This is a genomic window from Cytobacillus sp. (assembly GCF_032154635.1).
Classification (GTDB): Bacteria; Bacillota; Bacilli; order Bacillales; family Cytobacillaceae; genus Cytobacillus.
Genome location: NZ_JALDXW010000016.1, coordinates 57,672 through 111,013, shown reverse-complemented (window position 1 = coordinate 111,013; position 53,342 = coordinate 57,672). Strand labels below are relative to the sequence as shown.

General features: G+C 39.0%; 47 protein-coding genes, 1 tRNA gene, 1 riboswitch and 1 other annotated feature (1 of these 50 only partly in view). Of the genes, 10 read left to right on the top strand and 38 right to left on the bottom strand.

The features are described from left to right. Positions 1–10: 10 nt before the first annotated feature. The 18 genes from leuB to RUH74_RS13090 form a co-directional block, all read right to left on the bottom strand. Positions 11–1,123, bottom strand: a complete 1,113-nt coding sequence (leuB, locus tag RUH74_RS13175) for a 3-isopropylmalate dehydrogenase (protein ID WP_313800765.1) — start codon at positions 1,121–1,123, stop codon at positions 11–13. 72 nt (positions 1,124–1,195) lie between these two features. After that, complete coding sequence (locus RUH74_RS13170; RefSeq protein WP_313800764.1) at positions 1,196–2,743, bottom strand: 2-isopropylmalate synthase; 1,548 nt, start codon at positions 2,741–2,743, stop codon at positions 1,196–1,198. Continuing rightward, a complete protein-coding gene (gene ilvC, locus RUH74_RS13165; RefSeq protein ID WP_313800763.1) occupies positions 2,730–3,752 on the bottom strand; it encodes a ketol-acid reductoisomerase in 1,023 nt (340 codons plus the stop codon). The genes RUH74_RS13170 and ilvC overlap by 14 nt, the downstream gene beginning before the upstream one ends. A 228-nt stretch (positions 3,753–3,980) precedes the next feature. Beyond that, entirely contained in the window at positions 3,981–4,499 is a 519-nt protein-coding gene (gene ilvN, locus RUH74_RS13160; RefSeq protein ID WP_313800762.1) for an acetolactate synthase small subunit, read from the bottom strand. After that, positions 4,496–6,211: an acetolactate synthase large subunit gene (gene ilvB / locus RUH74_RS13155; protein ID WP_313800761.1), complete on the bottom strand. Its 1,716-nt coding sequence runs from the start codon at positions 6,209–6,211 to the stop codon at positions 4,496–4,498. The genes ilvN and ilvB overlap by 4 nt, the downstream gene beginning before the upstream one ends. A 78-nt stretch (positions 6,212–6,289) precedes the next feature. Next, positions 6,290–6,546: a binding site (T-box leader), on the bottom strand. 514 nt (positions 6,547–7,060) lie between these two features. Next, a tRNA-Arg gene (locus tag RUH74_RS13150) sits at positions 7,061–7,137 on the bottom strand. A 129-nt stretch (positions 7,138–7,266) separates the two neighbouring features. Further along, positions 7,267–7,788 carry a metallophosphoesterase family protein gene (locus RUH74_RS13145; RefSeq protein WP_313800760.1) on the bottom strand — a complete coding sequence of 174 codons (522 nt, stop codon included), beginning with the start codon at positions 7,786–7,788 and terminating at the stop codon, positions 7,267–7,269. Further along, entirely contained in the window at positions 7,785–8,396 is a 612-nt protein-coding gene (locus RUH74_RS13140) for an XTP/dITP diphosphatase (RefSeq protein ID WP_313800759.1), read from the bottom strand. Before RUH74_RS13140 ends, RUH74_RS13145 begins: the two co-directional genes overlap by 4 nt. 23 nt (positions 8,397–8,419) lie before the next feature. Continuing rightward, positions 8,420–9,175 (bottom strand): ribonuclease PH, encoded by a 756-nt coding sequence (gene rph / locus RUH74_RS13135; RefSeq protein WP_313800758.1) that lies wholly within the window; start codon positions 9,173–9,175, stop codon positions 8,420–8,422. Positions 9,176–9,405: 230 nt separating this feature from the next. Further along, positions 9,406–10,485, bottom strand: coding sequence for a GerMN domain-containing protein (locus RUH74_RS13130; protein ID WP_313800757.1), 1,080 nt, complete (start codon positions 10,483–10,485; stop codon positions 9,406–9,408). Positions 10,486–10,717: 232 nt separating this feature from the next. Beyond that, complete coding sequence (recQ, locus tag RUH74_RS13125; RefSeq protein WP_313800756.1) at positions 10,718–12,859, bottom strand: DNA helicase RecQ; 2,142 nt, start codon at positions 12,857–12,859, stop codon at positions 10,718–10,720. 212 nt (positions 12,860–13,071) lie between these two features. Next, positions 13,072–13,866 carry a glutamate racemase gene (racE, locus tag RUH74_RS13120; protein WP_313800755.1) on the bottom strand — a complete coding sequence of 265 codons (795 nt, stop codon included), beginning with the start codon at positions 13,864–13,866 and terminating at the stop codon, positions 13,072–13,074. A 10-nt stretch (positions 13,867–13,876) separates the two neighbouring features. Then, on the bottom strand, positions 13,877–14,335 hold the full coding sequence (locus RUH74_RS13115) for a MarR family winged helix-turn-helix transcriptional regulator (protein ID WP_313800771.1): 459 nt from the start codon (positions 14,333–14,335) through the stop codon (positions 13,877–13,879). Positions 14,336–14,509: 174 nt separating this feature from the next. Continuing rightward, complete coding sequence (locus tag RUH74_RS13110; protein WP_009333184.1) at positions 14,510–14,734, bottom strand: helix-turn-helix domain-containing protein; 225 nt, start codon at positions 14,732–14,734, stop codon at positions 14,510–14,512. Positions 14,735–14,882: 148 nt separating this feature from the next. Then, the gene (locus RUH74_RS13105) at positions 14,883–15,347 is read right to left on the bottom strand and encodes an acyl-CoA thioesterase (protein WP_313800754.1); all 465 of its coding nucleotides are present in this window, start codon (positions 15,345–15,347) and stop codon (positions 14,883–14,885) included. Positions 15,348–15,555: 208 nt separating this feature from the next. Continuing rightward, positions 15,556–16,317, bottom strand: coding sequence for a succinate dehydrogenase iron-sulfur subunit (sdhB, locus tag RUH74_RS13100; RefSeq protein ID WP_313800753.1), 762 nt, complete (start codon positions 16,315–16,317; stop codon positions 15,556–15,558). 18 nt (positions 16,318–16,335) lie between these two features. Then, positions 16,336–18,087 (bottom strand): succinate dehydrogenase flavoprotein subunit, encoded by a 1,752-nt coding sequence (sdhA, locus tag RUH74_RS13095; protein WP_313800752.1) that lies wholly within the window; start codon positions 18,085–18,087, stop codon positions 16,336–16,338. 78 nt (positions 18,088–18,165) lie between these two features. Beyond that, on the bottom strand, positions 18,166–18,774 hold the full coding sequence (locus tag RUH74_RS13090; RefSeq protein WP_313800751.1) for a succinate dehydrogenase cytochrome b558 subunit: 609 nt from the start codon (positions 18,772–18,774) through the stop codon (positions 18,166–18,168). Between the two features lie 387 nt (positions 18,775–19,161). Between RUH74_RS13090 and RUH74_RS13085 the strand changes: the two genes are divergently transcribed. Further along, the gene (locus tag RUH74_RS13085; protein WP_313800750.1) at positions 19,162–19,620 is read left to right on the top strand and encodes a YslB family protein; all 459 of its coding nucleotides are present in this window, start codon (positions 19,162–19,164) and stop codon (positions 19,618–19,620) included. A 53-nt stretch (positions 19,621–19,673) separates the two neighbouring features. On the opposite strand, the gene RUH74_RS13080 is transcribed toward RUH74_RS13085, so the two are convergent. From RUH74_RS13080 to zapA, 13 genes are all read right to left on the bottom strand, one after another. Continuing rightward, positions 19,674–20,903: an aspartate kinase gene (locus RUH74_RS13080; protein ID WP_313800770.1), complete on the bottom strand. Its 1,230-nt coding sequence runs from the start codon at positions 20,901–20,903 to the stop codon at positions 19,674–19,676. Positions 20,904–21,064: 161 nt separating this feature from the next. Continuing rightward, positions 21,065–21,244, bottom strand: a riboswitch (Lysine riboswitch). 64 nt (positions 21,245–21,308) lie between these two features. Next, positions 21,309–23,081 (bottom strand): excinuclease ABC subunit UvrC, encoded by a 1,773-nt coding sequence (uvrC, locus tag RUH74_RS13075; RefSeq protein ID WP_313800749.1) that lies wholly within the window; start codon positions 23,079–23,081, stop codon positions 21,309–21,311. Positions 23,082–23,465: 384 nt separating this feature from the next. Then, positions 23,466–23,780 (bottom strand): thioredoxin, encoded by a 315-nt coding sequence (gene trxA, locus RUH74_RS13070; protein WP_313800769.1) that lies wholly within the window; start codon positions 23,778–23,780, stop codon positions 23,466–23,468. 204 nt (positions 23,781–23,984) lie between these two features. Further along, positions 23,985–24,962, bottom strand: coding sequence for an electron transfer flavoprotein subunit alpha/FixB family protein (locus RUH74_RS13065; protein ID WP_313800748.1), 978 nt, complete (start codon positions 24,960–24,962; stop codon positions 23,985–23,987). A gap of 40 nt (positions 24,963–25,002) precedes the next feature. After that, complete coding sequence (locus RUH74_RS13060; RefSeq protein WP_313800747.1) at positions 25,003–25,776, bottom strand: electron transfer flavoprotein subunit beta/FixA family protein; 774 nt, start codon at positions 25,774–25,776, stop codon at positions 25,003–25,005. A gap of 215 nt (positions 25,777–25,991) precedes the next feature. Continuing rightward, positions 25,992–26,765, bottom strand: a complete 774-nt coding sequence (locus RUH74_RS13055) for an enoyl-CoA hydratase (protein ID WP_313800746.1) — start codon at positions 26,763–26,765, stop codon at positions 25,992–25,994. A gap of 23 nt (positions 26,766–26,788) precedes the next feature. Further along, positions 26,789–27,373, bottom strand: a complete 585-nt coding sequence (locus tag RUH74_RS13050) for a fatty acid metabolism transcriptional regulator FadR (protein WP_313800745.1) — start codon at positions 27,371–27,373, stop codon at positions 26,789–26,791. A 512-nt stretch (positions 27,374–27,885) separates the two neighbouring features. Continuing rightward, on the bottom strand, positions 27,886–29,589 hold the full coding sequence (locus tag RUH74_RS13045; protein WP_313800744.1) for a long-chain-fatty-acid--CoA ligase: 1,704 nt from the start codon (positions 29,587–29,589) through the stop codon (positions 27,886–27,888). Positions 29,590–30,020: 431 nt separating this feature from the next. After that, positions 30,021–30,428 (bottom strand): DUF350 domain-containing protein, encoded by a 408-nt coding sequence (locus tag RUH74_RS13040; protein ID WP_313800743.1) that lies wholly within the window; start codon positions 30,426–30,428, stop codon positions 30,021–30,023. A 20-nt stretch (positions 30,429–30,448) separates the two neighbouring features. Continuing rightward, positions 30,449–32,803, bottom strand: a complete 2,355-nt coding sequence (locus RUH74_RS13035; RefSeq protein WP_313800742.1) for an endonuclease MutS2 — start codon at positions 32,801–32,803, stop codon at positions 30,449–30,451. A gap of 23 nt (positions 32,804–32,826) precedes the next feature. Next, positions 32,827–34,545, bottom strand: a complete 1,719-nt coding sequence (polX, locus tag RUH74_RS13030) for a DNA polymerase/3'-5' exonuclease PolX (protein WP_313800741.1) — start codon at positions 34,543–34,545, stop codon at positions 32,827–32,829. 119 nt (positions 34,546–34,664) lie between these two features. Next, complete coding sequence (locus RUH74_RS13025) at positions 34,665–35,204, bottom strand: CvpA family protein (RefSeq protein ID WP_313800740.1); 540 nt, start codon at positions 35,202–35,204, stop codon at positions 34,665–34,667. A 7-nt stretch (positions 35,205–35,211) separates the two neighbouring features. Then, positions 35,212–35,472 carry a cell division protein ZapA gene (gene zapA / locus RUH74_RS13020; protein ID WP_313800768.1) on the bottom strand — a complete coding sequence of 87 codons (261 nt, stop codon included), beginning with the start codon at positions 35,470–35,472 and terminating at the stop codon, positions 35,212–35,214. Between the two features lie 183 nt (positions 35,473–35,655). Here zapA and rnhC point away from each other — a divergent pair, with 183 nt between their 5' ends. Continuing rightward, positions 35,656–36,594 carry a ribonuclease HIII gene (gene rnhC / locus RUH74_RS13015; protein WP_313800739.1) on the top strand — a complete coding sequence of 313 codons (939 nt, stop codon included), beginning with the start codon at positions 35,656–35,658 and terminating at the stop codon, positions 36,592–36,594. A gap of 66 nt (positions 36,595–36,660) precedes the next feature. On the opposite strand, the gene RUH74_RS13010 is transcribed toward rnhC, so the two are convergent. Genes RUH74_RS13010 through RUH74_RS13000 form a run of 3 tightly spaced genes read right to left on the bottom strand, consistent with a single transcriptional unit; the run spans position 36,661 to position 40,474 of the window. After that, positions 36,661–37,206, bottom strand: coding sequence for a 4Fe-4S dicluster domain-containing protein (locus tag RUH74_RS13010; RefSeq protein ID WP_313800738.1), 546 nt, complete (start codon positions 37,204–37,206; stop codon positions 36,661–36,663). Then, positions 37,193–39,217, bottom strand: coding sequence for a molybdopterin-dependent oxidoreductase (locus RUH74_RS13005; protein ID WP_313800737.1), 2,025 nt, complete (start codon positions 39,215–39,217; stop codon positions 37,193–37,195). The genes RUH74_RS13010 and RUH74_RS13005 overlap by 14 nt, the downstream gene beginning before the upstream one ends. Positions 39,218–39,250: 33 nt before the next feature. After that, entirely contained in the window at positions 39,251–40,474 is a 1,224-nt protein-coding gene (locus RUH74_RS13000; RefSeq protein ID WP_313800736.1) for a PucR family transcriptional regulator, read from the bottom strand. Positions 40,475–40,699: 225 nt separating this feature from the next. On the opposite strand from RUH74_RS13000, the gene RUH74_RS12995 reads away from it, so the two are divergent. Genes RUH74_RS12995 through RUH74_RS12965 form a run of 7 tightly spaced genes read left to right on the top strand, consistent with a single transcriptional unit; the run spans position 40,700 to position 47,939 of the window. Next, a complete protein-coding gene (locus RUH74_RS12995) occupies positions 40,700–42,022 on the top strand; it encodes a radical SAM protein (protein WP_313800735.1) in 1,323 nt (440 codons plus the stop codon). Positions 42,023–42,042: 20 nt separating this feature from the next. After that, positions 42,043–42,741 (top strand): TorD/DmsD family molecular chaperone, encoded by a 699-nt coding sequence (locus RUH74_RS12990; protein ID WP_313800734.1) that lies wholly within the window; start codon positions 42,043–42,045, stop codon positions 42,739–42,741. Positions 42,742–42,755: 14 nt separating this feature from the next. Continuing rightward, positions 42,756–45,332, top strand: coding sequence for a molybdopterin-dependent oxidoreductase (locus tag RUH74_RS12985; RefSeq protein WP_313800733.1), 2,577 nt, complete (start codon positions 42,756–42,758; stop codon positions 45,330–45,332). Between the two features lie 19 nt (positions 45,333–45,351). After that, on the top strand, positions 45,352–45,885 hold the full coding sequence (locus RUH74_RS12980) for a DMSO/selenate family reductase complex B subunit (RefSeq protein WP_313800732.1): 534 nt from the start codon (positions 45,352–45,354) through the stop codon (positions 45,883–45,885). Positions 45,886–45,929: 44 nt separating this feature from the next. Next, positions 45,930–46,778: a dimethyl sulfoxide reductase anchor subunit family protein gene (locus RUH74_RS12975; RefSeq protein WP_313800731.1), complete on the top strand. Its 849-nt coding sequence runs from the start codon at positions 45,930–45,932 to the stop codon at positions 46,776–46,778. 46 nt (positions 46,779–46,824) lie between these two features. Further along, positions 46,825–47,733 (top strand): 4Fe-4S binding protein, encoded by a 909-nt coding sequence (locus tag RUH74_RS12970; protein ID WP_313800730.1) that lies wholly within the window; start codon positions 46,825–46,827, stop codon positions 47,731–47,733. 17 nt (positions 47,734–47,750) lie between these two features. After that, complete coding sequence (locus tag RUH74_RS12965) at positions 47,751–47,939, top strand: twin-arginine translocase TatA/TatE family subunit (RefSeq protein ID WP_313800729.1); 189 nt, start codon at positions 47,751–47,753, stop codon at positions 47,937–47,939. 36 nt (positions 47,940–47,975) lie between these two features. Here RUH74_RS12965 and pheT read toward each other — a convergent pair whose 3' ends face one another. The 3 genes from pheT to RUH74_RS12950 form a co-directional block, all read right to left on the bottom strand. After that, entirely contained in the window at positions 47,976–50,390 is a 2,415-nt protein-coding gene (gene pheT / locus RUH74_RS12960) for a phenylalanine--tRNA ligase subunit beta (RefSeq protein WP_313800728.1), read from the bottom strand. Positions 50,391–50,413: 23 nt separating this feature from the next. Next, the gene (gene pheS, locus RUH74_RS12955; RefSeq protein ID WP_313800727.1) at positions 50,414–51,451 is read right to left on the bottom strand and encodes a phenylalanine--tRNA ligase subunit alpha; all 1,038 of its coding nucleotides are present in this window, start codon (positions 51,449–51,451) and stop codon (positions 50,414–50,416) included. A 511-nt stretch (positions 51,452–51,962) separates the two neighbouring features. Continuing rightward, positions 51,963–52,721 carry a TrmH family RNA methyltransferase gene (locus RUH74_RS12950; RefSeq protein WP_313800726.1) on the bottom strand — a complete coding sequence of 253 codons (759 nt, stop codon included), beginning with the start codon at positions 52,719–52,721 and terminating at the stop codon, positions 51,963–51,965. 166 nt (positions 52,722–52,887) lie between these two features. Here RUH74_RS12950 and sspI point away from each other — a divergent pair, with 166 nt between their 5' ends. Next, complete coding sequence (gene sspI, locus RUH74_RS12945) at positions 52,888–53,094, top strand: small acid-soluble spore protein SspI (protein WP_057761499.1); 207 nt, start codon at positions 52,888–52,890, stop codon at positions 53,092–53,094. Positions 53,095–53,257: 163 nt separating this feature from the next. On the opposite strand, the gene RUH74_RS12940 is transcribed toward sspI, so the two are convergent. Continuing rightward, on the bottom strand, positions 53,258–53,342 hold the end of the coding sequence (locus RUH74_RS12940; protein ID WP_313800725.1) for a M42 family metallopeptidase. 1,001 nt of this gene lie beyond the right edge of the window; the window shows 85 of its 1,086 coding nt (coding positions 1,002–1,086); the start codon falls outside the window, past its right edge; the stop codon is at positions 53,258–53,260.

Genomic DNA, 53,342 nt, shown 5'->3' with positions numbered 1-53,342 from the left:
CTCCGCTTTTCTATGCGTAAGCACTCATGATGTGCATAATGGCTTCATTATCCATAAGGGTTGCTTTTACTTCTTCGACCATTTCTTTTGTTGTTACAGCCTTCTTGCCGAATGTCATGATGTCTTTTGTTCTATATCCAGCGTCAAGCACTTGGTTTACGGCTTGCTCAACTGCTTCAGCTTCTTCATTCATACCAAATGATAGGCGAAGCATCATAGCAGCAGAAAGGATCATAGCCATTGGGTTTGCCGAGTTTTTCCCTTCAATATCAGGTGCTGAGCCATGAATCGGCTCATATAAATACGGGCCATCTTCGGATAGACTGGCTGAAGGAAGCATACCTAACGATCCAGTTAAAACAGACGCCTCATCGCTCAAAATATCACCAAACATATTTTCAGTAACAACGACATCAAACCGTTTCGGTTTTTTGATCATTTGCATGGCTGCATTATCCACAAGCATATGTTCAAGGTCGACATCTGGATAGTCTTTAGCTACAGATTCTGCTACTTCTCTCCACATTCGACTGGATTCTAAAACATTTGCTTTGTCGACAGAAGTTACCTTCCCTTTTCTTTTTTCAGCAAGCTGGAATGCTAGTTTAATTACTCGTTCCATTTCTGCTTTCTTGTAATAAAGCGTATCTACTACTTCGTCTTCACCATTTTTCCGTGTACGCTCGCTCGGTTTACCGAAATATAAACCGCCAGTTAATTCTCTTACCATGACCATGTCTACGCCTTCAATTACCTCCTTACGAAGGGGCGAAGATTCTGCAAGACTCGAATAGTAGCTCGTTGGCCTAAGGTTCGCATATAGATTAAGTTCTTTTCTGATCTTTAATAGTCCACGTTCAGGACGAAGATGCGCTGGCTGTCGTTCCCATTTCGGACCGCCAACCGCTCCTAGTAAAACCGCATCGCTTTGTTTGCACAGTTCGATTGTTTCATTTGGAAGCGGAGACCCAACCGCATCGATTGCTTCTCCACCGATTAATCCATATTGAAAATAGAACTGGTGTCCGAACCGCTCTCCAACAGCTTGCAATACTTCAATGGCTCCCTTTGTCACTTCTTTGCCGATTCCATCTCCTGGTAGTACTGCGATGCGTTTTTTCATTGTTATCCCTCCGTCTTGTGATTATGAATGTATTTTTATTTGATAACTAGTTGATTCAATCGGTCTATCTCCCTATTTAGTAAAGCTCATTTCCGGCAGAGGTCCCTTATCCTTCATATAAATAACTCGGTTAATCGCATTTAAGTAAGCTTTTGCCGATGCCTCGAGTACATCTTGTGCAAGCCCCCGCCCACTTGTTTCTATATCCATATAAACGAGTTTCACATATACTTGGGCAAGAGCATCTCTTCCTCCACCAACCGACTGGATTCGGTAATCTAAGAGATTGATTGACCCATCCACACATTTTTCCAATGTATTATAGAGGGCTTCAATACTGCCCGCCCCCGTTCCAGCCTCTTGAATAATTTCTTTATCCGCTCCTGATAAAGTAACAGTTGCGGTAGGTATTTGATTTGTCCCATATTGGATTTGTAAATGAATTAATTCATAGAATCGCTCTTCCTTTGATAGCTCTTCCTCAAGAACAAGTGCTACCAAGTCTTCATCCGTCATTTCCTTTTTTCGGTCTGCCAAATCCTTGAATGCGCTAAATAACGGCTTAATATTTTCCTCTGGAACGTTAAGTCCTAATTCATCTAGCCGATTTTTAAAGGCATGCCTGCCTGAATGCTTTCCTAAAACTAAAGAGTTAGACTGGAATCCTACTAAATCAGGAGAAATAATTTCATAGGTTGTTTTTTCCTTGAGTACCCCATCCTGATGAATCCCAGATTCATGTGCATAGGCATTTTTCCCAACCACTGCCTTATTCGCAGGGACGATCATTCCCGTCAGCTTACTGACAAGACTGCTTGTGCGGCTGATCTCATGAAGTTTCAGACGTGTCGACGCCTGATAGTAATCCTTTCTAATATGCAAAGCTACTGCAAACTCCTCTAGGGCTGCATTTCCAGCTCTTTCTCCAATCCCATTTATTGTTCCTTCCACTTGCGTTGCACCGTTTTCTACCGCTGCCAGTGAATTGGCAATTGCCATTCCTAAATCATCATGACAATGTGTTGACAAAGAAACTTTATTAATAGAAGGAACATTTTCTTTTAAGTATTTAAAAATGGCTCCATATTCTTGAGGAGTTCCGTATCCAACAGTATCAGGAATATTGATTACTTTCGCCCCAGCCTGAATTACCTTTTCAATTATTTCTGCTAGGAAGGGCAGCTCCGTTCTCGAAGCATCTTCTGCAGACCATTGAATGATTGGAAATTTCTTCGCTGCGTATTTTACTGTTTCTACAGCTGTATGGATGACTTCTTCTTTCGACATTTTCAATTTGTATTCGCGGTGAATCGGCGATGTTGCAAGAAAGGTATGGAGCCTTGGCTCTGCACCGTCTTTCAGCGCATCCCATGCTGCATCTATATCTGAGATAACCGCACGCGCAAGTCCCGTGACAGAACAATTTTTTATCGTTTGGGCAATTTTCTGTACGGAATGGAAATCGCCTTTTGATGCAGCTGGAAACCCTGCTTCCATAATGTCCACATTTAATCTTTCCAGCTGTTTAGCAATTTCTAACTTTTCTGAAAAGTTGAGATTCACACCGGCTGATTGTTCTCCATCCCTTAAGGTTGTGTCGAAAATTTTAATGGTTTGCACTAGCAACAGCTTCCTTCTTTTTTCCGTTATTAACAAACGGCATCATTTTTCTAAGTTCTCTGCCTACCTGTTCAATTTGATGCTGCTTTTCTCTTTCATTCACTGCATTAAATACAGGACGATTTGCTTGGTTTTCTAAAATCCAGCCTTTCGCAAATTTTCCTTCCTGAATATCTTTCAGAACAGCTTTCATTTCTTCCTTCACTCTTTCATCAACAACACGCGGACCACTGACAAAGTCTCCCCATTGGGCTGTATCTGAGATCGAATAACGCATTCCTTCCAAGCCGCCTTCATACATTAAATCAACAATCAGCTTTAATTCATGTAAGCATTCAAAATAGGCTAATTCTGGCTGGTACCCTGCTTCGACTAACGTTTCGAAGCCTGCTTTAACAAGTGAAGTTAACCCTCCACAAAGGACAGCCTGTTCACCGAATAGATCCGTTTCTGTCTCCTCTTTAAAGGTCGTTTCTAATGCACCAGCACGTAAGGCTCCGATTGCCCTTGCATAGGCTAGTGCGAGTTCCTGTGCTTCTCCGGTTACATCTTGATAGATAGCGAATAAAGCCGGTACTCCCGCATCCTGTTCATATGTTCTCCTTACAAGATGGCCAGGACCTTTAGGGGCAACGAGAAGTACATCGCTTTCTTTCGGCGGGACAATTTGATTGAAATGAACATTAAAACCGTGGGCAAACATGAGTGCCTGGTTGGTTAAATTCGGTTCAATTTCTTCTTTATATACTTTCGTCTGAAGTTCATCTGGTAATAGAATCATGACAACGTCTGCCTGTGCTGTTGCTTCCCCTACTGAAAATACCTGAAAGCCATCTTCGGCTGCTTTATCCCACGATTTCCCTTTGCGAAGTCCAATTACGACTTCAACACCGCTGTCTCTCAGATTTAATGCATGTGCATGACCTTGTGATCCATACCCGATCACCGCTACCTTCTTCCCCTTTAAATAAGCTGGATTCGCATCTCCGTTATAGTACATTTTTGCCATTGTTATCTTCCTTTCTTTTTTAAAATTAAAGACAATTTCTTGTAAAAATTATTACTAATTAATATTTAATTTGTAGAGGTTGATTTCCACTCTAGGTACTCGCTTTCCGCGGGGTGGGCGCTGAGCCGCCTCAGCACTAAAGTGCCTGCGGGGTCTCAGCTGTCCCACTACTCCCGCAGGAGTCTCGCACCTTCCGCTCCAATCAACCAAATTTTTTTCAGCATTCAATTAAACGATTGAGTATGTTTTTTGCGTATTGACTGGTTTTTGGGTTCCTCGAGGGAAAGCTGTTGTCCCGGTTCGAGCAAGTTCCTTAATTCCATAAGGCTTAATCAGTTCAATAAATGCTTCAATCTTTTCTGATTCTCCTGTTATCTGAATGACAAGGCTATCTTTACTGACATCAATGACCGCTGCTCGAAATGGTTCGATTAATGCATACAGCTCATTCCTTGTTTGCGGAGTGGAGAGCACTTTAATTAAGGCAAGCTCTCTTGCAACAATCGCCTGATCACTTATATCTGTTACTTTTAAAATATCAATCTGCTTATTCAGCTGTTTTGTAATTTGTTCCGCTTCCCGGTCGCTTTCTACATGAATGACACAGGTAATCCTCGAAACCCCTTCCTGCTCTGCCAACCCTACAGATATACTTTCAATATTGTAGTTCCTTTTAGAAAAGAGATTGGTAATTCGGTTAAGAACACCTGGACGATTCATGACTGTCATACTAAAAATTTTTTTCAAGGCTTTGCACCTACCATTTCATGCAGCCCTTTCCCTGGGGCAATCATCGGATAAACATTCTCATTGGGATCAATTCGAATATCTAAGAGAACAGGATCACGATTATTAAGCACATCTGCTAAAATGACTTCTGCTTCTTCTGCTGTATTTATTTCATATCCTTTTAACCCATAGGCTTCCGCAAGCTTTACAAAGGATGGCTGAATAGGAATTTTACTATGGGCATACCGTTTGTCATAAAAGATTTCCTGCCATTGCCGCACCATGCCAAGCGACCGATTATTGAATATTGCGACTTTTATAGGGAGATTTAGTTCCTTAATAACCGTAAGCTCTTGCGTAGACATTTGAAATCCGCCATCCCCAAGTACAGCAATAACACATCGATCAGGATCAGCCAGCTGAGCGCCAATGCTTGCAGGTAATCCGAAACCCATTGTCCCAAGTCCGCCAGAGGTTACCCATCGATCGGCATGTTTAAATTGATAATATTGTGCTGCCCACATTTGGTGCTGACCTACATCCGTAACGACAATGGCATCACCTGCTGTTTTTTCGTATAGCATCTCCATCACTTTTTGTGGCTTTAAAGTGGCTGACTCTCCGTAATAGTAGGGGTATTCCTCTTGCCATTTACGAATTTGTTCCAGCCATTCTGTATGAACTGGAGGCTTTCCTTTTTGTTTGACTAATTCTTTTAATGCTTCCTTTGCGTCAGCAACGACAGGTATGGATGTTGGAACGTTTTTCCCAATTTCGGCTGGATCAATATCGATATGAGCAACCGTTGCATGAGGAGCAAAAAATTGTAAATTTCCAGTAAGCCTGTCATCAAATCTTGCACCGATATTAATTAATAAATCACATTCACTCAAGCCCATATTCGATGCATAGCAGCCATGCATGCCAGCCATGCCAACAAATAGCTTATGGTCTGCCGGAAATCCGCCTAATCCAAGTAATGTATGAATAACTGGAAGCTGCTGCTGCTCAGCATATTCTTTTAATTCCTTCGATGCTTTTGCTAGCAAGACACCAGCTCCAGCGAGTATGACTGGTTTCTTTGCTCGACTAACTGCCTCAGATAATTTTTTTATTTGCAGATAGTTAGGGTATACTGTTGGCTGATAGCCAGGCAGCTTTATTTCTTGTTCTTCTGGAGGTATTGATACCGATGCTGCAATGTCTTTCGGAATGTCTATCAAGACTGGTCCCGGTCTTCCACTGGAGGCAATATAAAATGCCTCTTTTACAATTCGAGGGATATCTTCAATGTTTCTCACCTGGTAATTGTATTTCGTAATGGGTGTTGTAATTCCAAGTACATCCGCTTCTTGGAATGCATCAGTACCGATTACATTTGTCGAAACCTGACCAGTGAATACAACGAGTGGGAGAGAATCCATCATCGCGTCTGTGAGACCCGTAACAATGTTAGTTGCTCCTGGGCCAGATGTGGCTATAACAACTCCAGGTTTTCCTGAAATTCTTGCATACCCTTCGGCTGCGTGAATTCCCCCTTGCTCATGCCTTGGCAGAACATGAAAAATTTTCGAATCATAAAGCTTGTCATAAATCGGAAGTACAGCTCCTCCAGGATATCCAAAAATCACTTCCACTTTTTCCTTTTCCAAGGCCTTTAATAACAGATCAGCACCAGTGGCCGTTTTGGCTTTGGCTTTTGATTCTGTTAAGGCAGCTTGCTGCAACATTCGTATGAACCCTCCTCTTTTTCCTTTAATTACAATATAAAAAGCCTTTCCACCCCTTAAAACCTACTAATCCTAGGTATAAGGGGTGAAAAGGCTTTACATCCTATTCCACGGTACCACCCTAAATTCATGCGATTCGCATGCACTTATGGACATCATCTTCCTGTCCGTTTTGATAACGAGTGATAGACACCCGACCAGCTTTACTCAATTGACTCTTTCAAGCTGGTACTCAGAGGTGAGTTCATCTTATGGTGGAATTACCGGTTCACAGCAGCCCCGGCTCTCTGTAAATCCCAATTCATAAAACTACTTATCCTCTTCTTCGCTTTTTTAGCTATTTATTTTTACAATTTTAATACTTTAAACCATTAAATTTTTAGGTTAAAAAAACGATGTATAAACGGTTTCTTATACCTAAAAACTTATTAGCTAGCATTTCTTAAATTTTCTAATTTCTTATATTGAGGACTATCTTACGCCCATTTCATCAAACCGTCAACACCCTTTTTGAAAATTATTTGATAATTTTAATTAATCTGACTTATTGTATCCGCTTACATCGTTGAGGTAGACATGATTTGTGAATGATAAATTTTTTTATTTTCCCTTAAATCATTGAATATTTATACCGAGCTATTTTCATTAAGTTTATTGCGAATTCGTACGTAGTATGTTGAAGTTAAATTTTACTTCAGGATGCGCCGCGACCCGTGATTGTCAACATAGTTCGGTTGCAAACAGTATTCATTCACCCTATGCATTAAAAAAAGAATCTTATAAAATAAAAAAACTCACTTTAAAAAGTGAGTTTAAACGGTAAGATATGTAGTTTAACTGATGTGTAAATGGCGTCCCAGGAGAGATTCGAACTCCCGACCGTACGCTTAGAAGGCGTATGCTCTATCCAGCTGAGCTACTGGGACTTAATATTTTTTCAAAAGTATTTCAAAGACAAGTTTTATTATATAAGGCAAATAGTTAAAAGTCAACATATTAAAATCACAATTTTTTATTAGGGAAGCTTTTTTAGCTTCCCTAACAGTATTTGATCTTCAATCTCTTTTTGGAAGTGAAAATACTTGCGTTAAATCATCTAATTTTCCATGTTCAAGGTCATGAACATGAAGTTTTATTTCATTCCCAATTACTTCTAAAATGACAAATGTTTTGTCTGTTCTGCCTCTTGGCAGCCGAATGCTTCCGGGATTGATATAAAGAATATCTTCAATCATTTCTGCCCCAAGGAAATGAGAATGTCCGAAACAGACAATATTTGCAGCCACTTCTTTTGCACGATAGGAAAGGTTTAATAATGTCGATTTAACGCCATACCGATGACCATGTGTAATAAAAACACAAAGATCGCCAACTTTTTTTACAAGGTCTTCAGGAAATGTTCCAATAAAGTCACAATTCCCTTGTACGACTAAGAAGTTTTCTAAGGCTTCTTCATCAGCTTGAAGCTCTGAATCTCCACAATGAATCATCAGCTCTACCTCATGGGCATACCGATCCTTTATTTCCTTTAACTCTTCAGTAAACCCATGACTATCACTAACAATTAAAATTTTCACCTTTTTTCAACTCCAGCTAAAAGAGACGGCAGCTCACTTTCTAATTTTTGCAGCGCATGTGCACGGTGACTGATCTGTGCCTTCTCTTCAGGTTCCAGTTCTGCCATTGCTTTTCCTTTCTCTATTGCAAAAAATATCGGATCATAGCCAAAGCCGAAGGAACCTCTTTTTTCTCTTAAGATCATTCCTTCGCAAGTTCCTAAGACAGTAAATGTTTCCTGCCCTGGAGAAGCAACTGCAAGTGCACAATAAAATCTTGCATGCCGCTCATTGTCAGGAACATTTTCAAGCTCTTTTAGAACTTTGGACATATTTGCTTCATCGTTTTTTTCTTCCCCTGCATATCGTGCAGAAAATATTCCTGGCCTTCCATCAAGTGCGTCAACCGCTAGGCCTGAATCATCAGCAATCACCATTCTGCCAAGGATCTTAGAAATCGTCTCTGCCTTTAATATCGCATTTTCCTCAAAAGTTGTTCCTGTCTCTTCAACATCTTGAATGTCAGGGAAATCCAGCAGCGTCTTAACTTCAAATCCAAGTGGCTTGAACATTCGGGCAAATTCCTTTGCTTTTCCTTGATTCTTTGTTGCAATAATCACTTCTGACATTCTTCTAAGCCCCTTCCCTTACTTTACTTTTCTTTTCTTGAGATAATTTTACTTGTAATTTCTTCTCCGAGCGCTTCTTTCTGAATGTCGAATAACTGGACAATTCCATCCTGTCCCGCTTTTAGCAATTCTTGCAGCTCGTTGTAAGAAAAAGTCGCTTCCTCGCCTGTTCCTTGTAGTTCGACAAATTCACCATTACCTGTCATAACAATATTCATGTCGACAAGTGCTTTTGAGTCCTCAATATAATTTAAATCGACAACCACTTGCTTATTTTCTAATATCCCGACACTTGTTGCTGCTAGAAAATCTTTTATTGGATATTTTGCAAGTTTTTTTGTTTTACTAACCTTTTCTAAAGCGAGTGCCATAGCAACGAATGCACCTGAAATGGATGCTGTTCTTGTGCCTCCATCAGCCTGAATGACATCGCAGTCCAGCCAGATCGTTCGTTCGCCAAGGGCTTCCAGATCAACAACCGCACGAAGAGCGCGTCCGATTAAGCGCTGTATTTCCATCGTTCGTCCGGTAATTTTCCCTTTGGCTGATTCTCTAATATTCCTTGTCTCTGTTGCCCGAGGAAGCATAGAGTACTCAGCTGTTATCCAGCCTTTCCCTTCCCCTCTCATAAAAGGTGGTACGCGATCATCAATGCTTGCCGTACAAATCACCTTCGTATTTCCGACACTTATTAAAACAGAGCCTTCAGGATGTATTAAATAATTCGTTTCAATATGTATAGGTCTTAATTGTAGCTGTTCACGTCCATCTGCACGCATGGGATAATTCCTCCTAAATAAAAATGCTGAAGCTAGACAGCCTCTAAACATAAGAAAAGCCGAAGCGCCTTGGTCATCGCCGTACAAACGCAGAAGGGGCACGACTTATTGCAAGAAGTGGATCTGAAGTTTGATCGACAATAGGATGCTAGCGCTAGACAAGAAAGAAGAGGTGGCAAAAATGCCTCCTCTTTTTCATTCATTCTTATAGTATATCAAAAACCACATAATTAAAAACTACCTGTATTCACTTTTTCGGGACGAGCCACTGGCTCTGTAATTTTTTCTCCCTTTTCATTCACTAGTTCTGCTTTTCCATCAACAGTTATTGCCACACGTTCGATGTCTTTTTGCTCAGTTAATGACAGGACTAATGCATTCAATAGATGCTCAGAAATTATTTTTTCTTCAAAACTGCTGTATAGCGCTTCATTAAAATTCAAAGTGATCTTCCCGTTTTCTATTTTCGGATCATCTAATAGTTTAACATCTGACAGAAACTCACTATCAAGATTCGACACATAGCTTGGTCCCTTAATGAGTTCGTTAACGACAGCTTTGTAATCATTCTTCTCATTATTAGAGACACGTTTTGTAACAGGGACATAATAATAGGAGCCTTCACTTCCACCGATATAATAAACCGTGACAGGTTTCGTATTATTCATATCTACAACGTCTATTGTGTCTATATTTATTCCATTTTCCCTGCTATAATATTCCCCTATAGGTGTTCCGCCTACAGGCATTTCTTTTAGATCATTGCCATTCAATTGAAACTTAACTTTATCAACTGAATCAAATTGCGTTAATGTCCATGTAACAGCCTGAAGAATCTTCATTTCCTCTTCCACTGGATAATCCTTAAATTCCTTTGAAAAATCTACTGTTGCAACTTTATCTTTTATATTAACAGATAGCTTCGTATCAGTTGGCAGAACTGCCATGAAATCATTGGGAAGCATTTCGGTTACAGGACCGCCCTTTACAAGATATTCAAGCGCTTGAGTAGCTACTGATTCTTTTTTTGGCAATTCCAATGTCTGCGGCACAACTAGACCATCCTTATTAATTAAATAGAGCTCAGTATAAATTTTCCCATTTACAGCTTCTTCACTTCCTGATGTGTCCGTACCCGTTTCTGTATTCGCTGTTTCCTCTGTTACAGCGGTATCATCATCCGTATATGTTACCGATTGGGGCGGATCGACTTTTTCTTTTCCTCCGCTCCCAAACAATCCGCATCCAGACAACAACACGGATGAGGCTAAGACTGCAGACACGATTGTTGATTTTTTATTTATGGACATATTTCATCCCTCCAAAGACAGTTTGTACTAACATGTATACGAGCCTGATTGTAAATTAGACCGCCTTTGGAGAAAAAAATTTGATTTTTCAACGCCTCTATTCATGTATGAAAAATAAATGATCGGCCTGATTAATTGAGCAAGCCTTTATGTACGAAGGAATAACCAGCGTAGGGAAAGAAGCAGATCGACATTTATATACTTGGTTGTTAACAGATGCTCATGAATGTTTTTACAGACCATTCTTTACCAGAACTGCTTTAATTGAAAAATAATCAATTTCATTAGGCAGTTCCTCTTTAATCGGTTTTAGTTTTTCTGTCCCCACCTTTTGCACAGCTTCTAAAATAAGCATTTCTGTTTGGTCATCAAATATTTCTTCCCAATTCATTTCTTGCCCTTCTCGAACTGCACGAAGGATATGCTCTTGAATCGTTATAGGAGAAAAATTACGAGCTTTGGCAATTTCCTTAATTGGCATTCCATCAATGTAAAATTGATATGATTGCAAATAGCTTGGCACATCTGATTTCTCTTGATTCTCCAAAGAAGTACGCTGATCTCCCCCAGGAATCTTCTTCTCCACTTCAATATTATTTTCTGCCAGGTAATTTTTGATTTCTTCTATGAAAAATCCCCCATACTTTTCATACTTCATTTGGCCAACACCTTTAATTCTCAACATTTCGTCCTTTTCTACAGGAAAATACTGACTCATTTCTCTTAAAGCGGTATCAGCAAAGACAACATATGGAGGAACCTTTTCCTGATCCGCCAGCTTTTTACGAAGTGTACGAAGAATAGCGAATAAATCGCTATTCTCTTCAACCGCAAAGTCTGGAGTTTGAATCGCTGCTTTCATATAAAGCTTTTCTTGTTGCTTTAATACCGGCAATGATTTCTCACTAAGCTTGACAACAGGGTACTGGCTGTCAGTCAATAGAAGATAGCCCTCAGCTAGCAAATAGTTAATAATGTCAGCTATTTCTTTTTCCTTATAATGCTTTAGCAGCCCATATGTAGACAATTCATTAAATCGCAGTTCTTTAATACGTTTATTTTGGGAGCCTTTTAAAACTTGTGCAGTAAGGGTAACACCATATCGCTCACCCATCCTTTTGATGCAGGAAAAGATCATTAGCGCTTCCTTTGTAATGTCTGTTTGCTCACGTTTATCCAGGCAATTGCTGCATTTCCCGCAAGGCTGCAATTTACTATTGGCATCAAAATATTCAATAATATACGATTGCAAGCATTTTTCTGTATGGCAGTAGCTCACCATTTGCTTTAATTTATTGTATTCCTGTTCCCGCTTCTGAAAATCTAAATTGGATTCCTCAATTAGAAACTTTTGGAGCTGTATATCCTGTGAAGAAAATAGCAAATAGCAAGCACTTTCTTCTCCATCTCTGCCAGCACGACCTGCTTCTTGGTAATAAGCCTCTATGTTACGCGGGAGATTGTAGTGAATGACATAACGAACATTCGACTTATCGATCCCCATGCCAAATGCATTTGTCGCAATCATAATATCTGCTTCATCATAAACAAACTCATTTTGTGCCTTTTTCCGAGCTGCTTCTCCTAATCCCGCATGGTATTTTGCAACAGAGTGATTCAGTGCTTTTAAATGATTATAAAGCTGGTCTGCCTCTTTTCGGCTAGATGTATAAATAATTCCTGATTCATTTGGATGTTTTTTAATAAACTGACTGATAAAATCTCTTTTATTCATGCCCTTCATAATATGGAAAGCTAGGTTTTCTCTAGCAAATCCAGTGATAAAACTATCTGCCTCGTTTATATTTAAAAGATTTCGGATATCATTTGCTACATCCTTTGTTGCGGTAGCAGTTAAAGCTGCAATTACTGGTTTTTTATTTAATCTGCTTAGATTCATAACAATTGATCGATAGCTCGGTCTGAAATCATATCCCCATTGTGAAATACAATGGGCCTCATCAAATACAATCATTGAAATATCTATAGAATTAAGCATTTCCAAGAAGCTCTCAGATTCAAATCGTTCAGGCGCCACATAAACAAGCTTAAAATGCCCTTGGCGTATTCCTGACATTCTTTCCTGATATTCCTTGCTTGAAAGAGAACTATTAATAAATGTGGCCTGAATATTTGCCGCTAATAATGCATCAACTTGATCTTTCATGAGAGAGATTAATGGAGAAATAACAACAGCAAGTCCTGGGAGCATAAGTGCAGGGATCTGGAAGCAAAGAGATTTCCCGCCTCCAGTTGGAAGGATGCCGAGCGTATTGGTTTGTGATAATAAATTACAAATAATCTCACCTTGGCCCGGCCGAAAGGAGGAGTAACCAAAATATTGCTTTAAATACTGTTCAGCTTCTTTCAACAAATCTATCACCTTATTCTTATTCATTTTCTTTATTTTATCATGGAAAATAGAACTATATCAAAAAACTCAATACCTATAACTTTAGGTCTAGGTGCGTAAATGTTGGCTAGTATACTTCTCTGCGCTGGTTATTCCTTCCGTCATAAAAGCTTGTTCAGTACACCCGCCAACAATTTTCTTTGCCCATAGAAAAAACCTTCATTATGAAGGTTTTAAAGCGTAACTTTTTTCACATGTATAGCGGGAAGCTGAAGCCATTCTGAAGCAATCTTTTTAAAAATCGTTCTGGATCCTGTCGTAAAAAATTGGTGCTCCGTTTCATTCTCGCTTGAATTGAGCATTCCATAATGAGAGAGAATGGTACTAGCTTCTCTTGCAGTTTCTTCACCAGAACTAATTACTTTCACTCGATCCCCCATGACATTTTGAATGGGCTGTTCTAGGAGAGGATAGTGCGTGCATCCTAATATTAAGGTATCTAAATCATTATCCAAAAGGGGCTGCAGTGTTTCCATAACAATCTTTTTAGCTAATGGCCCCCCGGATTCTCCACTTTCAACAAGCGGAACAAATTTTGGACATGCAAGACTATGCACGACTGTCCTTCTATTTATTTGTTTTAACGCTTTTTCATAAGCACGGCTTTTAATTGTTCCAACTGTTCCAATAACGCCAATCCTATGATTTTCTGTTTTTTTAATAGCCGCTCTTGCTCCAGGAGAAATAACGCCAATAACAGGAATGGAAAGCTCATTGCGAATTTCATCCAGTACAACGGCTGTTGCTGTATTACAAGCGATTATGAGCATTTTTATTTCTTTCGTTAATAGAAATTGAGTCAATTCCCATGTAAACGCTTTTACTTCTTCACCAGGTCTTGGTCCATATGGACAGCGAGCTGTATCGCCTAAGTAAACAATATTTTCATTTGGCAGCTGACGCATCACTTCTTTCGCCACAGTCAGCCCTCCAACACCTGAATCAATAATACCAATTGGTTGTTTCAAACATACCGCCTCATTCTCCGCGCATATCTTGGTGTAATTTCATTAAATTTGTTTTTAGGAGCTGAACTTCTTCATTTGAAAAATTAATAAGTACCTCTTTTAAGTAGAGCTGTCTTTTTCTTATCACTTCATCGATAATCCGCTCGCCCTCTTCAAGAAGATGGATCCGCACGACTCTGCGATCATTTGGGTCTTTCACCCGTTTTACAAGCGCATTCTTTTCCATCCGATCAACTAAATCGGTAGTTGTACTAAATGCAAGATACATTTTATTAGAAAGCTCGCCAATTGTCATATCTCCATCTTCAAAAAGCCATTGTAGAGCAACAAATTGAGGTGGAGTAATTTTGTAATTACTTAAAATTTCGCGGCCTTTTTGTTTAATAATTCCTGCTATGTATCGCAGTTCTTTTTCAATTGCTGCAACTACATCTACTTCTTCATTAATGATCACATCTTCTAGCTCCATTAGAAACAACTCCCATAATTGCTTTTCTAATCCTTTAGACCATAAAATAGCTTCCTTGTTTCCTATATTTTCGCCTTTTTTCGAGCAAATTTCAAGGAGAAATAAAAGCAAAAACAAAGCGCCCCCTAAAAATAATTTTAACCGGCATCCAAATGAATGGACTGCCGGTCATAGTTAAAGTTCTAGCTCTCCCATTCGAAGGAGCTCTACAACAGCTTGTGATCGCCCCTTAACACCAAGCTTTTGCATGGCATTCGATATGTGGTTCCGAACTGTTTTTTCGCTTATAAACAATTCACCAGCGATTTCTCTAGTTGTTTTATCTTGTACTAACAGTTCGAATACTTCTCTTTCTCGTTTGGTGAGTAATGGCTTGTGAGTATATTCGTTCTCCTTCAAGTATTGTAACCCTCCTTGCCTTTCGCCAGCTATGAACCGCGGGGTGGGTATATATTTAGTCACCATATCATATGTCAAGCACGGACCTGAAGTGACTCCAATTCCTTCATGGAGAACGTTTTATTTTGAAAATGTGTTTTTGAAGTAATTAAGCCTTTATTTTCTCATGTTTTTCGAGCAGATTTCTTTGCTCTATTGTCCAAGGAACACCTTTTCCTAATTTTTTTGACATTTGCACCATGGCCCCTCTGCCTGTGAAGCAAATCGTCCCATCTTCCTTTTTGCCCATATAGTGAAGATCAACTGAAGAGTTCCCGATTGAATTTGCTTTTACGTATACCTTCAGATTATCATCAAAAAAGACTTGTTGAAGGAAATCACATTGGAGATCAGCAACAACAGGAATGGTTTCGTTCATTGGTTTAACCCACTCCTGCATAAACCCTTTATACTTAAAAAATTCTATTCTTGCCATCTCAAAATACGTAAAAGGAACTGTATTGTTTAGATGACCGAACATATCCGTTTCCGAAAAACGGACTTTAATTTCATAATAAAATTCAAAACCTTTTTCCCACTCAGCCATATCAGGAATATAATTAATTTTTGACATTGTTCTACCTCCATTTCAAAATGAATGACCATTCATTATTTCTATTATAAATTAATTTGAATTATTTGAAAAGTAAAGTCTGCTATTAGTAGGCCTTTCATTAATTTCTCGGAAAAAATTGCTATTAAATTGTTATTGGCAGGTGTTGACAACTGCTCCAGTCAACAAAAAAACCCCACTCTTATTAAAGAGCGAGGTTTTTCTTTTATTAAACCTGGTCACTTCCAAAGAAGTTCTTGAATGATTGCAACGTTGCATCACGGTTGACAGCTGCGATAGAAGTTGTAATTGGAATCCCTTTTGGACAAGATTGGACACAGTTTTGTGAGTTACCACAGCCTTGCATCCCACCGTCTTCCATAAATGCATTTAAGCGTTCCGCTTTATTCATTGCACCAGTCGGATGTGCATTGAACAAACGGACTTGGTTAAATACAGCTGGTCCCATAAAGTTTGTTTTGCTGTTTACATTTGGACATGCCTCTAAACATACGCCACATGTCATACATTTTGATAATTCATAGGCCCATTGACGCTTTGGCTCAGGCATACGTGGTCCTGGACCAAGGTCATATGTTCCGTCGATCGGAATCCAAGCTTTTACCTTTTTCAAGGAATCAAACATGCGGCTTCTATCAACCTGCAAGTCACGGACAACAGGGAATGTACGCATTGGTTCCAAGCGGATTGGCTGTTCAAGTTGATCGACAAGCGCTGTACATGATTGGCGAGGTTTGCCATTAATCACCATTGAGCAGGCACCGCAAACTTCCTCTAGGCAGTTCATATCCCAAGAGATAGGGGATGTTTTATTTCCTTTCACATCTACCGGGTTACGCCTGATTTCCATTAACGCTGAAATGACGTTCATATTCGGACGATAATCAAGTTCGAACTCTTGTTGATAAGGGGCAGAATCTGGATTATCTTGACGAGTTATTATAAAGCGAACTGTTTTTTTGTCACTCATCATTACTCTCCCTTTCTATTAATGTTTTTTTGTATAGTCACGTTCACGTGGTTTGATCATGCCAGTATCGACCTCTTCATAGTGGAAGGCCGGAGCAGAGTTAGCATCAACGAACTTTGCCATCGTTGTTTTTAAGAACTCTTCATCATTTCGTTTAGGGAATTCTGGCTTGTAATGTGCCCCACGGCTTTCATTACGGTTATAAGCACCAATTGTAATAACACGTGCCAGTTGAAGCATGTTTTGCAGCTGACGCGTAAAGAATGCGCCTTGATTGCTCCATTTAGAGGTATCATTAATGTTAATATTTTGATAACGCTCCAACAACTCAACAATTTTTTCATCTGTTTTAAGAAGTCTGTCATTGTGGCGTACAACCGTCACATTGTCAGTCATCCATTCACCAAGCTCTTTATGAATAACGTAAGCATTTTCTGTTCCGTTCATTGACATAATCTTATTCCATTTATCTTCTTCCTGCTTAACAAAACCATCAAAAACAGTAGAAGAAACATCTTCAGCGCGTTTTTGAAGACCCTCAATATATTCCAATGACTTCGGACCTGCAACCATTCCGCCATAGATCGCAGAGAGCAATGAGTTAGCTCCCAGACGATTCGCACCGTGCTGAGAATAATCACATTCACCAGCAGCAAATAGCCCAGGAATATTTGTCATTTGATCATAATCTACCCACAGTCCGCCCATTGAATAGTGGACAGCAGGAAATATTTTCATTGGAAGCTTACGTGGATCATCACCAGTAAACTTTTCATAAATTTCAATAATTCCACCAAGTTTTACATCTAGTTCATGTGGATCTTTATGAGAGAGATCAAGGTAAACCATGTTTTCCCCATTGATTCCTAATTTCTGATTCACACATACATCGAAGATTTCACGTGTTGCAATATCACGTGGAACAAGATTTCCATAGGCAGGATATTTTTCCTCCAAGAAATACCACGGTTTTCCATCTTTATATGTCCAAATACGGCCACCTTCACCACGGGCAGATTCACTCATTAAACGAAGCTTGTCGTCTCCAGGAATAGCAGTCGGGTGAATTTGAATGAATTCACCATTCGCATAATAAGCACCTTGCTGATAAACAATGGATGCAGCCGAACCAGTATTAATGACAGAATTTGTCGATTTACCAAAGATGATTCCAGGGCCACCTGTTGCCATAATCACCGCATCGCCCGCAAATGATTTAATTTCCATCGAAGTTAGGTTCTGTGCAACAACTCCGCGGCAAATCCCTTCTTCATCAACTACTGCACCTAGAAACTCCCAACCTTCATACTTTGTTACCAGTCCTGCCACTTCATGACGGCGGACCTGCTCGTCCAGCGCATAAAGCAATTGCTGACCAGTAGTTGCACCAGCAAATGCCGTACGGTGATGCTGTGTGCCTCCAAAACGGCGGAAATCAAGTAATCCCTCTGGCGTACGGTTAAACATGACACCCATACGATCTAATAAGTGAATAATACCTGGTGCCGCTTCTGCCATTGCTTTTACTGGAGGCTGATTGGCTAAGAAGTCCCCGCCATAGATGGTATCGTCAAAATGAATCCATGGAGAGTCTCCTTCTCCCTTTGTATTTACTGCTCCGTTAATACCGCCTTGGGCACAAACAGAGTGAGATCGTTTGACCGGCACTAAAGAAAATAATTCAACCGGAGTCCCTGTTTCTGCAACTTTAATTGTTGCCATTAAGCCAGCTAGACCACCGCCGACAACGATAACCTTACCTTTACCCATTGTGACTCACTCCCTAATACTTAGTAAATCCAAACTTTATCAAAAACCGAACCGAGTTTGATAGTTTTTAATTTTCTATTAAACAAATGCAAAGATCGCACGAATACCCACGATAGAGAGGGCGACAAAAATACCCATCGTTACATAAGTTGAAATTAACTGAGAGCGTGGTGAAATAGTAATCCCCCAGCTTACACAGAAAGACCAAAGTCCATTTGCAAAGTGGAAAATAGCAGATACCACACAAATGATGTAAAACCATAGCATAAATGGATTAGATAAAATATTCTCCATCATTTGAAAGTTTACTTCTGCTCCAAAAGCTGCTTGGACACGAGTCTGCCAGACATGCCATACAATAAAAATAAGGGTTATAACTCCAGTTACACGTTGAAGCAAAAACATCCAGTTACGGAAGAAGCCAAATCTGCTCGCATTATTTTTAGCAGTAAAAGCAATATATAGGCCGTAAATTGCATGAAATAATATTGGAAGGAAGATAACAAATGTCTCTAAAATAATTCGGAACGGAAGTTGTTCCATGAAACCAGCCGCTTTGTTAAACGACTCTTCTCCTCCTGTTGCAAAATGGTTCACTACAAGATGCTGTATTACAAACAAGCCAATCGGAATAACACCAAGTAATGAATGCAATCTGCGATAAAAAAACTCTCGATTTCCCGCCATGTTTTACCCCCCTAGATTTTAAAGATGTTAAGGTATCATTTTTCATGTTTGAAAAATATGTATTAAATAATTTCACCTAAACATCACCATAAAAATGTTACTGCATTTTCTTACAATTATGTGACATGTTCATTTTACTCCCAACACCATAGAGCGTCAAGGAAACGATTACATAAAATGTTCATAAAAAATAAAATTATTAAAATATATTGGTATTGCAAAATTAAAATAAAAATCCTTATTTTTCAATCAGTCACTATTATTCCGATTTATATTAAAATAGCAATAATTTCCTTGTGTAAAAATAACCTTTTTTCCCTGAATACATGTCTAATTTTCATCTGTTTTGTATATAATAGAAGAATACTAGAAAGAGGGGAATAAAGTTTGAGCGAATCAGCATCTGAAATCATTACACTTGAAAACACAACTGAAACCGTTCCTGTATTCGGCTATGAACTCATTCGCGAAGTTCTTATGCATGAATTATTAGGCGATGATGCACCAGAAATTTTATACTGGGCAGGAAAAAGACTGGCACGTAAATATCCAATGGAAACGTTCGATGAAATTTCCGCATTTTTTCAACAAGCAGCTTGGGGAACCCTAACAAACATCAAAGAGTCAAAAAATGAAATGGAGCTGGAATTATTTAGCCCATTAATTAAACAGCGCTGCCGGGAATACAGTCAATCTACTTTTCAGCTTGAGGCTGGATTTATTGCACAGCAGATTGAACTTCAAAAAGAAGTAGTCTGTGAAGCATTTGAACATCCTAATAAGAAGAAAAAGGGAAAAATATACTTTACCGTTAAGTGGGATAAAAAGGATTTAATTCAGCCCTAATTAACCATTCATGTAAAAAGCTTTCAAGCATTCATATGCTTGAAAGCTTTTTACTAGAAAACAACTGGAGACCCTGAAAGCTGGAAAGCCTCGTGCAAAACTTTTACAGCATGAATCATTTCTTCATGATCTACAACCGTTGATACCTTGATCTCAGAAGTACTGACCATTTTAACGTTAATATTATTCTCCGCTAACACTTCAAACATTTCAGCTGCTACTCCTGGATTTGACACCATTCCAGAACCAACAATCGATACTTTCGCAAGCCCACCTTCAGATTCTATCCTTTCATAATTTAGCTTATTCTTACTGTTTTCTAATACACGAATGGTTTCGGCCAAATCTTCATTTTTAATTGAGAAGGATAGGTTGTTCAGTTGTTCTGCAAGTGTGCTCTGAATAATAATATCTACATTTATATCATTTTTGGCTAGTTCAGTAAAAATAATTGATAGCCCCGTTAAGGAATTCGGCATGCCAATAACTGTTACTCTCGTAATATTATCTTCAAATGCCACTCCACGCACTACTAAATTTTGTTCCATTGCCGCTTCCTCCTCAATAATCGTACCTGCTTCTTTTTCTGTACTTGACCTGACTTCTAGCTGTATTTGAAAGTTTTTGGCAAACTCAACCGCTCTCGGATGCAATACACCTGCACCTAAATGAGCAAGTTCAAGCATTTCGTCATAAGATACTGACAAAAGCTTTCTTGCATCTTTTACATAGCGGGGATCGGTTGTAAAAACACCCGTCACATCCGTGAATATTTCACATTTATCCGCATGAAGTGCTGCCGCCAACGCTACCGCTGTCGTGTCAGAACCGCCTCTTCCTAAAGTTGAAATTGCTCCATCCTCTGTTATCCCTTGAAAGCCTGCCACGACAACAATCGTACCTGCAGCTAGCTCTTTCTCTACTCTTTCTGTATCTATTCCTATTATTCTTGCATTTCCATGAACAGGCTCTGTCTTTATTCCTGCTTGCCAGCCAGTAAGAGATACAGCAGGGTACCCTCTTTCTGTTAATGCCATTGCTAATAATGAAATCGTAATTTGCTCCCCAGTTGTTAAAAGCATGTCCATTTCTCTTCTGCTTGGCTTGGAAGAGATTCCTTTTGCTAGATCAACCAGATGATCAGTTGATTTCCCCATTGCTGATACAACAACAACAACATTGTTTCCTCTCTCTTTTTCTTCTATCACCCGATTTGCCACTCTTTGAATTTTCTTAGCATCGCCTACTGAAGTTCCACCAAATTTTTGTACAATTAATCCCACTTTATTCCCTCTCCCTGCCTTTTCAAGCGGCTGAATTCTTCTTACTTTCATTCACCCTAACCAATATCCCATACAGGCTAATGAAATTTGGGCATATAAAAAAGCAATGAGAATCTATCCCATTGCTGTGAGTCACCCGTATAAAAAGACATACGTACACACAGTGAGATAGCTCTCCAAGACACTGATTGTCTTGACAATCTTACATTTATTCAATGCAAAACCAGCAAAGAAAGCGATGAGACTTTCTTCACTTCGGCAAACATCCCTTTCAAAGCCCTTCATTGAAGCTCATTCTTCTCCAAGCTCTTACTTATGAAGTTTGCACCTCTACCTTCACTTTAACGTTATAAAGTGATATTAAATTTTCAGTAATTATAGCATATTCATTTTTTTCGAACAATACTATTCCTGCAATTTTTTCATTAATTCCTCAGCTACATTTGCTGGAATGCCAATTTTCGTGAACTCTTCAAATGTCGCTTCTTTCATTTTCTTTACCGATCCAAAAGTTTTTAACAGCTGTTTCTTTCGTTTTTCTCCAATCCCTGGAATATCATCAAGCATTGATTGAAAGGCATTTTTCCCACGGAGCTGTCTATGGAAGGTGATTGCAAAACGGTGTACTTCATCTTGAATTCTTTGCAGTAAATAAAACTCTTGGCTGTTTCGTGCCAATGGAATGATTTCAAGCGGATTTCCGTATAGGAGCTGGGAAGTCCGATGCTTTTCATCCTTAACAAGTCCTGAAATAGGAATATCAAGGTTCAGTTCGTTTTCAAGTATATCTCTTACCGCTTCTACATGCCCTTTGCCCCCATCAATAATAATTAAGTCTGGGAGGGCCAAGCCCTCTTTCAACACTCGCGTATAACGTCTGCGTACAACCTCCCTCATAGATTCATAATCATCAGGGCCTTGGACAGACTTTATTTTGTACTTTCGGTATTCTCTTTTTTCTGGTTTGCCATCGATAAAAACAATCATCGCTGAAACTGGGTCTGTTCCTTGAATATTTGAATTATCAAATGCCTCAATTCGGTGCGGAGTATAGATTCCAAGCTGTTGACCCAAGCTTTCTACCGCTTTTATCGTTCTGTCCTCATCACGCTCAATAAGGGAGAACTTTTCCTTTAATGCAATTTTTGCATTTTTATATGCAAGTTTCACCAATTCCTTTTTCTGTCCGCGCTGAGGAGTGAAAACTTTGACCTCCAAAAATTCTGCAGCCATTTCAGCATTTACCGAGTCAGGAACTAAAATTTCACGCGGTTTAAAATGGTTGGCTTTCGAGTAGAATTGACCAAGAAAGGTCAACATTTCATCTTCCGGCTCATTATGAATCGGAAACATCGATACATCCCGCTCGATTAATTTCCCCTGTCTAACAAAGAAAACTTGTACACACATCCATCCTTTGTCGACCGCATAGCCAAATACATCACGATCAGTCATGTCTGTAGAAGTGATTTTTTGTTTTTCCATTGTTGCATCAATATGAGCAATCTTATCTCGAAATTCCTTCGCTCTTTCAAAATCAAGATCTTCAGCCGCTGCTGTCATCTTCTCTGTTAAATCCTTTTTAATATCCTTGTAGCCCCCATTTAGAAACTTTGTGATCTCATCAACCATTTGTTTATATTCCTGTTCGCTTACTTCGTTCACACATGGTGCGAGACACTGTCCTAAATGATAATAAAGACAAACTCGGTCAGGCAAAGTCGTACATTTCCTCAATGGATAAATTCGGTCTAACAGCTTTTTCGTCTCATTTGCTGCCTGTACATTTGGATATGGTCCGAAATATTTCCCTTTATCTTTTTTTACTTTTCTTGTTGTAATCAGGCGCGGATGTCTCTCTGCCGTTAATTTGATAAAAGGATAGCTTTTATCATCCTTAAGCATGACATTGTATTTCGGATCATATTTTTTAATTAAATTCATTTCAAGAATGAGTGCTTCCATATTGGAGGAGGTTACAATATATTCGAGGTCTTCAATTTCATTTACAAGTCTTAATGTTTTCCCATCATGTGATCCTGTAAAATAAGAACGGACCCGATTTTTTAACACCTTTGCCTTTCCGACATAAATGATCGTCCCTTGGCGATCCTTCATTAAATAACAGCCAGGCTGATCAGGCAAAAGCATTAATTTATTTTTAATAATTTCATTCATCTGAAGTCACCTCCCAAGGTTATTCCTAATTTGATCATACAAAAATCCCCGGCTTAAATAAAGCCGAGGATTCTAATAAAGACAAGAAAAAATTTTGCGCTTTGGAAATTGTCTATCTCCAGCGCCTATCGCCTATTGGACCTCCATTCCCCTCCTACGACAAATCAACATCGAATCACTTTCATTCTTCGTGTTTCCTTTATCTCGTCATTAAAAGGCACGGCGACTGTCCAGCCCCGACAAGCATAAGACGAGCTGGATGGAAGGTTGATCTTTACCTTTCTAGCCTGATTGGCTTATGACCTCGAGGTGCTAGGAGCCGCAGCTGGATTGCAAAGGCGGTCCAGTCCATTCGGCGGTGAGCAAGGCGCTTCCGCTTTTCTTTTATGCGTGTTTGCTAAGAAGTTCAACAAGTGCTTCTTTCGGTTGGAAGCCAACAACCTTATCCACAACTTCTCCGTCTTTAAGTACTAGTAATGTTGGAATGCTCATCACACCGTATTTAGCTGCTGTTTCTTGATTTTCATCGACATCAAGCTTAACGATTTTTACTTTATCACCCATATCAGCATCAACTTCTTCTAATACTGGAGCAATCATTTTACATGGTCCGCACCATGGAGCCCAAAAATCTACAAGCACTGCGCCTGAACTAGTTTCGTTAGCAAAAGTTTGATCTGTCACATTTGTAATTGCCATATTCATTTCCTCCTAAAAAATTCAACTCAAATTCTAACGACAGTATATCATCGTTTATGTAATGATGCTATCAATTTGCTTCAAATTATAAATTCCCCTGAATGCCTCATTAATATGCAGAACATTTGCTGCCATACTTTTGCTAGACCATATACTATCTTATCTTATAACGAAAACGGACGGCACATGCCGCCCGTATAGCTATTAAGCATTAACTAAAATTTTTCGGAACTCTTCTGTCAGAAGCGGAACTACTTCAAATAGGTCGCCGACAATTCCGTAATCAGCTACTTTAAAGATATTCGCTTCTGGGTCTTTATTAATTGCAACGATCACCTTAGAATTAGACATTCCTGCAAGATGCTGAATCGCTCCTGAAATGCCACATGCAATATAAAGGTCAGGAGTAACTACTTTTCCTGTTTGACCGATTTGCAGAGAGTAGTCGCAATAATCTGCATCACACGCACCACGAGAGGCGCCAACTGCACCGTTTAAGACTTTTGCCAGCTCTTTTAAAGGTTCAAAACCTTCCTCGCTCTTCACTCCACGTCCGCCAGCGATTATTACCTTTGCTTCCGATAGATCAACACCTTCACTTGCTTTGCGCACAACTTCTTTAATAATTGTGCGAAGATCTTTAATATCTACAGATAGAGAAGAGGTCTCTCCAGATCTAGATTCGTCCTTTTCTAATGGGCTAATATTATTTGGACGAATCGTTGCAAAAACTAAACCATCTGTAACGATCTTCTTCTCAAATGCTTTACCAGAGTAGATTGGTCTAGTAAAGACTAAATTTCCTCCAGCCACTTCTAAGGCAGTCACGTCAGAAATTAAGCCTGAATTTAGTTTCGCTGCAACTTTAGGAGCTAGATCCTTTCCTAAAGATGTATGACCGAAAATTAAACCTTCTGGGCTTTCAGCATCTATAATTGCCATCAATGCTTGTGAATAGCCGTCAGGTGTATATTGCTTTAATTTTTCATTCTCAACTGTAATTACACGATCCGCACCATAGTGGATTAACTCTCCGGATAAAGCGTTTACAGAGTCGCCAATTAAAACACCGACAACTTCTCCGCCTTCAGATGCTGTTTTTGCTGCTGCTACTGCCTCAAACGAAACATTACGCAATGATCCATCACGGACCTCACCTAATACGATTATTTTTCTAGCCATTCGAGTTTTACCCCCTGCGTTCATATTCTTGAATATTCGATCAGACTACTTTCGCTTCTGTGTGGAGAAGATTAACAAGTTCTTTTACTTGATCTGCAAGCTCGCCTTCAAGCACTTTCCCTGCCTCTTTCTTCGGCGGCAAATAAATGTCAATTGTTTTTGTTTTCGCTTCTACATCATCTTCTTCTAGATCAAGATCATCAAGCTCAAGCTCATCAAGCGGCTTTTTCTTCGCTTTCATAATTCCTGGCAATGACGGATAACGAGGTTCGTTTAAGCCTTGTTGAGCTGTAACTAAGAGCGGCAGAGTCGTTTCGATAACTTCAGAGTCCCCCTCTACATCACGGACAACTATTGCATTTTTCCCATCAATATCCAGCTTTGTAATAGTCGTTACATAAGGGATGTTTAGAAGTTCAGCCACACGTGGTCCAACCTGTCCAGATCCACCGTCAATTGCAACATTGCCTGCAATGATTAAGTCCGCACCCTTATCCTTTAAATATTCAGAGAGAATTTTCGCAGTCGTAAATTGATCCCCATAATCTAAATCATCTTCTGTATTTATCAAAACAGCCTTATCTGCTCCCATTGCTAATGCCGTTCGCAGCTGTTTTTCGGTTTCTTCATTCCCCACAGAAACAACCGTTACTTCACCGCCTTGTGCATCACGCACTTGTATTGCTTCTTCGATTGCATACTCATCATACGGATTAATAATAAATTCGGCACCATCTTCGTTTATTTGCCCACCTGAAATCGTGATTTTTTCCTCTGTATCAAAGGTTCTTTTCATTAAAACATAGATGTTCATGATTTCCCTCCTAATTATAAAAAGTGGAAGCCCTGCACCAGAGACAGTAATTAAATTTACGTCCTCAAGTTTTAGAAGCTAGTAAGTGACAAATAGGAACATTTCACCACTTCGAAAGATTAAGATAATTTAATGCATAAAAAGAGATTAATATCCCCCATACAAATTATTATAATTGATTACTAGTTCTTTGAAAATGAATATTCATGCAATTTCTATTTGCCTGTAAAATTCGGTTCTCTTTTTTCAATAAAAGCAGAGATTCCTTCTTTTCCATCATTTGAAACGAACACTTCCCCAAAAAGCTCAGCTTCCTTTTTGACTCCTTCTTGAAACCTGTCCGTTTTAGTGTAATTTAATAGTTCAATTGCCGCTTTAATGGAAACTGGGCTTTTCTTGGCAATTTTCTTCGCCATTTTATAAGCATTTTCCAAAAGCTCACTTTCTGGATACGCATGGTTAGCCAACCCGTATTGAACAGCCTCTAGTCCTGTGATTGGATCACTTGTAAATAGCATTTCAGCAGCTCTGGCATCACCGACATATCGAGGCAAACGCTGAGTTCCTGCAAATCCAGGAATTAATCCAAGCTGCAGCTCTGGCAACCCAAGTTTCGCATTATCAGCAACCAGTCTAAAATGACACCCCATTGCGAGCTCTAAACCACCACCTAAAGCAGCCCCGTGAATTGCTGCAATGATCGGTTTTGGAAATCTTTCCATTCGTTCAAAAAGGTCTTGTCCATATGTAGACAATTTAGCAAATGCAGCGCCAGTTTCAATTGTAGTAAATTCTTTAATGTCAGCCCCTGCAGAAAAGAAGCGTCCCTCTCCATGAATCAAAACCACCCGAATATCGTCATTTGATTCAATTTCATCTAATACAGCCGATAATTCTTTTAACACTCCTGAAGAAAGAGCATTTGCAGGCGGCCTATTAATCGTAATCGTAGCAACCATATCTTGATAAGACCAATTTAAAAATTCCATTTCCATCCCCCTTTTTAACAATGCTAGCTCCTCATGAACCCGTTAAGAAGTAACTGGTGAACCGGGCCTGCTAAAGCTGTGATGTCATACTTTTGATCATTCATCACCCATGTGGTAGCTGTCTCGTCCATCGTACCAAAAATCATCTGCCTAGCCAACCGTATATCAAGAGTGGAAGAAAACTCACCGCTTTCTTTTCCATTCATTAAAATTTGTTCGATTAAGGCAAGATACCCCTTCAGTACTTCATTTATTTTATGACGGAGATCTTTGTTTGATTGTCTAAGTTCCAATTGGGTGACAATTGCCAGATGCCTGTCATCTGAAAGAATTTGAAAATGTGTTTCAACAATCATTCGCAATTTCTCTGCAGCTGATTCTATCCCTACAATTTTCTCTTCTGCCATTTCTACAAAATTACCCATTTTTTCTTGAAAGAGAGAGATTAATATATCTTCTTTATTCTTGAAATATAAGTAGATGGTTCCATCAGCTACACCAGCCTGTTTTGCAATCTTTGATACTTGAGCTTGGTGATAGCCATTTTCTGCGATAACAATAACAGCCGCATCAATGATTTGGCGATATTTCGGTTTATTCTTTTTCAAACTTTCCCTCCTCCAAGAAATGCGAAAGCGCCTTGATCACCACCGTACAAACTGAAAGGGCCTGTTCTTTCGATAAAGGAAACACGGTAAGCGGGAGCGAACCGATGTTGACTTATCGTAGGGAGAGGACCTGAAGTTTGATAGGTGATAGGCGCTGGAGCTGGACGCCAACTTGTTATAAAGTTATCCAACATTAGATTATTAATTTCCATAATCCGTAAAAAAACAAAAACGATTAAAGCAATTCCTTTGACCCTTACTATATGCTAGTGCCTTTGCCCTGTGTTAAAATTTGTTATTAATTTTCGCTACAGGAAACATCTACACAGCCTTACTTTTTAAAATATGAATGAATCATCATTCATATTTTTATAATAGTGTCCCTATTCATTTCTGTCAAGAAATTACGAGATAATTTTTATTATAGTCAACTTTATTTAAAATTACTACTGAAGCGAATATGGACAAGCCGATCTATTCAAAAATAAAGAGCCGATAAATCGGTCTCTGTTTTAAGCCCGCTTTTCTTGTTCAGATTGAATCCTCTTTTTATCTTCATCCACCAATGCTCTCCTCAGGATTTTACCTACCGCTGTTTTTGGGAGTTCATCACGGAATTCATAAATTCTAGGTGCCTTAAACGCTGCCAGATGCTTTCTTGCAAATTTGTTTAACTCTTCCTCACTAGCAGTAGCTCCATCTTTCAAAACAATATACGCCTTAACTGTTTCTCCGCGGTAAGGGTCTGGAACGCCAGCTGCAACAACTTCCTGCACGGCAGGATGTTCATAAAGCACCTCTTCAATTTCTCGGGGATAAATATTATAGCCACCGGCAATGATCATATCTTTCTTCCGATCAACAACATAGAAATAACCGTTATCATCCATATAACCAAGATCTCCTGTTAAAAGCCAGCCATCCCTTAATGTTTCAGCGGTATCCTCTGGTCGATTCCAATACCCTTTCATAACTTGCGGCCCTTTTACTGCTATTTCTCCTATTTCACCTGGAGGCAAGGATTCACCCGTTTCCATGGAAAAGATAGCAGCATCCGTATCTGGCCATGGTACACCAATGCTTCCTTTCACACGCGGTCGATCCCATAGGAAGTTTGCATGTGTAACAGGAGAGGATTCAGTTAGTCCGTACCCTTCAACAAGCTTTCCGCCAGTCACTTCTTCAAATTTCTGCTGGACTTCAACTGGCAGTGCAGCCGAGCCGCTAATACAAGAATCAATTGAAGATAGGTCATATTTTTTTAAATCAGGGTGGTTTAATAGACCAATATAAATGGTTGGTGCACCAGGAAATAATGTTGGGCGCTGTTTTTGAATCGTTTTAAGCGTAGTCTCTGCATCAAACTTCGGAAGCAATACCATTTTATTCGCATCCATCACGGATAAAATTAAAACGGTGGTCATTCCATAAACATGGAAGAACGGTAAAATTCCCAAAACAACTTCTTCTCCTGGTGTTGTTTTATACAACCACGCACGGCACATCGCAGCATTTGAAACAAGATTCCGATGTGTAAGCATCACACCTTTTGGAAATCCTGTCGTTCCGCCAGTATATTGTAATAAGGCTAAATCCTCTTCGAAATCAAAGTCATGCTCTTTTAGCTTCCGGTTTGGCTGTTTTAGTATTTCAGTCAATAAATGATGATTGCCTTCATGTTTAACATTTACAACAACTCCATACTGCTTTTTTTGGATAAATGGATAAATTAAGTTTTTTGGAAAAGGGAGGAAATCCTTGATAGCGGTTACAATTACATGCTGCAAATCTGTTTGAGCCATCACTTTTGTTACGCGTGGAAATAATATATCCATTGTGACTATTGCCTTTGCCCCTGAATCTTTCATCTGGTATTCCAGTTCACGTTCCATATAAAGCGGATTCGTTTGAACTACCACGCCTCCTGCGATTAATATTCCGTAATAGCTAATCACTGAGGCAGGCATATTCGGAAGCATTATGGCTACTCTGTCACCTTTTTCAATTCCTATTTCTTGCAAATATCCAGCAAATTTAATTGCAGATTCATAGATTTCATGAAAGGTAAATTCCTTGCCCATAAAGTGAATAGCAATTTTATTTGGATGCTCTTCTGCAGCCTTTTTTAAATAATCCTGGACTGACTGCCTTACATAATTCAAAGTTGAGGGGATTTCGTCCGGATAATTTTTAAGCCACGGCTTTTGTTCTAACATATTAGTCCCTCCTTTATACTAAGTAAATTTTTCGAACATTCAAACTGTTCGCTCCTATTATAATATAACGAAGATTACATGACAATTAGAATAAGCCTAAACGCTTATATGAAAAACGGAAACGCCTTGGTCATCACCGTACAAACTGGAAGGGCCTGTTCTTTCGATAAAGGAAACACGGTATCGTAGGGAGAGGACCTGAAGTTTGATAGGCGATAAGCGCTAGAGCAAGAAAATTCTCTATTTCCTAAGTTATGCTATCTAATCTAAATATATAAAAAAAATCGTCATATGAATATGACGATTTTTTTATATAAAGGTGTATCAAAGATTAGGCTTTAAAAAACACATAATAAGCGCCTAGCAGAACGAAAATACCGCATAATACAAATAATACTTTTGCTAATTTTTCCACGTAAAATGATCGCTCCTTAAGATAGCCCTGCACCAATAATATAGGACAAGCCTATTGAAATAATCATTGAAATGAATCCAACTGCTTTGTTATTGTTCTCAATTTCTTTGTCAATATTGAACTTCGGAGTTAAAAATTCAAATATGAAATACCCGATTAGCAATAGGATGAAACCAAAGACACCCCAGCTAATCATTGTAAACAAAGTATCATTATGCATGATAGAATGGCGGAAAATATTAGCAATACCAAATATTTTCCCGCCAGTTGCCATGGCAACTGCTATATTTCCATTCTTAATCTCTTCCCAGTTTTTATATTTCGTGACCAGTTCAAAAATAGCCAAAAAAACGATCATACAGAGGACAACAACACTAAAGTACCCTGCCGTTTGCACAAACTCATTTTCCCAAAATTGGTTCATACCCATTCTCCCCCGCCCAATTATTTAAATTCTACTACGGTGACACCGGAACCGCCTTCACCAGCTTCACCGAAGCGAATATTCTTAACTGCACGATGATTGCGTAAATATTCCTGGACTCCTTGTCTTAACGCACCCGTTCCTTTTCCGTGGATAATGGACACACGAGGGTAGGCAGCTAATAGTGCATCATCAATGTATTTTTCAACACGCAGCAAGGCATTTTCATATCGTTCACCTCTTAAATCTAACTCAAGGCTGACATGATAATCTCTGCCCTTTACAATCGCCATCGGTTTTGTTTCAACTGGTTTTGGACTCTTAATAAACTCTAAGTCCTTCTCCGCAACTTTCATTTTTAATATCCCTATTTGTACTTGCCACTCGTTGTCAGAGGTCTTTTCAATGAGATGTCCTTTTTGATCAAAGCTTAATACCTTTACTTCATCCCCTTTAGTAAAGGTGTGTTTTTCCTTCCCTTTTACAGGTTTTTTCGTTTTATTTATTTTTGGTGCCGCTTCTTCCAATCGTTTTTTTGCATCAATTAGTTCATGCTCTTTTATTTCTGCAGCTTTTTCAATGCGCATTTTCCTTAAGTCGCTAATTATTTTCTCTGCTTCCGCCTTTGCTTGATCAACAATTTCAGCAGCTTTTTCAGCAGCTTTCTCATGAAGAGTATCCTTCTGTTCATAAAACTCAATCATTTGCTTCTGCAAATCTTTATGAAGTTTCTCGGCACTCTTAAGGAATTCATTTGCTTCTTCCAGTTCAGCCTCGGCCATCCTTTTACTCTCTTCCAATGAGGCAATCATATTCTCAACCTGATTGCTATCTGCACTAATATATGAACGGGCAGTCTGAATCACCTCATTATTTAAACCAAGTCTCTTGGAGATTTCAAACGCATTGCTTCGCCCTGGGACGCCAATTAACAGTTTATATGTAGGACTTAATGTCTCAATATCAAATTCTACACTCGCGTTAATGACTCCTTCTCGGTTATATCCATATGCCTTCAATTCAGGGTAATGGGTTGTTGCGATTACCCTTGCTCCCCGTTTATACACTTCATCAAGGATTGAGATGGCAAGTGCAGCACCTTCTTGCGGATCTGTACCTGCTCCTAATTCATCAAAAAGAACAAGGCTGTTAAAATCCACTTTATTCAAGATACCAACGATATTCACCATATGTGATGAAAAGGTACTAAGGCTTTGTTCGATTGATTGTTCATCTCCAATATCCGCATAGACAGCCCCGAAAACTGCTATTTCAGACCCATCCAGTGCGGGAATCTGCAAGCCAGCTTGTGCCATTAACGTACATAAGCCAACCGTCTTTAATGTGACTGTTTTCCCGCCCGTATTTGGACCTGTAATAACAATGGTCGAAAAGTCTTTCCCTAATGTCACATCATTCGCCACTACCTCATCGATAGGAATAAGCGGATGGCGCGCTTTAAATAAAGAAATTCTTCCTTCATTATTTACTAATGGCTTCGAGCCTTTCATTCGTTTACTGTAACGTGCCTTAGCAAACATGAAATCAATTTCTGCCAGTACTTCAACAATCATTTCTAGTTCGGCACTTTCTTCAGCAACTTTCCCCGATAGTCCAATCAATATTCGCTCAACTTCCTGCTGTTCCTTCACACGTATTTCCTGCAGTTCGTTATTTAACTGGACAATCGACTGTGGTTCAATAAATAATGTTTGTCCTGAGGAACTTTGATCATGAACAATTCCGCCGTAATGTCCCTTATATTCCTGTTTAACCGGGATAACGAAACGATCATTTCGAATCGTAATAATCGCGTCAGATAGCATCTTCTGTGCATTTGAAGAACGAATCATACTTTCAAGCCGCTCGCGCACACGAGATTCCTTCGTACGTAATTGATTGCGAAGGGATCGAAGTGCTTCACTTGCACTATCAAGCACTTCTCCATTATCATCAATCGCGTTTCTTATTGTTGTTTCTAAATCAGCTAGAACATTGTAACTGCTCACATAATTTAACAAGATGGGAAGGCTGCTTCTTTCATCCACAAATTCTTCTATAAACCTTTTGATTTGCCTGCTTGCATGAATGGTACTCGCTACCTGGGTCAGTTCTTGCGGGCTTAACATTCCGCCAATTACGGATCTTTTCACATGCGGACGGATATCAAATATCCCTCCAAGAGGCACATTTCCTTTTATACGCAGTACCTTTACTGCCTCATCTGTTTCCTCTTGCCAGCGTACTACTTCTTCATAGTCAGTAGACGGCATTAAGCTTTCCGCTTTTCTTTTTCCTAGTGACGACGACACATGCTCAACTAGCTGATCCTTCACTTTATGAAATTCAAGTACTCTTAAAATACGTTCCTGCATGAGGATTTTTCCTCCTATTCCATTCACTCTTGCTTTCTCGACAAAAATGACAATAATTCTTCTGTATCCATGGCATTAAGGACAGAACTTTTCTTTATCCACCCTTTTTTTGCTGTAGAAACCCCGATGCTCATGTGCTTCAATGTTTCTATTTTATGCGCATCCGTATTAATAACAATTTTTACTCCGGCAGCTTGTGCCTTTTGAATATACACAGGTGCGAGATCTAAACGATTGGGATTTGCATTTAGTTCAAGAACCGTATTCGTTTCTTTTGCCAGTTCTATTAGCATATCGATATCTACTTCATAGCCATCTCTAATGCCAATTTTCCGTCCAGTAGGATGGGCGATAATATGAACATGAGTGTTCCTCATTGCTTTTTTTAATCGCGCCATTATTTTTTCCTTTGATTGTGAAAATGCAGAGTGGATTGATGCAATCACTAGATCCATCTCAGCAAGTAGCTCATCATCATAATCAAGTGACCCATCAGGCAAAATATCCATTTCTACACCTGATAAAATGGTAATCTCTTCATACTGTTCATTCAAACGTCTAATTTCTTCCTTTTGCTTTCTTAGCCTTTCTGCGGTAAGTCCATTGGCAACCTTTAAGTATTGGGAATGGTCAGTAATTGCCATATATTTATAGCCTTTTTGGATGCAGGCTTTCACCATTTCCTCAATGGATGCAGCCCCATCACTCCAGGTTGAGTGCATATGCAAATCACCCTTTATATCAGCAAGAGAAATTATACCATAAGCCTCACTGTACTCATCAACTTCTTTTCCATCTTCCCTCACCTCAGGAGGTATGAGAGGGAGTCCGAAATGGCGGTAAAATGCTTCCTCTGATGAAAAGGTTACTATCTCACCTGTTTCAATAACCTCCACCCCATATTCACTAATTTTTTCGCCCCGTTCCTTTGCCAGCTGCCTCATGCGCACATTATGCTCTTTTGAGCCCGTGAAATGGTGAAGGGTTGTGCTAAATTCATACGGCTTAACTAGACGAAAATCTACAGATATATCATAGCTGTATTCAAAAAGAACAGAGACCTTTGTATCACCAGCTGCGATTGTTTCTTTTATATTTGCAAGCTTTAATAACTGGTCCCTTACCGCGGAAGGATTTTTTGTTGCGATAATGAAATCTAAGTCCTTTATGGTTTCTCTCATTCTTCGTAAGCTGCCTGCCCGCGAAAACTTCTCGATTTCGTTTATGTTCTGTAACTGGTTTTCTATCTCTTCAGCAATTGGCAGCATATAAGCGATTGGAAGTCTTTCCGGTCTTGTTCCGGTATTCCGAAGAGCAGCAAGTATCTTTTCTTCCGACTTCTTTCCAAATCCGGTAAGCGCTTGCACTTGTCCTTTAAGGCATGCCTCCTCTAAGTCTGCAGCATTCTCAATCCCTAGTTCTTTATTTAGCTTTGCAATTTTCTTGCCGCCTAATCCCTGAAGCTGGAGGAGCGGAATCAGCCCCTTTGGAACCGCTTCCTTCAGTTCTTTCAAAACAGTAGATTTTCCTTCATTTATATACTCGATAATCACTGCAGATGTGCCCTTTCCGATCCCTGGCAGCTTTGTAAAATCTTCTATTTCATTTAAACTTTCATCATTTGCTTCAAGTGCGGCAGCCGCTTTTCGAAATGCTGCTGTTTTAAATGTATTTTCTCCTTTAAGTTCCATATAAACAGCTATAGTTTCCAATAGCCGAATCACGTCTTTTTTATCTATCACAGAAAGCACCTACCTTTATTGACGAACTCTTTTTAAATATTGTTTTCTCTATTATAGGTTGTCATACTTTCACGAGAATCGCCATTAAAAAGAAAACTTCTCTATTACAGAGAAGTTACTCAACCTATATATTCGATCCACATCTCTTTAATTTGCTGTGAAAATATTGGTGTATGTTTAATAATTCCTTTTGCCATAAATGAATCATTTAAATGGATTTGAATGATTTCTACTGGTACGAGTGCAGCTATGTATAATAAAATAAACATGATAAGATAGACTTCTACAAATCCTAAAATGCCTCCTGCCCAAACATTTAATTGTTTCAGGACTGGCAGGTTTGAAACAAAATCAAGCATACTGCCAATAATTTGGAGAACAATTTTCACAGCAATAAAAATTGCGACATAGGCAATAGCGCGATAGTAGGCATCTTCTAGATTAATTTGATCAAATAACATTTGAAAGGCAGTTTGATCACCAAAGCTTGGATAAGGAATCCATAAGGTTAGCTTTGGAGCGAGTTTCTCATAATACATAGTCGCTACGATAAATGCAAGAATGAAACCTATTAAATGAATGACTTGAAGGATAAAGCCCCTTTTTAAACCAATAAAAAAACCAAAAACTAAAATAATAATAATTGCGAGATCCAGCATGACTTATTCAGTCCTTTACTCTTTTTAATTCATTTTCAAGCTGTTCTATACGGTCCATCGCCTTAATATAATCATTAACTATATTGACTGCTGTTAATACGGCGAGTTTACTGCTGTCGAGGGAGGGATTCTTCGAGCTGATTTCACGCATTTTTTCATCAACCATCGAAGCTACGAGGCGAATATGGCCGGGGCTTTCAGTACCTATTATGATATACTGCGTTCCATATATATCAACACTTGTACGGTTTTTTTGTATATCTGACAACATTTATGCCCCCAATCTTAAGAATCCTACACAATATCATAACATGAACATAAAAACGTGGGAAGTAGAAGCTCGTCATAACTTAATAGAATCTGGCGGTCTAGAAGGACGAAATGTATGTTGGCACGGTTCGAACGGAAACCTTCTAAAGGAAATTTTAGTTAACATAAAGGAGAATGCTTCATGGGAAATGTCGTTTTGAAAAAAGAAATGAACGAAATTTATGAAATGAAAAATCATTATCAATCCTATACCTTAGATAAACTTCCACCAGGTAGTGTATTTACTGCAAAAACGCCAGCGTGCTCCATTACAGCCTACAAATCGGGCAAAGTATTGTTTCAAGGCAGCGGCTGCGAAGTTGAAGCTGCCAAATGGGGTGAACCAATCTCCTCTGCACCCCCTGTGAAAAAGAAGATCTCTACAAATACTCATTTGCCCGATCAATTTGAAGCCCTTTCTGTTGTTGGCTCTGATGAAGTAGGTACAGGTGATTTCTTTGGACCAATTACTGTTGTTGCAGCCTATGTAAGAAAAGAACAAATTCCATTATTAAAAGAGCTCGGTGTAAAGGATTCGAAAAATTTAAAGGATGAACAAATTATAAGCATTGCCAAACAAATTAAAAACATCATTCCATATAGCCTCTTAACCCTGCATAATGAAAAATACAATAAGCTGCAGAAATCCGGCATGTCACAAGGCAAAATAAAAGCACTGCTCCATAACCAAGCAATCGGGCATGTTCTTGGCAAGATTGCACCCGAACAGCCTGATGCCATTTTAATTGACCAATTTGCTAAAAAGGATGTTTATTATCAATATCTCAAAAACGAAAAAGTCATTCAGAGAAACAACGTTTTTTTCAGCACAAAAGCGGAAGGTATTCATCTTGCAGTTGCTGCAGCATCCATATTAGCAAGATATGCTTTTGTCCAGCACTTTGATCATTTGAGTAAGGAAGCTGGATTTACATTGACAAAAGGAGCCGGTCCGAAAGTGGATGAAGCAGCCGCACGGCTGATACACGAAAAAGGTAAAGACGCATTACCGGCATTTGTTAAGCTGCATTTTGCAAATACGGAAAAGGCAATGAAAATACACAAGAAAAAGTATAGTTAAAAAGGCAGCCATAATCGCTGCCTTTTTCTATCATTAAATTCCTTCGTTCATTCGAAGGATTAATGGCTACCTTAAAAAGTACCTTTTTCTTTCCTTGGCAGGATAAAAAGCAATCGAAGGATTTGTAAGTTTAATGTCAGGGAATCCCAAAATAGTGCCGACTAGATTCTTATCATTACATGTATTTAAATCTATGTATCTTAATGCTTCTGTTGAACAGGCTTCTATACATGCTGGTGGCATTCCCCGATCTTGGCGAGGATAGCACATTTGGCACTTACTTGCCTTTCTTGTAATAGGATCAAACTGTGGAGCCTCAAAAGGGCAGGCTTCAATACAATAACCACAGCCTGTACAAAGATCAGAATCAATTTGTACAATCCCATCCCCTCGTTTTGTAAAGGCATTTTCCGGACAAACTCGAAAACATTCTGGACTGCTGCAATGATTACATGAAACAGACAAAAAAGTGTCATTTGTTAATCTGGAAACTTTTCTCCAACGAATGGCATGTGGGGTTTGATTTTCATTTCTACAGGCAATTTCACATGCCATACAACCAAAGCAAAGATCTAAGTTGAAAATGAACCCCATTCGTTTAACCATTTTCATCACACCATTTCCTAATATTCACACTGCTGTCATAAAAATTTGCACTTGATAATCCTTTGCTAGATTGAACTGTTTGATTAATTAAACGATTAATAGGAGTATCCCCAGCTTGATTAACTACGACAATCTTTCGGGGAAGAAATCGGCTTATTTTTGCAATGGCAGTTATCTCTCCATATTGATTGTATACTTCAACCTTATCCCCTTCTGAAATATCACTTTTTTCAGCTGCATATTCCGAAACTTCAACAACCACCTGCTCTCCTCCATGATTAAGCCACGGTACTGCCTCGTATTGCGAGTGAATTTTTAGTAACGATTGGGGGGTAAGCAGCTGATATGGATATTTTTCCTCCGCTCTTTGGTTCTGCTCACGCTCAGAAACTGGGCAAGATTCTGTTATCTCTGGGGAAAATAAGCGAAACTTTTTTGAGCGTGAAAATTGCGGGTACTCTTCCTCATTTCGACAGCATGGCCCTTCGAACAAATCTTCAATACCTTCTATTGAATAACTCTCCTTTACTGTTGGAGTTAATTCCAATTTAATCCAGTCAATTGGATGACGATCATAAGGAAAATTTGAAAAGCCAGGTGATTTTTCATTTAACCTTTGCATTAACTCTCTTGCAATCTGCAAATCACTTTTTGCTTCAAAATATGAGGGAATTGATTTTTCATTAATGGACAACCAGTGGTGCCAATAACTAACATTTAAATCCACCTCTTCAAAGTGGGTCGCTGCTGGTAATACAATATCAGATAGTTGCGCAGTCTTCGTCATGAATAAATCAACCGTGACGATTAATTCAAGTTCCTTCATTAATAATTCCCATTCATGAAGATCTTGATCTTGTGAAAGAGGATTACGTGAGGCAATCCATAAAAACTTTAATGGCGGATCAGCTAGATTTCGAGCACCTTCTGGAAAGTTATTAATATCTATTTCTCTAGATTGCTTAATAGTCTTATGTTCTGGTCCTTGCAAATTTAATAAATTGATAGGAAAATCATCTATCCCATTATGAGAATAGTATACACACCCACATCCTTCTTGAAGGTGACCAGCGATTGCAGCAAATGTACTGATCGCACGAATATTTTGTCCTCCATTCTTATTACGCTGGACCCCATAGCCAATCCATGTAGCACAAAGTTTCGTATCCGCACATAAATGAACAAGTTCATTTATTACATCTATTGAAACCCCTGTTTTATGACAAACCGCCTCTACATCTACTTCCTCGTGAACATATTGACAGAACTCTTCCCAGTTAGTCGTTTTATCATGAGTAAATTCTTGATCATATTTCTCTAAACCAATAAGAAGCTTCGCCATTCCAAGTGCGAGCATACCGTCTGTTCCAGGATTGATCTGGATAAAGATATCCGCTTTTGCTGCAGTTTGTGTGAAAATAGGGTCAATAACAACTAGTTTTGCCCCTTTTTCCCGTGCCTGAAAAATAAATTTCATTTGATGGACGTTTGTCACCGCAGGATTGGCTCCCCATATGACTATTACATTCATTTCAGCCATTTTTTCCGGCCTTAAACTTATTGTACGGCCAAAACATTTCTTCATAGCTTGTTCACCCGTAATCAAACACGGATTTCCTACCGGTTTTGTATGTGGCCCTATACTATTAAACATTCCTTCAACTGCATAATGTAGCAATCCAATATTACCAGAAAATTTATTATATCCGACTGCAAGATTTGAACCATATCTAGCATTTAATTCAAGGATTTTATCAGCAATGGTATTGTATGCCTCATCCCAAGATATTCTCTTCCAATTTCCCGACCCTCTTGGATTCTGTTTAATCGGATGCTTCAACCGATAAGGGTTGTAAACATATTGAGTATAGGCATAGCCTTTTGCACATAGCCTTCCCTGACTATAGCCATGCTTCGCATCACCGGAAACCTTTATTAGCCTTCCATCTTCAATATATGACAGCATTCCACATGTTGAAAAACAATTACGGGGACAAGCATGTCTATAAATTTCCATTAGTTTTTTGCACCTGCACTTTATATTTAGAAGTTAAAGTTTTCCGAGCTGTTTAATTTTAAATGCAGCTGTAATATTTAATTTGACATTCATATCATCTAGCTTTGTATCTAAGATTTCTTCAACCTTTTTAAAACGGTACCTTAATGTATTTCGATGAAGAAACAATGAATCAGCAGTTTTGGTTAAGTCAAATTGATTGGCTGAATAGGATTCAAGAGTATTCATTAGCTCTCCTCCATGGAGCTGATCGTGTTTCTCCAATCTGCCTAATGTGTGTTCATAAAACTCTTTTAAATCTTGCAAATCATGTTTATAAAGAATACGTTCTAACCCCATATCGTTAAAAAATGGCGTATGGATGTTAAGTAACACCCCAAGCTCAAACGCAACTTTTGCCTCTTGGTAACTCTTATACAGCTCTTCCGGGTTTGCACTTTCTCTTCCTATCCCAGTTGCAATTCGATTATTATTATCCAATGACTCCGCCTGATTCACTACATACTGTACAAACTCTTCGATTACATCACGTTTATGTTCAATTTCTGTACCAATCAGCTGATAAACAACGATTATTTCCCCGTGCTTCTTCATTGCAATTGGCTTCATATTCTTTTCTATAAGCATCTTTTCAATTAAGTAAAACATGGAGTCGATTAGCTTCTGATCCTCTGAATAGTAATCAAAATCTATTAATGAAAATACAATCACTATATGTGTTTGACTGAAATCCCATCCCCAAATATTGCCATACGATATAATTTCATCTCTTTGCTTCATGTTTCCGTAAAGCAAATCATAAATAAACGCTTCTTTAAATTGCTGTCTTTCCTGTTTTAATTCCAACTTCTTCCGCATTTCAAGTGAACATAAGGAAGATGCGTAAGTAATAATCGAATAAAAATTTGTCAGTACCTCATTAGGCATCTCCTTAGTCAAAACAAATAAATAGCCCCTTAATCTGCCATCCAATTTTATTGCTGAACAAATGCCTGATTCAGTGCCTGTATTAGATATTAACTTACAATTAAAAACTGCAGGCTTATTAATGGCTTTTTCTTCATATCGATCGTCTATATAATTAATTTCTATATTATTTTCGAGTTGTGCTGAAGCCAAATAGTTAAATAAAGGATCCGTTATAATTACCGGAAGTGACAAAAGACACGCTAGCTCCTCAGCAATTCCCTTTAGTCCTTTATCAGCTATTACAAGTAAATCATGTACATAATCTGGGACAAAGAATGAATCTTTCACAGCATCAGTTCCTTTCTGCCTATTCCTGAACCCCTTACCTTCATCATATATGAAGCCACAAACAGGAACAATGGATGTCACAAGACCGTAAAAATCCATTGTTCAACTGTACAAAAAATAACAAGCATCTTTGTACACCTGTCATATACCTTTGGAAGAATAGATTTTTTATAATAAAAGCAGAAGTCACTTTGTGAAATAACTCACATAAAAGGAGTGAATAAAATGTTAAAAAGAGTAACGAAGGATAGTATTTATGTAATTAAAAATAAAGCCTTTTTACACTATGCTCAATTATTCACGAATATAGAAGAAGACACACTGAAAAATATTGAGGCGTTTGGTTTATCACTTAACCAAACCAAAATCGAAAAAACTAGAAATAAAACACTTACACAATTAAAAGAAAAGCATGCACATTTCCGAAATGACAATAAAAGCATCTATATCAATCGCATTTCAAGTGCTTGTGAAGCCTGTCAAACAGGAACAGGCAGCTACACTACTTTTGTTTCAATGAAATGTCACCGCAATTGCTATTTTTGTTTTAATGAAAATCAAGATAATTATATGCATTATTTACAAAATAATAGAGATGCTCGAAATGAATTAGCAGAATTAATTGATGCGGGGTATAGGCTAAAACACATTGCTTTAACTGGAGGCGAACCGCTTTTATTTAAAGAAGAAACCATTCAATTTTTTCAATTTGCTAAAGAAAAAGCTCCTGACAGCTATACAAGACTATATACAGCTGGGGACCTTTTAAATGAAAATATCCTAAAACAACTAAGGGATACTGGCTTAAATGAAATTCGCTTTAGCATAAAGATGGAGGATTCACCTCAGAAACGAAGGCATATTTTGAAAAAAATTGAATTAGCAAAAAACTATATTCCTAATGTCTTAGTCGAAATGCCAGTCATTCCAGGAACGCTTGAAGAAATGAAAGAGCTGCTCATTGAACTAGATAAATTAGATATTTTCGGAATAAATTTACTTGAATTTTGCTTTCCACTAAAAGAACCGAAGCCTTTTATCGATCGTGGGTTTAAACTAAAAAATCCACCATATGAAATGTATTACAACTACTGGTATGCAGGAGGACTAGCCATAGCATTGAGTGAAGAACTTTGTCTAGAGCTTACTGCTTTTGCCATTGAAAAAAATTTAAAGATAGGTGTTCATTACTGTTCTCTAGAAAATAAATTCACAGGTCAAATTTATCAGCAAAATCATGATCAAGTGATGGATAAAACGTATTCCTTTTCTAATCGGGATTATTTTTTTAAAACTGCTAAGGTCTTTGGGAAAGACAAGCAAAAGGCAATTGCAATACTTAAAAAAAATAAGGTTTCATATAAAATCAATCAACAATATGACTTTATTCAATTTCCTGTTGAAGCTATCAAACTATTATCAGAAGTTAACGTTGAAATAGCAATCGTTTCTTGCATCATCGAGTTCAATAACAATGAAAGAATAACAAAAGAAGTAAGCATTGATTGGACTACAGCAGCTTTATTTCAATTAGAAGACGTAGGTTAATCGCTTTGGGAGGGATAGAAATGGAAGAAAAATTTAGGTTATCAGATTTATATAATATTTTTTACGCACGGCATTATGCTTACGACATTTTACGAAGATTTTTTGTAGAAGAACCGTCAAAGGAATATTTAAAGCCATTTATTCAGAAAAACATGATTAATCTATTTCCCTTCAAAGAAGATTCAGAAGGAATTCGGGAAGGAATAAAAGAGATAAAGTCATACCTGGCAATTCATGATGTCGTTAATATTGATAAGCATTACGAAGAATTGCATTGGGACTATACAAGAATGTTTGTTGGCCCTTTTGAATTGCCTACACCCCCATGGGAGTCATCTTATGTGCGTAAAGACCGGCTTTTATTTCAAGGAACGACGATGAATGTGCGGAGTTACTATGATAAATACGGAATAATTGTTAGTGATTACAATATTGAAGCGGATGATCATATAGGTCTTGAGCTTGATTTCATTTATCATCTCAATGAACGATGTTTAAAAATAATGGAGCAAAATGACGGAAAAGGCTTAAAACCTTTAATACAGGATCAACAAAGGTTTATTAATGACCATCTGCTTAAATTCGTACCAAAATTCAGCCGTTCAGTTATAAAAGAAGCAAACACATCATTCTACGTTGGGTTTGCAAAAGTGCTGCATCATTATTTACAAATAGATTCTAAAGTTCTTAACGAACTTAAGAATATAAAAACCATATAGGAGGGGGAATTAGAATGCTTGATATTATTGCTAAAATTAATGAGTTTAAAATGTCAAGAAGATCATTTATTGGCTGGTCATCAGCCATTGCAGCGACAACAGCTATCCCAGTCAGCCGCGGGTTAGTTGCTAAAGCCGAAAATATAATCGGTACGGAGGAAGCAGGTAGCGAAGGTGTTTGGAAAACAGCTGCATGTTGGCATAACTGTGGGAGCCGCTGTCTTAATAAAGTGCTAATTAAAGACGGAGTAGTTATTCGGCAAAAAACGGATGATACACACAAGGATAGTCCAGACTTCCCTCAACAGCGCGGATGTTTGAGGGGCAGATCTCAACGTCATCAGGTATTTAATGCAGACCGCTTAAAATATCCCATGAAACGAAAGAACTGGGAACCTGGCGGAGGCAAAAAAGAGCTTCGCGGAAAAGATCAGTGGGTTCGGCTTTCTTGGGATGAGGCGCTTGATATCGTCGCATCTGAAACAAAGAGAATCATAGGAAAGTATGGAAATGAGTCAATCATGGTAACTGGAGGTGACGCAAATATTAGAAATGCAATGTCCGCAATCGGTGGTTTTAGTGCATGCTATGGCAGCTCTTCATGGGGGGCTTGGAGATGGATATGGGAAAACATGGGGATCGGAGAAGGTTTAATTGTTAATGGAATCAATGATCGTATCGATTTGAGAAATTCCCAATTAATCGTTCTTTGGGGGGCTAACCCAGCTTGGAGCACGATGGGAAGTGTAACCTACAATTATTTACAAGCAAAGAAAGCTGGGGCACGTTTCATCACAATTGATCCGATTTATACAGACTCTGCACATGTATTTGATGCTGATTGGGTCCCGATTAGACCTGGAACAGATGATGCATTAGCTTTCGGAATTATGTATACATTGCTTGATGAAGATGATCCTGCGACAAACCCGTTAGTTAAATGGGATTTCTTAGACAAATACACAATTGGATTTGATGAAGCACATATGCCTGAAGGGGCAGATCCAAAAGATAATTTAAAAGACTATATTTTAGGAACTTATGATCATCAGCCGAAGACACCTGAATGGGCATCTGAAATTTGTGGTGTAGAGCCAAGTAGAATCCGCGAACTCGCCCGTGAAATTGGCGGAACAGAAAGAGTGGCTTTACTAACAGCTTGGGCTCCTGCCCGGATTGCAAATGGGGAAGGCTGGGTTCAAGCATTCTCAGCTCTGGGGATGATGACGGGACAGATGGGCGGCTCTGGAAAAATGACTGGTGTCAGCTGCTGGGAATATGCCGGAAATATGGGACCATTCCTTTTAACTGCTGGTGGGAAGGGCTTGCCTTCCATTGAGAATCCCATTGACAACCAAATTAACGAAAACGAAATGTGGGACGCAGTTCTAGAAGGGAAATTCTTGCAAAGGTATGAAAAAGAAAGAAATGTTAACATCCAATTTATTTATCATAACTATGAAAATCATTTACAAACCCGAAGTAATATTGCAAAAGGGATAAAAGCCCACAGAAAAGTTGAATTTGTTGTAACCAATGCGTATGCCTTAACAACAAATGCAAAGTACTCTGATATTGTACTGCCAGTTGCTACCCAATGGGAGACAGCAGGTGCAGTAAAAGGCGGAAACCGGGAAATTCTTATTAATTGGTCAAAAATAATTGAACCATTGTATGAGTCAAAAACGGATCAAGAAATTGCTGAAGGACTGTTGACAAAATTAGGTAAGGATCCAAAAGAGGTTTTTCCAATTTCGGCAAAACAGCAATATTTTAATCAATTAGCTGGCAGTATGGTTATGAAGGAAAACGGGATTGACTATGAACTATTATGTACGATTACTGCCCAGGATATAAAAAAATGGGGAGTTGAAGGAACACCGCAAAAAGGGCGTATCCCCCTTCAAGAGTTTGTCGACACAGGGATATACCAGGTTCCGAGGAAGCCAGGGGATAATTTTGGCTTTATCGCGTATAAAGACTTTATTGATGACCCTGTGAACAGCCCAGTCTCAAGTGAAAGCGGAAAATTTGAAATTTATTGTAAGGCAATAAATGAACTATCTAAAAAGGCATATTCCGAAATTGCACCTATTCCAAAATATGAGCCAAAAATACATGGATATGAAACAACCTTTAAAGATTGGACAGCAAAGAAAAAAGGAAAATATCCTTACCAGATGATAAATCCGCATTATTTAAGACGTTCTCACAGTACGTTAGATAATGTACCACAATTACGGGAAGCTTGGCCAAACCCTGTTTACATTAGCAGGAAAGATGCTGATGAGCTTGGCATAAAAGATGGAGAAACTGTTCTAATATCCAATGAGTATGCTAAATCCTTACGTCCTGCAGCTGTCGTTGAAACAATTATGCCAGGTGTAGTCGGGCTCCCACACGGGGCATGGGTGGATATTGATGAAAAAACTGGAATTGACCGAGGCGGTGCCGACAATTTATTTGTCCCACATATTCCAAAAGGGCTAGGATCCTCTGGCTTTAATTCGGCTCATGTTAATTTGGAAAAATGGGAAGGCAAGCAGCTTGAGGAAGATGTTAAATGGGAGCAAAGGATTATAAAATTTTAAATCAAAGGAGGTCTGAATAATGACACAAATGGGATTTTATATAAATGTAGCTGAATGCGTAGGCTGCAAGACATGTACGATTGCATGTAAAGATAAAAATGATTTAGAAGTCGGAAGAAATTTTCGGAGAGTATATGATTTTCAAGAAGGCACCTATCCTAAACCAGCAATTTATCATGTTTCACTATCGTGTAATCATTGCGATGAGCCCGGGTGTATGAAAGGTTGTCCAACTGGTGCAATGTACAAGCGTGATGAAGATGGAGTTGTCTTAGTCGATCATGACAAATGTGTAGGATGTCGGTACTGTGAATGGAATTGTCCTTATGGTGCACCACAGTATTCAAAAGAACTTGGAAAAATGACAAAATGTGATACCTGCATTGATTTACGTGAAAAAGGCGAAGATCCTGTATGCGTAAGCTCCTGTATTATGCGTGCAATTGAATTCGGTCCGATAGACGAACTTAGGGCCAAATACGGATCAGTCAATGAAATCAAAGGAATGCCAAATGCTTCAATTACGAAACCAAATATAGTGATCCATTCATAAATGTACTTATCTAGTTAGAATTCATTATCAAAGGAGGGAATCCCATGCATGAGTGGGCATTGTTAATATTTACAGTCTGTGTTCAAACAGCAATTGGCGGAATTTTTACGTTATGGCTGTTTCAGCTGAGATTAGGGAAATCTGATGAAGAGACTTTATTCGCTATTTTAAAAATACCGCTTATGGTGATCACTGCTTTATCATTGGTCGGCCTAATTGCTTCATTTGCACATTTAGGTACACCAAGTAATGCAATGAACACTATCCGAAATGTCGGTTCTTCTTGGATGAGTCGTGAAATACTCGTTACAGGGGCATTCATTGGAGCAGCTTGTATCACAACTGCACTGACAATTATCCAGAAAAAGATAAACCCACTTCTAATAATTGGAACTGCCATTATCGGCTTAATTGATATTTTCTGTATGGCAGCAATTTACTCCAATTCCTTAGTCAGCGGGTGGAATTCGATTAACACCTTCACTTCATTTTATGGAACAGCCTTTATTTTAGGCTCAGTTTTATTTGCTAGTCTGACTGTTCCTATCTTACGTGCAAAAAGCATGGATGAGGCAGCCCAAAAGCTGGTTAGGCTTTCATTTTATATTGCTCTATTCGGGATCGCTCTCCAGTTAATAGGATTAGCATTATTCCCTTCTGCATTAACAGATGTTAATATGATTGCAGCGGCATCTGCTCAATCTTCCCTCGAAGCTTACCAGGGAACGATTGCATTGAGATGGGGAATTGAACTTATTGGGTTAATCCTATTTGGCTATATGGCCTTATCGCCAGTAAAGAGAACGACAGTTACATTGGCATTTACGGCATTATTTGTAATCGGATTTGCTGAAGGATTAAGCAGATACGTATTTTATGTCCTTGGTTCATAGCTTTTTTTAATAGAAAATTACTTAATCTGAAAAGGAAGTGGCTTTGATGGGAATATTGAATAGGTGGATTGAAAGTCTCGATTATGAATTTCGCATTTTAGAATCCTGTTCCCGCTTTCAAAGTCCACTTTCAACATGCAGCAGATGTATAGATTCTTGTTCGGAGAAGGCACTTACAAATGTGGATGGCATACCGATCATTGATAATGATAAATGTACAGAATGCGGCAGCTGTATCGCTGCATGTCCTGTGCAAGCGGTTGAAGGCTTTCTTCCAAGAAGAGTGATTAGTCAAAATAAGCTCGTTGTTACAGAAAAACATCCTCCCTCCATTAAAGAATTACTTGGAATTTATAGAAAGGGAGTAAAAACAATCATATATGAACAAACAGCATGGAACAAGGAGTGGCAGGAAACAGTTGCTAAAGCATGTGATATATTAGAGAAGATCAACGAATCCCCTTTTTCAGTCCAATGTATAGAAATGGAAACGGAGGAAAGGGTCACACGCAGGGAAATATTTTCCCTTTGGAAAAAAGAAGCTCTATCAACAATGAAGCATATGACACCTGCCAAATGGCGCTTTAACCAAAAGGAATTAGATCTGTCTATTTTTTATCCAAATTATCAATTTACTCATATTTCCTTAAATATTAGTAAATGTACTGCCTGTAAAGCTTGTCAAATGCTTTGTAAAAGGAATTGTTTGCAAATAACTGAAACAGAATTTACAATATCCGCTCAACAATGCACAGGATGCTTGCTATGCCAAGACATTTGTCCCGAAAAAGCGATTACAGTTGAAGAAAAGATTCAGCCATCAGTAGAGGTTGCCCACCCACTTTATACAAAAGAATGCAAAACATGTAAAGGCAACTATCAAACATTGTCTTTAAATGACGACAAATGCGTAATGTGCAAAAAGAGAGAATCATTTGGTACCTTTCTAAAATAAATAAGGATGTGTGAATCATGCTATCAAATATCGGTATACCAGGTTTAATTATTGTTCTTGTTCTTGCCCTCATTATTTTTGGCCCAAAAAAGCTCCCCGAAATTGGACGTGCTATGGGACAATCATTAAAAGAATTTAAAAGCTCTACAAAGGGGCTAATGGATGACAAAGATGAAGATGAAAAAAAAGAAATTAAAGAGGCTTGACATGAAAAGGGGATGCTAAGCAGCATCCCCTCGTCCTTATCCTCTTAACACAGCTCCAGCCTTTTCTTTCACTGCGTTTAATACTTTATCATGTGCCTTTACAACTTCTTCATCTGTTAACGTCCGTTCAGGGTCAAAATATTTCAATGAGAAGGCAATTGACTTCTTGCCCGGCTCCATTCGGTCCCCTTCATACAAGTCAAACACATGAACTTCTTTCAGTAAAGCACCGCCTGCTTCTTTAATCATTGCATTTAATTCACCTGCGGCTTTTTCCTTATCAACTACAAGAGCAATGTCACGTGTAATGGATGGGAAACGCGGGATGGTTACATAATGCAATGGTGAAACCTCCGCTTCTAATATCGCCTTAAGCGATAATTCAAACACATATGATTCTTTTAAATCATACTCTTTTTCCACTTTTGGATGTGTTTGGCCGACAAATCCAACCGATTTGCCTGACAAGTAAATTTCTGCTGTTCTTCCAGGATGCAGACCATCCTTTTCAGATTGGCGGAATTCTACTTCACTCGCAATCCCAAGCTTATCAAATAACCCTTCAAGAATTCCTTTGACAACAAAGAAGTCAACAGTTTTTTTCTCTCCCTGCCATGGGTGGGTTTGCCATAAGCCAGTGACAGCACCAGCAAGATGCTCTCTTTCTTCCGGCAATTCATCAGAACCATTTCCTAAGAATACCGCACCCGTTTCATAGACTCCAAGGCTGTCGTGCTGACGTGCCGCATTGTATTTTAACACTTCAAGCAGCTGCGGGATGATGCTTAGACGAAGAATGCTGCGGTCTTCACTCATTGGCATGGCTAATTTTACAGGCTCTCGATTTTCGAGCGCATATTGTGCTGCTTTCGCCTCGTTTGTTAAAGAGTACGTAACAGCTTGGTATAGTCCAGCTCCTTCAAGATAGCGGCGAACCATTCTCCGCTTATTTTGATATGGTGATAGATGGCCTGGTGTTGCCGAACCGATTGGGAGCGTAGATAATAGATTATCATAACCATATAATCTGCCAACCTCTTCAATTAAATCCTCTTCAATCGTAATATCCCCACGTCGTGTTGGCACAGTTACAATAATCGTTCCGTTATCAGTCGTTGTTTCAAATTGAAGTCGAGCAAAAATATCCTCTACATTCTTCATCGTTAAATCTGTTCCAAGTACACGGTTAATTTTCTCTAGAGTAACGGAAACAACTGCTGGCTCAACTGTTAATGAATCTGCTTCGACGGAACCTTCCAGTACTTCACCGCCAGCATATTCTGCAAGAAGCTGTGCTGCTCTTTCTGCAGCTGCTCTTACACGATTAGGATCAACACCTTTTTCATAGCGGGCACTTGCTTCACTTCTCAAACCGTGGTCTTTTGATGCCTTTCTAATTGGCGCCCCAATGAAATAAGCAGATTCTAATAGAACAGTCGTTGTGTCTGCTTGAACCTCTGAATTGGCTCCCCCCATTACACCTGCAAGAGCAACAGGCTTTTCACCATTTGTAATAACTAAATGATCAGCAGTTAATTTACGCTTCACATCATCAAGCGTAACAATTTCCTCGCCATCCTTCGCTCTGCGTACAAGAATTTCTTTTGAACCAAGACGATTATAGTCAAAGGCATGTAGTGGCTGTCCGTATTCTAGAAGAATGTAATTTGTAATATCGACGACATTATTGTGCGGGCGAATACCGGCAGCTGTTAATCTCGCCTGCATCCATAATGGAGAAGGACCAATTTTTACATTTTTAATCACCTTTGCCACATATAATGGGTTATCCTCTTTCGCATCAACAGTCACCTGAATATGATCAGCTGCCTTTTCTGCAGACGTTTCAACCTGAGAAACAGGAAGCTTCACTTCTCTGCCCAAAATGGCAGCTACCTCATAAGCAACGCCAAGCATGCTTAAGCAATCTGCACGGTTCGGTGTTAAACCAAGCTCTAATATTTGATCATCACGATGTAATTGCTCGATTGCATCTAACCCTACTTCAATATCTTGAGGGAAATTATAAATGCCCTCTGCAAATTCCTTTGCTACGAGCTTGCTTTCAATGCCTAATTCCTGCAGCGAGCAAATCATCCCGTTTGATTCTTCTCCGCGCAGCTTTGCTTTTTTTATTTTGAAATTGCCCGGAAGCACCGCTCCAACTGTTGCAACCGCTACTTTCTGCCCCTTATCTACATTTGCAGCTCCGCAAATAATTTGAACGGGTTCCTCTGCCCCAATATCAACTAAGCATTTATTTAATTTATCAGCATTTGGATGCTGCTCTCTTTCAAGAACATAACCAACGACAACGCCGCTGATTCCTTTATTTAGCACCTCAACACCTTCAACTTCAATTCCGCTCTTCGTTATTTTCTCCGCTAATTCTTCAGGAGAGACGCCGGATAAGTCAACGTATTCCTGCAGCCATTTATATGAAACGTACATAGTAAATCCTCCTCTGCCTTGTTTTATTCATGTATTGAAAATTGTTTTAAGAAACGAACATCATTTGTATAGAAATGACGAATATCATCTATCCCGTATTTCAGCATGGCAATTCGTTCTGGTCCCATTCCGAATGCAAAGCCTGTATATTTTTTCGAGTCGAATCCGGCCATCTCCAGAACATTCGGATGAACCATGCCTGCACCCAGAATTTCGATCCAGCCCGTTCCTTTACAGACACTGCAGCCTTTTCCAGAGCAAATTTTACAAGAAATATCCATTTCAACGGATGGCTCAGTGAATGGGAAAAAGCTTGGACGAAGACGAATTTCTCGATCCTCTCCGAACATTTTCTTCGCGAACACTTCAAGTGTCCCCTTTAAATCAGTCATACGGATATTTTCATCAACCACTAGTCCTTCAATCTGCATGAATTGATGAGAGTGTGTTGCATCATCATTATCGCGGCGGTACACTTTTCCAGGACAAATGATCTTCACAGGGCCCTTTCCTTCATGCTTTTCCATTGTTCTTGCTTGAACAGGTGATGTGTGAGTACGAAGGAGAATTTCTTCTGTAATATAGAATGAATCCTGCATATCACGAGCAGGGTGACCTTTCGGAAGATTCAATGCTTCAAAATTATAATAATCTTTTTCCACTTCAGGTCCTTCTGCTACTGTATAGCCCATACCGATAAATAAATCTTCAATTTCTTCAATAATTCGTGTTAATGGATGATGGTTCCCCGTTTTCACTGGTCGGCCTGGTAATGTGACATCAATTTTTTCTGCAGCTAATTTTTCTTGTACGGCTGCTTCCTCTAAATGCTTTTGCTTTTCTTCAATGCGTGCTGCAATAGCATCCCTTACTTCATTTGCGAGAGCCCCCATTTTTGGGCGTTCTTCAGCAGATAATTTCCCCATGCCCTTAAGGACTTCGGTAATTGGTCCTTTTTTCCCTAAATAGGAAACACGAATGTCATTCAGTTCTTTTAAATTTGATGCCTGGTTAATTTTTTCCAGCGCTTCCGTTTGCAATTCCTTTAAACGTTCTTGCATCTTACTTCCTCCTTCAATTTCTGTTTTTTTGCAAAATAAAAAACCTCTCCCTATGAAAGGGACGAGGTTTTGGATTCGCGGTACCACCCTTTTTAACACAAAAGCAAAATTAGCGCTTATGTATTCGCTTCATTTCGATAACGGCGACAAGCCGGCACATCTTTACACCCGAAAAGCGGAAGCGGCCCCTTCAGCCCCGAAAAGCATAAGACAAATCTCACGGAAAGGTATACTTTACCTTTCTGGAAGATTTGGCTTATGACCTCGAGGGGCTAGCCGCTAAGAGCTAGACAGTTATCTAACTCTCACCGTTTTTCCAATGGTCCCGATGTCAACTCTGGAGGTGAATGTTCGTTTGCAATCCCTTAAGAATGCTCTCAGTCTAGGCATTCTTTCCCTGAAAAGTTCTTTCGCAAGCTACTTTTCTCCGTCATTGTTTTATAAATATAATTTGCTGTTTATTATAGTATATTCTTCGCATACTTTCAAACGGTTTCCGGTAAAATAATGCCTATTTTTCATTTTGTAAATAATAAAGTAAAATTCCAGTTGCAACGGCGACATTCAATGATTCGCTTTTTCCAAAAATCGGGATGTAAAGGTTAGCGGTAGTCGCATCCAATAAATCTTTATTCACACCGCTTCCTTCATTGCCCACAATCAGAGCAAACTTTTCACTTCCATGAATGTCCGTATATTCTTTTGCATTTTCTAAAGCAGTGCCAAATACAGGAATGGCTGCCTCATTCAACTTTTTTACCCAGTCAAAAAGATTGCCTCTAATGACTGGCAGATGAAAATGACTGCCTTGTGCGGAACGAAGGACTTTCGGGTTATATATATCTACACTGCCCTCTCCAACGATGACAGCATCCATTCCCGCGGCATCAGCGGTCCTAATCATCGTCCCCAGGTTGCCTGGATCCTGAACAGCATCAATTAGTAAAAGTTTGTTTGCATTAACCGATTCAATACTCATTCCTGTTGGACGGCATATCGCTACAATCCCTTGTGGCGCTTCTGTATCAGAAAGCTGCGTAATAATTTCATCGGTTACCACTGTTACAGAAATGGAACCATAATCCCAGCTTGGGGGCAGGTCCTTATTTTCACTAATAATGATTTCAATGATCTGATCGCCTAAAAGCGCTTCTTCTACAAGGTGAAAGCCTTCCACCATAAAAGTGCCCGTTTTATCCCGGTCCTTTTTCGTTAATAGTTTTTTCCATTGTTTTATTTGAGGATTTTTTGCCGAGTGGATATGCTTCAACACTCTTCCTCCTTTACCTTTTTCTTTGTCTGGCTGAGGCAGCTAGGGGGCACAAGATCGTAATCCCCAGACAAGCCATCTCTATTTTTCTTCTTCTATCTTACATAATAAATCCGAAAATAGAAAACATAATATTGAAATGACTATTTGGAGGGAGTTTGAGTAGATGAATTTAAACCTGCGTAATGCAATCATACACAATGTTACTGGCAATTCTCAGGACGAGCTAAAGGAAACAATCGTTGATGCCATCCAAAACGGGGAAGAGAAAATGCTTCCTGGATTAGGTGTTTTATTTGAAGTCATTTGGAACAATTCCTCTGAACAAGATAAGCAAGAGATGCTGCAAACGTTGGAAAGCGGGTTGAAATAAGGGAATAAAGTTGATCTTTCCATGTGCAAAACAGTAGGCCATAAAGAGATGAGGTACGAAATCACAATCGTTTTCGTACCTTTTCTTTTGCTTGGACCGGCGGACCTTATTCCGAAAAACTCAAAAAAATACCCCGCGTTCAGCGGGGTATTATATCAATTCCTTAGTTAAACGTAATTTTATCCACTGTTTCTCTATCAAGTCGTTTGATTACTTCAGCAATGAGTTTCACTGCATTCTCATAATCG

Coding starts and splice junctions, on each gene's coding strand:
- leuB (WP_313800765.1), bottom strand. CDS start 1,123: ATGAAAAAACGCATCGCAGTACTACCAGGAGATGGAATCGGCAAAGAA.
- ilvC (WP_313800763.1), bottom strand. CDS start 3,752: ATGGCAAAAATGTACTATAACGGAGATGCGAATCCAGCTTATTTAAAG.
- ilvB (WP_313800761.1), bottom strand. CDS start 6,211: ATGTTGCAGCAAGCTGCCTTAACAGAATCAAAAGCCAAAGCCAAAACG.
- RUH74_RS13140 (WP_313800759.1), bottom strand. CDS start 8,396: ATGTCAGAAGTGATTATTGCAACAAAGAATCAAGGAAAAGCAAAGGAA.
- rph (WP_313800758.1), bottom strand. CDS start 9,175: ATGCGTGCAGATGGACGTGAACAGCTACAATTAAGACCTATACATATT.
- RUH74_RS13130 (WP_313800757.1), bottom strand. CDS start 10,485: ATGTCCATAAATAAAAAATCAACAATCGTGTCTGCAGTCTTAGCCTCA.
- RUH74_RS13115 (WP_313800771.1), bottom strand. CDS start 14,335: ATGGAGCTAGAAGATGTGATCATTAATGAAGAAGTAGATGTAGTTGCA.
- RUH74_RS13105 (WP_313800754.1), bottom strand. CDS start 15,347: ATGTCAAAAATTAATTATATTCCTGATATGGCTGAGTGGGAAAAAGGT.
- sdhB (WP_313800753.1), bottom strand. CDS start 16,317: ATGAGTGACAAAAAAACAGTTCGCTTTATAATAACTCGTCAAGATAAT.
- sdhA (WP_313800752.1), bottom strand. CDS start 18,087: ATGGGTAAAGGTAAGGTTATCGTTGTCGGCGGTGGTCTAGCTGGCTTA.
- RUH74_RS13090 (WP_313800751.1), bottom strand. CDS start 18,774: ATGGCGGGAAATCGAGAGTTTTTTTATCGCAGATTGCATTCATTACTT.
- uvrC (WP_313800749.1), bottom strand. CDS start 23,081: ATGAATGAAATTATTAAAAATAAATTAATGCTTTTGCCTGATCAGCCT.
- trxA (WP_313800769.1), bottom strand. CDS start 23,780: ATGGCAATTACAAATGTGACAGATCAAACTTTTGCTAACGAAACTAGT.
- RUH74_RS13065 (WP_313800748.1), bottom strand. CDS start 24,962: ATGGCTAGAAAAATAATCGTATTAGGTGAGGTCCGTGATGGATCATTG.
- RUH74_RS13060 (WP_313800747.1), bottom strand. CDS start 25,776: ATGAACATCTATGTTTTAATGAAAAGAACCTTTGATACAGAGGAAAAA.
- RUH74_RS13055 (WP_313800746.1), bottom strand. CDS start 26,765: ATGGAATTTTTAAATTGGTCTTATCAAGATATGGTTGCTACGATTACG.
- RUH74_RS13045 (WP_313800744.1), bottom strand. CDS start 29,589: ATGTTAGAACAAAAGCCGTGGCTTAAAAATTATCCGGACGAAATCCCC.
- RUH74_RS13040 (WP_313800743.1), bottom strand. CDS start 30,428: ATGAACCAATTTTGGGAAAATGAGTTTGTGCAAACGGCAGGGTACTTT.
- RUH74_RS13035 (WP_313800742.1), bottom strand. CDS start 32,803: ATGCAGGAACGTATTTTAAGAGTACTTGAATTTCATAAAGTGAAGGAT.
- RUH74_RS13025 (WP_313800740.1), bottom strand. CDS start 35,204: ATGCTGGATCTCGCAATTATTATTATTTTAGTTTTTGGTTTTTTTATT.
- rnhC (WP_313800739.1), top strand. CDS start 35,656: ATGGGAAATGTCGTTTTGAAAAAAGAAATGAACGAAATTTATGAAATG.
- RUH74_RS13010 (WP_313800738.1), bottom strand. CDS start 37,206: ATGAAAATGGTTAAACGAATGGGGTTCATTTTCAACTTAGATCTTTGC.
- RUH74_RS13005 (WP_313800737.1), bottom strand. CDS start 39,217: ATGGAAATTTATAGACATGCTTGTCCCCGTAATTGTTTTTCAACATGT.
- RUH74_RS12995 (WP_313800735.1), top strand. CDS start 40,700: ATGTTAAAAAGAGTAACGAAGGATAGTATTTATGTAATTAAAAATAAA.
- RUH74_RS12990 (WP_313800734.1), top strand. CDS start 42,043: ATGGAAGAAAAATTTAGGTTATCAGATTTATATAATATTTTTTACGCA.
- RUH74_RS12985 (WP_313800733.1), top strand. CDS start 42,756: ATGCTTGATATTATTGCTAAAATTAATGAGTTTAAAATGTCAAGAAGA.
- RUH74_RS12980 (WP_313800732.1), top strand. CDS start 45,352: ATGACACAAATGGGATTTTATATAAATGTAGCTGAATGCGTAGGCTGC.
- RUH74_RS12975 (WP_313800731.1), top strand. CDS start 45,930: ATGCATGAGTGGGCATTGTTAATATTTACAGTCTGTGTTCAAACAGCA.
- RUH74_RS12970 (WP_313800730.1), top strand. CDS start 46,825: ATGGGAATATTGAATAGGTGGATTGAAAGTCTCGATTATGAATTTCGC.
- RUH74_RS12965 (WP_313800729.1), top strand. CDS start 47,751: ATGCTATCAAATATCGGTATACCAGGTTTAATTATTGTTCTTGTTCTT.
- pheT (WP_313800728.1), bottom strand. CDS start 50,390: ATGTACGTTTCATATAAATGGCTGCAGGAATACGTTGACTTATCCGGC.
- pheS (WP_313800727.1), bottom strand. CDS start 51,451: ATGCAAGAACGTTTAAAGGAATTGCAAACGGAAGCGCTGGAAAAAATT.
- sspI (WP_057761499.1), top strand. CDS start 52,888: ATGAATTTAAACCTGCGTAATGCAATCATACACAATGTTACTGGCAAT.